Source organism: Lysinibacillus mangiferihumi, assembly GCF_003049665.1.
Lineage (GTDB): Bacteria > Bacillota > Bacilli > Bacillales_A > Planococcaceae > Lysinibacillus > Lysinibacillus mangiferihumi.
This window is the reverse complement of record NZ_PYWM01000032.1, coordinates 1-49,229: the sequence shown is the minus strand read 5'-3', so window position 1 is coordinate 49,229 and position 49,229 is coordinate 1. Positions and strand designations below refer to the sequence as shown.

The window sequence follows — 49,229 nt, the reverse complement described above, 5'->3', positions numbered from 1 at the left end:
ATATTTCGATCTGCTCCGCGGGTATTTCACCTTGCTCCGCGGGTATTTCACTCTGCTCCGCGGGTATTTCGCTCTGCTTCGCGGGTATTTCGCTCTGCTCCGCGGGTATTTTACCTTGTTCCGCGGGTATTTCGCCTTGCTCCGCGGGTATTTCGCTCTGCTTCGCGGGTATTTCCCCTTGTTCCGCGGGTATTTCACTTCGTTTCGCGGGTATTTCGCCTTGCTCCGCGGGTATTTCGCTCTGCTCCGCGGGTATCACTTTGTTTCGCGGGTATTTCACCTTGTTCCGCGGGTATTTCGCTCTGCTTCGCGGGTATTTCACCTTGTTCCGCGGGTATTTCACTTCGTTTCGCGGATATCCACTCCACTCCACTCCACTCCACTCCGCTCAAGTATTTCTACCATGCAGATAAACGCTCCGCCTCGCGATAACTTGCTTTATTATCCTACAAAATATTGGGCCACAATCGTTTCAACAGGTAATGGTTTATTATATAAGTATCCTTGTCCTTTTTGACAATGATGACGCTTTAAAAACGCTACTTGTGATGGCTCTTCTATTCCTTCTGCAATTACTTCAAGCCCTAAATTATGAGACATCGAAATGATGGCTTTAATAATTGCCTCATTTTTATCATCCTTTTCGATATCCGCAATAAACGATTGGTCAATTTTAATGATATCGATTGGATAACGTTTCAAATAGCTAAGTGAAGAATAGCCCGTACCAAAATCATCCACCGACACATAAACGCCTAGCTGCTTTAACTCAGTTAAGATTGAAAATGTTTCATGCACATTCGTCATGGAGCTTTCGGTAATTTCCACTTCAATTAAATGTGGCGCTACATTATATTTTTTCAAGGTTGCTTTAATTTTACGAGCAAAGTTTTCTTTTCTAAATTGTTTGGGCGATATATTGATGGCGATTCTGACTGGACGATAGCCCTTGGCACGCCATTCCTTTTGATAGCGACAAACTTCATTAATAATCCAATCACCAATTTCTACAATTAAGCCTGTTGCTTCAGCAATCGGTATAAACTGCGCCGGGGATACAAAGCCAAATTTACGATTATTCCATCGTAATAACGCCTCAAAGCTATTAATGCTATTATCGTCTAAATTCATCTGTGGTTGTAGATGAATACTTAGTTCATTAAATTCAATGGCCCGTCTTAAATGTGCCTCCATCAATGCCTCGTTTGGAAAAACATTTGTCATATCTTCACGATAATAGCGGTAATGTGAACGTCCGTGCTCTTTAGCAGAGAATAAAGCTTGATCGGCCTTTCGTACGAGAGTCTCCAAATCCTTACCATCTGCTGGGCTTAAAGAAATACCAATGGAAACACTAATAAAATACTCCTGATCATCAATCATAAATGGCTGTTTTAACGAATCTAAAATGGCATTCGCCAATTGCTCTATTTTGTCTATAGTGGCATCTTTTAAAATAAAAATAAATTCATCACTATTATAGCGATAGAGCGAGCATTGCGCGTAACAAAATTCACGAAGCCTATGACAAAACATTCGCAAAAGTTCGTCACCCTTACTTTCACCAAGAGACTCATTAAATTTTTTAAAACGGTCAATATCAACTAAAAGAATGGTTGCTTGTTGATGTTCACTTTGCTTATCATTCAAATGTTGTAGCCAATGCTCTTTTATCGCTTTTCGATTCCAAATACCAGTCAATTCATCCGTTAAGGCTAAATAGTAAAAGGAATCATGATAACTCTTAAATAAGTTCGCGTCTCTAACGAAAAAATGTACCCCAATTATTTCACCATTAAAATATGTTGGATGTGTACGCAAATAAAATGGTTCATTACTTAGTAGGTTACCCTTAAATAAACATTTTGGCATATCCAATGTAGCGCCTTCAATCGTTTTAGCAAATAATAATTGGACTTCGTTTACATAGTTACACTCTAATAATGAAAAAATATCAAGTCCTATAAGGCTGTGATGTTCTCTCGACAATAAAGACGTAGCGGTAACATTTTGATGAACAATACGACCTTGTAAATCAGTCGTTACTATTGGACATACATGTTGTTCAACAAATTGCAAATATGACTTCGTATCACGCTGTTCCTCACGTAAAATAACAGCTATTATAGATGGCTCTATTTGCTGTACACTTACGGCAAACGATTTTTGCATTTGCTCAGTCTCTGAATAAAGCGCAATCTTACGAGCAATGTTAAATTCCTGTTGGATCATCTTCCATAATTGCTGCCAACATTGCTTGTTAAAAAATTGCTTTGCTGTCGTTGCTTTCTCATCCTGCAACGCTATAGCTAATGGTAGTTTGTCGTTATAATAAACGATTTCAAAATCCCCATCATCAGCTTGTTTCAAGCATACTACTGCATCGAACGGATTAAGCAGTGCCAACTGTCGATAGTTTGTGAATTGCGCTACATTCTTTCTATATTTTTTCATTATATCCCTCTCTAGGTAGCGTGTTTACTCTAGTCGTCTAAGACGCTTATTATTTATTCCTCATCTAGCGTAGGCTTTAGAGCATCCTTTAAGAAAATTTCCTGACTATTAATAGGGTCTTCGCTGCGATCAAATTCTTTGTAATGATATTTCCCATTGGAATCTTGGATACGAGCCTTTGCTGTATCCTCAAGTTGTTTGTTCATAATATCCATAATACGAGCTTTTGCTTCAATTGAATAGACAGGGAAAAGAATTTCAACGCGTTTAATCATATTACGGGTCATCATATCTGCAGAGGATAAGTAAACCTTATTCTCACCATTATGATGGAACCAATAGATGCGTGAATGTTCAAGGAATCTGCCAACAATACTTGTAACTGTTATATTTTCGCTAATGCCTGGAATACCTGGGCGTATGCAACAAATTCCCCGAATAATAAGCTCGACTTTTACACCAGCAATAGATGCTTCGTAAAGCTTCATCATTAAATCCTTATCCGTCAATGAATTCATTTTGGCACGAATAAATCCATTTCCGTATTTCTTATGACAGCTTATTTCCTCATCCATTAAACGGATAAATTCATCGCGAATATCAAATGGTGCGACGACTAAATGATTGAATGTAGGTTTTTCCGTGTAGCCGCTTAAGTAATTAAAAAAGTTTGTGGCATCAATCCCAAATTCCTTGTCTGATGTTATGATACCCATATCTGTATAAATTTTTGCAGTTGCATCATTATAATTTCCTGTTCCAAGATGAACAAAACGTTCAATCTTGCCATTACGACGACTTACAACTAATGTTATTTTGGAATGCGTTTTTAAATTATTCATACCATAAATAACAAGACAGCCAGCTTGCTCTAGTTGCTTTGCCCAATGCACATTATTTTCTTCATCAAAACGCGCTTTTAACTCTACTAAAACAGTCACTTGTTTACCGTTTTCAGCTGCGAGTTTTAATGCTTGTATAATTGGAGAATTCCCACTAACTCGATATAATGTTTGCTTGATTGCAAGTACATTCGGATTAACAGCAGCCTCTGAAATAAAGTCCACTATCGGTGCAAATGACTCATATGGATGATGGAAAAAAATGTCCTGTTGCAATGCTTTCTCAAAAATATTTTCATCTGACTGTAAATCTAAAGGTGGCTGTGGAATAAAGCTTTCATACTCTAAATGCTCTCGTCCCACAGCTATTCCTTTTACAAATGAGAACATAAATGTTAAATCGAGCGGACCGTCGATATGAAAAACATCTGTCTCCTCAATTTCAAATTCTTCTAGTAAGTATGCAAGTACCTCATCATTCATTTCCCCTACACGTACTTCTAGACGACTGCCGACACCCCATTTACGTTTTTTAAGCTCTTTTTCAATTTCTACCAGTAAATCACGGGCACCTTCCTCATGAATCGTTAAATCTGCATTACGTGTTAGACGGAAAGCCTGTGCCGATTTCACACTGTAGCCATAGAAAAGCTTTTCGATATGAGCGACAATAACATCTTCAAGTAGAACAATCACTGTCTCGCCCTCAGCAGAAGGCACTTTAATATAGCGATCCAAAACAGATGGTACTTGCACTATTGCAACCTTTTCACGGCTTTCTAAATCTGTCTCATCTTGTTCCAATAGAACAAGTATATTTAATGTTTTACCAAGCAAGGTTGGAAATGGTCGATAAGCATCTACTGCTACAGGTGTTAAAACTGGGAAAATGGTTTCAGCAAACATTTCATTGATAAACGCCTTTTGCGTACTATTTAAATCTTTCATGTCTGCAATATGTACATTGTGCTGTGGTAGTAAATCGTAGATTAAGTGACGATATACTTCTGTTTGTCTGCGCACTAAAGCTTGCGTACGTTCAGCAATTTTCGCTAATTGCTCTTTTGGTGTTAAGCCAGACTTATTCTCAGCCTTATGGAACCCTGCACGCACTTGGTCCTGAAGTCCTGCCACACGCACCATGAAAAATTCATCTAAATTGGAGCTAAAAATCGCTAAAAACTTCAGGCGTTCTAGCAGAGGATTATTGATATCCTCTGCTTCTTCTAATACACGTTCATTAAACGCTAACCAGCTTAGTTCGCGGTTATTATAATATTGAGGTTTTGCTATTTCTTCTAGTATACGGCTATGTGGTTCTGAAAATTCTTCTTCATGTAATCGATTGTTCGTTACTTCTGTTGTCATCTTGGTTCCACCCTTCTTCAATGAAGTTTACTTTAATTGGTATTTTTAGAGCACGTTCTAGATTTTTCTTATGCCGATTTGCTTGATATTTTTCAGCAGCAGCATTTTTTTTAACGTATACGTTAAGCTGGACAAAATTGTCTAGAGGTTGCATTTCAATCGCTTGTACAATATTTCTCTTGGATACATTTAACGCATAAATAAATTTTAACAACGCGCCAAAATCGCGTATTTTACGATACTCTTCACGACTCATCCATTCGATAAAAGGTGCTGCAAATCGTTCAAAATAATCTTTATTTTTATAAGAAGCTAAAAGTGCTAATTTTAGACGCTCTTTATGATTCAAGCCATCAATTGATTGATTGGCAATTAAGTAAAACGTATGTTGACTTGCGGAGCTTAACTCAATATATTCCCCGATATTAAAAATCTTTGCGGCCTTTCTTAACAACTGCAAATCATTTTCATCAAATTGTAAATAATTCAAATGGCAACATTCACGATAAAGTTGATCTGCTAAAAGCATTAAATAATCAACTTCTACCTCTGAACGTCCATATTGTCGAGCTAATCTTCTAGCGTTTCCCTCAAAGACATTATATTTGTCAAAAGCATCTTCATCTTCTTGTAAAATACGATGGATGATAAGCCCTTCCCGTAAACCTTTTTTCGTTAACTGGAAGACCTCACTACCTACAATTTCCATAAGTACGCGAAACACTTCTAATGCGGGTACAATAATATCAGCACGATCCGTTGATAACCCATCCAACTGTTTTAGTTCTTGGAAACTTAAATTTCCTAAAAACGCACTAAGCTGATTTAAATCTCCTTTAGATATTTCATAGCCATGCACACTCGCAATAGGATATTGCTGTCGTTGCTGATGAACTTGCGCGATATTTCTCGCACTGCCCCCAATTGCAATAATCGGTAATCTCACTTGTTGAATCCAAGGTAGTGATTTGAACTGCTCCTTAACAAAAGCAACCAGTTCTTTCTTCTCACCACTATTCATAATGTCACCCTTAACGAAACGTTGCTTTAATGACACCGTTCCAAAAGGAAAACTAAATGATTCAACTAGTTCCTTATTTTTAAATAGCGTTATTTCTGTACTTCCTCCACCCATGTCAATCGTTACAGCAGACAGAGTACCGATCGAATGGGCTACAGCAACATAACCGAAATACGCCTCTTCCTCTTCAGACAAAAGCTCAATCTGTACGCCCGTTTTCTCCTTCATTAAAGCAATAATCTGATCTCTATTCGTCGCTTGACGAATTGCAGCTGTTGCAGCTGCTTTCACATCGAAAATTTCAAAATCATCAAGCATTGCTTTAAATGTTAACAACGTTTCTGTTAGTACTCGAATACCTTCTTCGGACATGGCTCCTGACGGTTGCAAATATGTTCGTAAACGCGCAACTGTTTTTATATTTCCCAGTTCTCGAAGACCTTCTTCATTATCATACTGATAGAGTACCAATCGTATTGTATTCGAGCCGATATCAATAATGGCCGTTTTTAATTCATCCAAATAATTCACTTCCTTCACAGGACAATAGGTGGTGGTCTTTTTATTTTGTGTTAAAAGCATCCTCATTATACAAAAAAAGTCGGAACCAAAAAGGTATCCGACTTTCGTTTGTATTAATATTTCAGGATACCAATTATTAGTATTGTGAAGTTCCTTTTTCGCTAGCTTTATAAAATAAGTTGATCGACACGTAAAATTAGTTCGGCAATTTCAGGTTTACTAATTTGGTCCTCAGCACCTACTTGATCACCTTTATGGCGAAGATCATCAGTAATTAAACTAGAGAAAATAATGACCGGCAGCTTTTGTAAATCAGGATGCTCTTTAATTTTTCGTGTAAGATGGTGACCATCCATTTGTGGCATTTCAATATCTGTTACAACTAATTGAATGTGCTCTGTAACATTATTGCCACTTTTCGCTAATGATTCTAAATATTCATAAGCATCACGACCATTTTCAAAGAACTCTACATTCTCATAACCAGCTTCCTTCATCGTATCAAATAATAATTTACGTAATAATGGTGAATCTTCAGCAATTAAAATGCGTTTTTCAGAACGTTCACGTTTACCAAGCTTTTTCACGGACTCTACATTAATACCCGATTCAGGGTTAATATCAACCATGATTTTCTCAAAATCTAGCAATAAAATCATTTGCTCATTTTGCTTAATAACACCGATTACTTGTGAAGTCCCACCCTGATACATATCAGAAGGCTTTTCGATTTGATCCCATGAAATACGGTGAATTTGTGTCACATTATCGACATGGAAAACAACTCGTTGTTTATTAAACTCAGCAACAATATATTTTTGTTGCGGATTACGTTCTGCGCTTTGTATTCCTAGTACTCGTAGCATATCTACTACCGGTAATACCTCGCCTCTTAATTGAATAATTCCCTCTACATGCGGGTGCGCGTGTGGAATAAACGTTACTGGAATAGGTTGAATAATCTCTTTTACTTTAATAACATTAATACCAAATTTATTGTTAGCTACTTCAAATTCAACGATTTCTAGCTCATTTGTGCCACTTTCTAATAATATGCCCTTATGTTCCAAAGCAACCCCGCTCCTTTCTATTTCAACATCAATTTATAATTCAATTGTATCATAGGCGATACAATTCTCCTACTTGGTATTTCCATTTTTATCATTAACTTTTAGATGCACCAATAGACCAAGCACTGTCATTAATATTAATGTTGATAATGCCACTCGACTTGCTAAAGTACCATAATCCTTCATCCATAATGTGACTGTTCCATAAACTGCGGGGCCTATTATTGATGAAACTTTCCCAGAAAAAGCAAATAACCCAAAGAACTGGCCTCTCTTGTTATCTGGGGATAGCGTAATAATATATGTTCTCGATGTCACCCACATTGAACCTAGTGAAATACCGAACATACTACCTGCAATCCAAAACATCCATTGCTCGGTTGCAAAGACAGCAAATGTTAAAGCGATAATCATGATTACAGCAACAATGGTAATGGCTCTCTTTGCTCCAATTGCTTTTGTAATATAGCCAAATGCGAGTGAGCCAATAATTGTCGATACGGTGGATACTAAATATAGGATGATAAATTGACCTGAAGTAAACCCGACAATGGTTGTGGCATACACAGCCATCATTGCAATTGTCGTGGCAATCGCGTCATTTAAAAAGAAGTACGCAATCATAAAAGTAAAGATTGGCTTATACTGCTTCATATCCTTAAATGTACTAATAATTTCCTTATAGCCTTCAAAAAAATGAGTCGTCTTCCGCTGCTCTTTTGGTATTGGTGTATCTTTATTAATGAAAAATAAAGGCAATGAAAATAATAAATACAAAATCGCTGTTGGTATAAAAGCACGATGGAAATCACTGCTTCCTACATATAAATAAACAAGCAATCCAAAAAGTGTGCCTAAATAACCAATTGCTACACCATAACCGGAAATAAGAGGCATTTCTTCTTTTGTTCCTAAATCACTCATCATCGAATCATAGAATACGAGACTCGAATTAAAGAAAAACTTCGCTATCACAAAACTTGCAACAACTAAAAATAAGCTAAGAGGTACACCTGAGTAATTGATTGTCGTCTGTAAATTTGCAAAAATCCCCATCATAAAGGTAAATAGAATAGATATTGATGCAAACCAAACTATAAATCTCTTTTTATAGCCTGTTTGGTCAATCCAGACACCAAAAAGTGGTGAAAAGACTACTAAGAAAAAACTGGCTATTGCATTGGCATACGAAATAAATGTACTTGCTACCTGTTGCATTACCTCATTCGTACCTAAAGCTTCATCCATATAAAATGGAAAAAATATCGTATTAATATTTGACGAAAATATCGTATTAGCAAAATCGTAAAATGCCCATGATAGTATTGGCAAAGATAAATATATGGCTAACTGATTTCGATGTTGTACGTCTATCGCTGTACCCTTCTTCATAAAACCCTCCCTCCAATCTCTATAATAATCAATTAATTTCTCTCTATAATAAAAAATACCTTTTTTAAAAGAAAATTAATATTATTTACAATATATCAGTAATTCTAGTGAAACATAACTGCCAATAGGCCATAAATTGGTTCTCACCTTACCTCCATTTGGCCCAAAATAACAAAAAAGATATTCAAGCCCCCTCGCTTGAATATCTTTCTTATCATTCCTCAGCAATCGTTACCCATTTACTAGACCATTCTTCAATGGCTTTTAGCACAGGGGTAATTGCATATCCTTTTTCTGTAAGTTCATATTCAATAACGACTGGAGTAGATGGAATTACGGTACGCAACACAATTTCCTCGCTTTCTAACTCCTTTAATCGCTCTGTTAACACACGACTACTTATACTCAACTGATTTTTAATGGTGGAATATCGCTGTGGACCATCAAGTAGCTGATAAATAAGTAACGTATTCCAACGATGGTTCAATATCATAAGCGCTTTTTCAAATCGCGGACACATGTTTTTTTGATTCAATTTACTCCCCTCCTTTTTTACTAGGTTCTACTTAAGAGTATATCACTTTTTAAAAATCCGTTCGAAAAACGCACTTAGTTACTTGACAAAAGTTATTTTTAAAAATAAACTAAGTTACGAAATGTAAGTCACAGAAAAGGAGTTATTACATTATGATGCAAAATATTGGTTCAACTATTTTACGTGTCGTTCTCGGCATTATTTTTGCCGTGCATGGTTTCCAAAAATTCCAAGGGGGCATCAGCTATACGGCTGACTTCTTTGATAGTATCGGTATTCCAGGCTTTATGGCGTATGTCGTTGCGATTATTGAATTAGTCGGTGGAGCTGCTATTATTTTAGGTTTCGCAACAAGAATCTTTGGTGCTTTATTGACCATTACAATGATTGTTGCTATCTTTACAGCAAAACTTAGCATTGGATTTATCGGCGCTAATGGTTTGGCTGGCTATGAGTTGGATTTAGCTTTAGGTGCGATAGCACTATACTTTGCTCTTGCAGGAGCTTCTAGTTTCTCTTTAGATTCTCAACTTTTTAATAAAGAGTAGAGAATTGTCTATGCTATGGAGGATGCTTTTCAAAGGTTTACGAGCGATTCACGGACCTTTTGTGGCGGTTTCTCCTATCTTTCGAGCGATTCACAAAACTTTTGTGGCGATTTTCCCTGGCTTTCGAGCGATTCAAAGACCTTTTGTGGCGATTTCACTCGGAAGGTGGTACCACGGAAAGTAGCGCCAAGCTCTCAAACAACATAACAAAAAGTGTTAGATTGATGATTACTCAATCTAACACTTTTTCCTATTGCTGACTATTTATAATACGTTAGCAGAGCCTGCGTACCATTTTCACCATAACCTGCTTCGATCAGCTTTTCATACATTTCATATGCTAATGCTAGCCCTGGTAAAGAAATACCCATTTTCTTTGATTCATCTAAAGCGATTTTCATATCCTTCACGAAATGCTTAATATAAAAACCTGGCGCATAGTCTTCTTTAATCATACGTGGTGCTAAATTACTTAAAGACCAAGACCCTGCCGCACCAGAAGAGATGGATTGTAATACAGTAGATAAATCGAGTCCAGCTTTTAAGCCATAGGCAAGTGACTCACACACACCAATCATGCCTGATGCAATGACAATTTGATTGCACATTTTTGCATGCTGTCCGGCACCTGATTCTCCCTGATACACGATATTTGCACCAAATTGTTGCAACACTGGAACAGCTCGATTAAAGGTCATTTGGTCACCACCTACCATAATAGACAAGGTACCGTTTTGCGCCCCAACATCTCCACCAGATACGGGAGCATCTAATGCTTCTACCCCTAACGTCTGTGCATGCGCATATATTTTCTTTGCTAAAGTTGGTTCAGATGTTGTCATATCAATGACAATATTGCCTGCCTTGGCAGTTTGGAACAAACCATTTTCACCGAAGTAAACTTCCTCAACATCTGCTGGATAACCAACCATCGTTAGCGCTATATCCTTATCGTTAAAGGCCTCTGCCGGGGAGCTAGCCCAACTTGCTCCTAAAGCGATTAAGGGCTCTGCTTTTTCTTTTGTGCGGGTATAAACCGTCACCTCATGGCCATTTTGCAGTAAGTGTTTAACAATACTAGCACCCATAACACCTGTGCCGATAAATGCAATACGCTCTTTTCCCATATGTAATTACTCCTTTACTTGAATTAATATTACGCTAAAGGCTGACGCTTTTCTCAGACAAGCACTGAATCGCGCCATCCACTCACAATAAATTTGCTCACAAAATAAGACAATACGATTATTCCTTTTACACATTTCAAATTAGCTAAGGTTTTGGGAATAGTAGTAAGTTTTATTTATGTGTACTTAGTGTAGTTGAATCAGTTCAATAATTCAAACTCTTCTTAATACTTGTACTAAAGTTTGTATGTCTTGCATATATACCGAATAAGCAAAAAAAAGAGAGCAGGTGATGGGAATCACTGCTCTAAAGGGGGAAATGAGAATGTTGCTGTGTTCACTATAATTATTCCCCAGTACATTCACTTTTAATCATCTAATCTAAAAAATTTTACTCTGAATACTGAAACAAATCATCCTGATCTTCTTCTTCTAATGTTGTCTGTCTATAATAAGTATTCATTAACTGATCTAGTCTGCGACTCAGTTGAATGGTTTTTGCATTCTGTAACCCGTTTTCCACACCAGAGCGAATCATCATCTCACGAGTTTGTTCCATTTGTTTCAAGAGTAGATTGACCATTCATACAACCCTCCAACATACAAATAATCATACCATTATTATACATTTATATTTCATTTCTTACAGCATTATGTTCCGACAATGTTCGACAAAATTAACTTCTAGGAATTTCCAAATAAGTGTAGATTATAATCCCATTTTGCTTTGCTTCACCTCTAAAATGTTTAAATAATGGGTGTTTTACTAATACTTCTCGAAAATCATAAAATTGTTCTTTATGGATTTCGATACTTTGGATTTCTCCATTTTGCAATTGTTTAAGCATCGTTTCATATTGTTCCATTTTTTCCAATCCTTTCTCTTACTTTATTTTGTGTAATAAATTATGAATTATTCAAAAAAGGCTTTACGTTTCCCTTTTTTTCATGCAAACTGTATATTATTAGTCGATGAAGGAGCTGACTGTCTGTGAAAATAGCTGAAGTTGGAAATATTATCGAGTTTAAAAATGGTTTGCAAGGCATTGTTGAAAAAGTAAATGAAAATTCGGTGATCGTTGATTTAACATATATGGAGAATTTTGATTCCCTTGAAATTGAAGAAAAAACGGTCGTCAACCATAAACGTTACAAAATCTTATACGCAAGTGAAGCTTAATATTCTGAATAGTCCCTTTTTGTCTTTATAGATGATAAGGGACTATTTTTTTGGTAAAATTAAAGTATGGAGGTCGAATTATGCTTACAAATTCGAAACAAACAATAATACTTCTCCTTTCTTTATTATTCGTTTATGGCATGCTTGCTTTTACATTTGCTAATCCTGCTGTATTTTGGTACATGTATGCATTTACCCTGCTCGTATGTATAGCTATTGCTATTCTATCAGGTACAATCGAAGATCAATTACCTACGTGGAAATTTCTGATTTTCGGCATTGGATACGGTACAATCACATATGGCATTATACGTTTTGGTTATTGGCTCGCACCATTTATAAATGATCGGCTAATAGGATCCGTGCAAAAGTTTTTAACAGTTTACGGTCCACAAAATATATGGCACTATATTTTACTTGTTTTCATTGTAGCCATTGGTGAAGAACTATTTTGGCGTGGCTACGTACAGCAACAATTAAAACGTTTTATGCGCCCTGTTTTAGCAGTTATTGTAACAGCCATTTTATGTGCCATTTCGATTGCATTTAGCGGTTTTAAGCTTGGTATAATTGCAGCTCTTGTAACAAGCCTTATTTGGGGCTTTATCTATGAATGGCGCAAGAGTATGCCTTTAGTTATTGTAGCCCATGTTGTTTTTGTTTTATTATTGTTTTTAGTGTTACCTTTAACATCATAACAAAAAAAATTGGAAACATTTTATCTTTTATTAGCGTTTAATATAGAAAGGGAGGGCTTTTCATGCAAAAAAATTTAATTACAATGCTTGCATTATTACTAACAGCTGTTTTAGTAGTGGGGTGCAATACCTCTGATAAGACAGAACAATCAGATGCTGCACAAAATGAACCAGCAAACACAGCGACTGAGGAAAAACCAACTGATAGTGAACCTGCAGGCGACGACGCGCAAGAAACGCCTACATCAGATGATGCACAAACAGATGTACAATCTAAACCACAACAAGAAGTAAAATACGTACAAAAGGGTGTCGACAAAAAGGAAAATGCAACTGAATCTAAAAGTGTAACTCAGGGCTATAAAATCCAACAGCTACCTGGATTTACTCTTTCTCAAGAAGAACCTGGAAAAGACATGCTAGTATCAAATGCTGATGACGAAGTATTTATGCGTATTGAAACAACTACTACTGCTGAAACAAGCTATGATGCGGTGAAAACATCTATGCAAGACCACATGAATGCAGTTGGAGGAACAGTTGCATTATCTGCTGAAGAACTTTCCGTATTTAAAGATGTCCAAAATATTGAAGGCTATGTTGTAGACTTTGATACTGAAAAAGTAATCGGAGTGGTATTTGAAAAAGATGGTCTTATTATAAAGTTAATAATTCATGATAATGATGAACAAGATTTAACAGCAGCTATGCTGGCAATGGCAGCAACTATTTCTAAAAATTAATTGAACACATATCTCCAGAGGTCTTAGAAGTCTTTCTAAGGCCTCTCTTTTATTTACCAATAAAAAACTAAGGTTTGCTTGAAAAGACGTTTAAAAAGCTTCTCAACGGGTAAAAACAGCTAAATATACAAACTATTCCCCTACACAATGTTTCCATTCTTTTAACGCGCAAAAAAAAGTCGCCTCAAAATCTATTTGAGACAACTCTTTTTAATAAGACAAATCTTTTATAGATAGACCTAATTTTTTTAATAAGCCAATCGCTACATCCTTCTCCTCGACGGATAATGCACTCATTAATTCATGTAAATGTTGTTCGTGCTTTGGAAATAACTCGCCCATAAACGCCTCACCTTCAGCTGTAATTTCCGCATAGGTAACGCGACGATCTGATGGACAGGAAACCCGTAAAAGATAGCCTCTTTTCTCTAGTTTATCAATTACATACGTAATAGACCCACTGGCAAGTAATATTTTGTTACCGATTTGCTGCAATGGTTGTCTCCCTTTGTGATACAGGAGCTCTAAAACTGCAAATTCAGTAGGATTCAAGCCATTTTCTTGAAAAAAATGGTTTGTCATCTCATTAATTGCTTTATGGGCACGGGATAATACAATATATAATTTTAAAGTTTGCTTTAAATCTTCTGACGTCATAGCCTAATCCTCACAATTCGCTCTTTATCAATTTCATTATAGCGACTTTTGAAAAGCATTGTCAAAAGCATTCAATAACAGCACACTATGTTAAATTTAAATAGCAAATGTTTAGCTCTAATTTAGGTAACTAAATAAGCAGAATCCTTCGCAGAAACATCTAAAGTATCCAACTGATTGAATGTGTACACTGGAAACTGCATATGGAAGCATGTCCCTTTCTGTACTTCACTTTGAACACCAATTACACCTTCATGTTCTTCGATTACCTTTTTCACGAAAGCAAGGCCCAGTCCTGTCCCTGTTGATTTCGTCGTGTAAAAAGGTTGGAATAGATTTTGAATTGTATTATTATCCATTCCACTGCCTTCGTCTTTTATCATTAATTCCACAATCGTACAGTCTTCCACATTCATTTCTACCGTAATTGTGCCACCTTTATTCATTGCTTCCATTGCATTTTTAATAAGATTTATAAATACTTGCTTTAAACGATTTTCATTGCCCCCAATATATACTTCTGTCACTGACGGTATATATTGAATCATAATTTTTTTCATTAATGCATCCGGCAACATAAATTCAATTACCTGTCTTACAATATGATCTAAGTCAATTAACTCTACCTTCATACTTGTTGGCTTGGACAATACTAATAGTTCCGATAAGATTTGCTCCATACGCTGTAACTCACTATCAATGACAGATAAATACATACGTGATTCTTCATCTGCATTCAGCTTTAAAAGTTCTGTAAACCCTTTTAAAGAAGTGAGCGGATTGCGAATCTCATGTGCGATACTAGCTGCCATTTGCCCTACCACATTTAGTGCTTCCTGATGCTCTACTTTATGTTGCAGTTGCTTTTTCTCTGTTTCATCATTAATGACAGTGACGATAATATTATTATACTCATCGAAAACACTTGAGATTTCGTAGTAGCAAGTTCTACTTACTTGCGTCTCGTCCACGACATGAATATTGGCATGTTTTTCACCCATCAATTTCGAAAGATAGGTTGTAATTTGTCCGTTCTTCATTGTAAATGAATCAAATATATGTTGATGCGCTTTATGGAGTAGTTGTGATTTTTCTATTTTTAAATACATTTCGGCATATTTATTTAAACCAAGAATAATCCCACTTGTATCACTCACAATAACAGCATAAGGTAAATGATCATATGCGCTAAAGGATTGAGATTGTTCCTGCTCCTTGCTAACATACAATTTAAGCGCTCTGTCATTATTGATTGTTGATAGTTGTGCGACAATTTCTTCCGTGTTCGGATCATAGAAACATTTAAAGAGCATCATTTCAAATTCATTGTTGTTTGTTTGAATATTAAACAGTTCTTCAGATCTTAACTCAGATTGTAGTTCTTTGACGAACTTAGCCCATTTTATATTTGAGGACTCGTCCATTGTAATATAGCCAATGTACGTTAAATTAAGATTAAAAAGTTTAATAGCTGCCTCATTGCAATTCAAAATTTTCCCTGCTTTATTGAGAATAAGTGTTGGTGACGAAGTACTTTTCATAAGATTTCCAAAACATTGATTTATATCATTTTGCTTCAACTTTCTCACCGAACCTTTCAAAAGAGTAAAAAACCTCTCATTCGAATTTTGAGCCTTTACTATACTTTATGACTGTACGATTCTATTATTACAAAATTTAGTAAATTTAAGTATTTAAAATTATTTCACGAACCGTTCACAAAATAAATAGGTAAAAAGGATTATATTGTTTGTCAGCTACTTGACTGTTACAATTAGAAAGTGAAAGGAAGATTAATGCATGAATACTATTTTAACTACATTAAACGCAAAGTATATCCACACTAATTTGGCATTGCGTTATTTAAAATGTGCTGCTTTACCTGAATACAATCCAACCATTGCAGAATACACAATTAAAGACCCCGCTTTTAATATTGTATCAGATTTATTTCAAAAAAACCCTGATATTGTAGGATTTAGTTGCTATATTTGGAATATTGAAGAAACTATTCACGTTATTAAAATGTTAAAAACAGTTTGTCCTAATGTTAAAATTTTGCTCGGTGGTCCTGAAGTATCTTACGATGTCCACCATTGGTTAAGAAGAGTTGAAGAGATTGATTTTATTGTTATGGGCGAAGGAGAAACATCCTTTAAACAGTTACTACGCCATTTGCATGGAGAAATTCCATTAGAAGATGTTCCGGGAATTTGTTACTTAGAAGACGGAAAAGTTCGAATTCATGCGCAAGCACCTAAAATTGACTTACGTGAATTACCAAGTCCATTCCGTTTTGAAGAGGACCTTCCACATCTAGGAAAGCGAATTCAATATATTGAGACGAGCAGAGGCTGTCCTTTTAGCTGTCAATTTTGCTTATCTTCTATTGAAGTAGGCGTGCGCTATTTCAATAGAGAAAGTATAAAGGAAGATATTCGATATCTAATGAATAATGGTGCCCGCACGATTAAATTTGTCGATCGTACATTCAATATTAGCCGCAGCTACGCAATGGAAATGTTCCAATTTTTAATCGATGAACATAAGCCAGGTGTTGTTTTCCAGTTTGAAATTACTGCTGATATAATGCGTCCTGAGGTCATTCAATTTTTAAATGACAACGCACCAAAAGGGCTTTTCCGCTTTGAAATAGGTGTCCAATCTACAAATGATTTAACAAACACGCTTGTACAACGCCGTCAAAACTTTGAAAAACTAAAACGAACAGTAACAATGGTCAAAGATGGCGGTAAGATTGATCAGCACTTAGATTTAATTGCCGGTTTGCCAGAAGAAGACTATGCTAGCTTCCGTCAAACTTTCAATGATGTTTTCGCAATGCGCCCAGAGGAATTACAACTTGGCTTCTTAAAGCTATTGCGCGGCACTGGTCTTCGTTTGGAGGCTGAAAAATTCGGTTACACCTATGTAGATTTAGCTCCATATGAAATCTTTTCGAATAATGCTTTAACCTTTGATGATATCGTTCGTATTAAACATGCAGAAGATGTTCTCGAAAAATATTGGAACGATCATCGTATGGATTACACTATTGAATACCTAGTTACAGAAGTATTTGACACACCATTTGATTTCTTCCAAAACTTCGGCACTTATTGGGAAACAAAAGGCTGGTCTCGTATCGGACATCAGTTAGAAGATCTATTCCGTCGTTTACTGGAATTTTTAGAAACAGTGGAAGGTGCTAATTTACAAATTATTCAAAGCTTAATGCAACTAGATTATTTAAAAGCACAACAATTCCAGCCACGTAAATTATGGTGGAATGAGCGACCAACGGAAGTACAACAAAAAGCACTTTACACAGCTCTACGGGAAAATCCGATAATTGCTGGTGAAGAATTTGCTAAGTTTAATTTAACAGAGAAAGAATTATTCAAGCATACACTTATTATCCCGCATTACTTGGACTATCAAAATTTCTCAAATGGCAAAATTGTACAAAAAAATGGTTATCTTTTAACTTATTTCCGTCACGGACAAGCACCTTATTTTGCAACAATTCCTACTGTTTAATAAAAAAACGCTATTCTCTAAATTGAATAGCGTTTTTTCTATTAGTAACTTATAAAATTGCTTTTTTCAGCTCACAACAATCTTTTTTTTACTAAATAAATAATATATTACAGTTTACTAAAACTAATTAACGGTGTTAGTACGGCTTTCTTAATGAAACCTTTAAAAAGTAGGTCTTTAAACCTTAATTAAATCAAACAAAAATTAGAAATAATACCTATTTAGAAAATTAAAAATCAGGAAACACTTTAATAAATTTTCTAAATTTTTGGACATTTTTTCGTCACAATTACCATTTAAGTGTAAATTGCTTAATTTGACTTTGAAAGAAGCGATAAAAGCTATTAGTAATAACCTATATCGCTTTTGCAAACGACCAACGTCTATGCTGTCTTTCAGTTATATATTAAATACTAAATACAATATAATAGAAGAAAGTCAAATTTAAGAAATCTTTTAGCATAAAACTCTAAAAAGTCCAAGCTAGCTTATAGAATACCTTGCTTTTTAAGTATTATAAAGTACGCTTTACTACTGAAATCAGCAATCCTAAAGCTTCACTATCTGTCATTGTGCTAACTCGATCACTATGATCTACTTTCGTTATACCACGTTTATGTGTCTCTTTTAAAAGTTCCTTTAAATCCTGTTTTGCTGTGCTTGTAAGTGTCATATTTATTTCTCCTTTTATACCTTTTTCTTTACTGGGTTCATTGTTGCTTCTATGCATTTCAAAATATTCTAATGCCCCTCAGTTCTAATACGTTGTAGACAATTTCTTTTTGACCACTCCTAAAGTGTTTTACCCGTTACGTGTCCTATCCAAACTGTAGTATTGCAATGATTGTTTCGTTTCTTTCTTATGAATTAATTTTTATCATTTCACGCATACTACCTCTGTTTCAAAAAACAATGAAAAGAGGATATTCAACTATGGGAATACTTAGTGGCAATCCAAAAGATGAGCCGTTACATTATGGCGAGGTTTTTAGCGTTTGGACGAATTTAGCCGTTGATTACGGCTTAATTGCAGGCTATCAAACATTTTACAATCACACAGGCGATGAAGATCTTCGCAAAATTATTGAAGATATTATCCAAGTATTACGAGACGAAGTAAAACAGTTAGAAAAAATATTGAAGACAAATGGTGTTGGGTTACCCCCTGCTCCACCTGAGCGACCTGTTGCAAGATTAGAGGACATCCCTCCTGGTGCGAGAGTAAATGACCCTGAAATTAGTGCAGCGTTATCAGCGGATTTAGCTGCTGGATTAGTTGCTTGCAGTCAAGCAATGGGAATGTCAACTAGAGAAGACATTGCCATGATGTACGGACAATTCCATATGGGTAAAGCCCAACTAGGTGCTAAACTGTTACGTTTAAACAAAACTAAAGGTTGGCTTGTTCCACCGCCACTACATGTTAACTATCCAGAAAAAGATTAAAATTTTTAATCTGCATTAGCTATTAGGGATGGGACAAAAGAGAAAAAGTGTTAGATTGACCCTAATCAATCTAACACTTTTTGCTTTGTTATGCCCCTTGAATGGACACTTATCGTGACACCGTAAGCCTCTTTTTTATTATTTTTGTTTATTGTTTTTTCCTTGATGGTCTTTTGCTTTATTCGCATTGTTAGCTTGTTCATTTGTGCGTTCATTTTCTTCTCGTACATCTAAATCGTCAGGACTTAAATCTGTCGCAAACTCTTCTTGCTTTATATCCTTTTTACCCTTTGTCACTGATATCACCTCCGATTTATAAAGTATCCAAATTGCCAACATTTATACTATTGGCTTGTTTCTAAAAGATTAATGCCAAACAAAAAAAGAGGTGAATCAACCATTCACCCCTTTGCAAATGCTTCTATATGAAAACTGCTAGATGTTACCCAATAATCACTCGTTTCTTAGTGTGGTTTTCGATGTGTTTATTGCCATGTACATTATCCTGTAGTAATAGATACTAAAATTGATACACCGTCTACTTGTACACAAAAAATAGCAACGGAATTTGAATACTATTATGGAGAAGGTAAGCTATATCTTGAGGGATTGAGCTATGATAACGATATAATAATTAATAATAAAGTCGAAAATCTTTTTTGATTCGTTTATATAATAAAATCCCTCGATAATTTTAATTTAATTTTTTTGTTATACATATTTAGCATAAGTATAGCGGCAAGTTTTTGATGTCTAGATACTTGCAATGACAATATCCGACACTTTTTTACATTTCCACTTATGTATAATAGAAGAAAGTTGATTCTCAATTGTAAATGTCAATAGAAAATTTCATCTTTGTCTTGAAATTATATACTTTTTTAACTTGCTGGTTTATGAATCCAGTAATGCAAGGAATTTAAAATGAGCTTCCCTAAAGGTACAGTTATTGGAAGAAATATAAGACTGTAAATGACGCCCCATATCATTGAACCCTCTAGATTAAAAGTATTTAAATTACCTCGCAATATCATTTCACTAATTAAAATACCTAATGTGCCAGTAAATAAACTGACAATTAAAGCTACAAGGAAACTAATCCACCACATTTTCTTATTTGGGATATTCTTTTGAGTAGACAGATAATATCCTATTATAGCCATGGATACAATCATAGGAATAGAAAATGCTATATATAACCAACTTTCTCCCCAGTAGCTTATACGACCTCCTGCGAAAGTATTCCCTACACTATTAAAAAGATATGGAATAAAAATTGAACAAAAAATGGCTATAATAATTCCTTTTAAAACACCTTTAGCTTTCATCCTAAAATCTCCTCGATATTCCAATAATTAGTTTTATTTTACGCATTTAGGTTAAAAATAACAAATTATTAAAATTAAGTTCAACGGGTACAATTCTCGTTCTTTACAATGGGCAAACAAACAGTCTGAAAAGTTAGTTACAGCCTCGGCTCACACCCCTTTTTAGAAGGCTTTATACTCTTGTCTTGCCCAAAGTTTGGATATGTGTATTAATATGCTCTTTGAACACAAAAACATCTATCCATGCTTGAAAATTTAATGCAAATTATTGTCAACTATTAGCTGGTTTTGTTGAAGATCTAAATTCCAATTCCTTGATGAACTAAAGCTTCTGTTAGTTGATTGATAATGTTTATTCATTACTCATTTTAAAGAAAGCCTCTGGATACAAATAGTCATCTTCAACATCTTCATCTGAGTATCGAGTAAAAACAGACTCGAACTCATCATTTTCAATAAGGAAGTCAATAACTTCATAAATTCGTTCTCTACTTGCAATATCTATAAGAAACATATCGCTTGACCAAAGATATCCCCCTTTCATACATTCGCCTGTCTTTACATTCTTCTCTCTCAATGTCTGTATGTTTTTGTAAGTGAAAAAACTCGCAATCCATTTAGAACGGTCAGAGAGAGTTACGATGACATCAAGGTTAGCATCTTCAACATTCCATTCACCTTCAGCCCATTCTTCAGCTTCTATCCATATGTGTTTATTGTTTGTTTCTTTCAAAAGAACACCACCTTAAATTAAATATATTATAGCTTTTTTCTCTATAGTTATTGAACTAAACTGCGCAGTTTGTAATTTTTGTATTTTATTTAAAAAATAGACCTATAATGAAAAAAGCACTTTCCTTTTTCCAGGAAAGCGCCCGTTGTTATCAAAAAATTAAAAAGCTTATTGATCTGTAGATTTGAGTATAAAAATAACTAAATACCGAAGGCCTCCAATTATTAAAGTGCTTGGTTTTTATTTAGTTTGTTATTTTAATAAACGATTGTTCGTCATTCTTCAATAGGAATTGAATCGTATATTTGTCATCTTGTATTACCTCTTTTGTATCCGGTAAAGCTAAGTAATCTTGGACAGCCAATTCAATTTTTTCTATTATTTCTTCCGAAGGTGGTTGTTCAAAATCCGTTTTGATTGAAACATAGGAGTGTCCTTTCCTCACCTTATAGGATAGCCCAGTCACTTGATAAGTCGATTTCCCAGCCATTGCATTATATATATCAGTTGAAATATAACCCCAACGGTTATCTTGTTGACGATGTTTTAAATTAAAAGTACTTACTTCAATATCCTTAATTTTTAAATCCTGTGCTTCAATTTCTTTTTCGATATCCTCAACAATTTCATTGGACTCTTCGATATGGTCAGGCATATCAATTGAAACAATATTGGAAAACCATGTTTCTTGTAACCCAGCTAATTCATAATCTGCTTCCTTGGCATATCCATAGGCTGAGAATACTTCTTTCACTATCTCGCGTACTTTTTCGTATGTGTCATCCTCTTTAGTCTTCGGAGGAATTTGTGCTTCAGTTCCTTCAGAAATCTTTAATTCATATTGGTCATAACCATTTTCATATAGATAATTTGTTATCTTTGGTTCAAGATCTTCTGTTGCCTGTTTTAATGTAGAGTCTTTCAATATAAGCGATATTTCTATCGTATATGGCGATGGCGTGATTCCCACTGAATTAAAAGAGTATCCTTCCCTTTTGACTAATTCTGCAAGTTGAGATATTAAATCAGCATTAGACTGTCCATCTGAATAACTTGGTGTAATAGAAATTGGTAATATTCTCTCCGCTATCCTTGCCATTGTCGGCGAAAAGATTGGCGAGGTAAGCATAAGAATCATACAAACGGCTACAGCAATCCAAACGTACTGATTTGTATGATGTTTTTTTCTTTTATGTACATTCTGCAAAATCTTACGTTTAAGTTGATCTTTGGATTTTTCCGTTAGCTTTAATTCTTCTCTCATTTCACTAAATTGTTCATCTAAAGATTTCACTGGTAAAACCTCCTTTAATCAAATCATTTTTTAGTTCAGCTAAAGCTCTTTTTAACGTCATTTTCACTTTACTTTCGGACCAGTTTAAAATAAGAGCTGTTTCTGCCGTTGAAAATTCTTTTAGCTTCCGCAAGATGATGACATGCCTATAGGTTGGTTTTAGTTGTTGAATCGTTCTGTATAATTGTTCTGTTTGAAAGTTCATTGCTGCGATTTGCTCAGGCATTGGCTTGTAATCTTTCTCTTCCATCGTTAAACCGAAAAAGTGCTGCAACGGATGTTTTTTTCGGAAATAGTCCTTGGTGACATTATGTGCGATTGTAAATAGCCATGTTTTCACAGAGGATTTTTGTTCAAATTGATGTTGGTGCTTATAGGCTTTTATAAAGGTTTCCTGTGTTAAATCCTCTGCTTGTTGATAGTCCCTCACCATTAATAGTATGTAGGTTAATACCGATTCACCGTATTGATCAATCCATTCAGTCAATTCCTCTTGTTCCAAAGCTGCTCCCTCCTTTTCTATTTACTTAGACGCAAATTTAAATGAACTCGTCACATTTTAAATAATAAAAGTTAAATAATTTAAATTAGACATGCTACCGTTTTAAGCAATCGAGTAGGAGGGAGTAATTAACTCCCGACCTCTCACACCACCGGGTTTTTATTCAGATAACACACACTGTATAATCTTGAAACGTACTATCGTAGCCCTGTTTATATATTTGCATAAAAGCTGTATAAACAATATTCAAAGGAAAATCCAAGAAATGTTGCTTTAACAGCATTTCTTGGATTTCGGTCTCTCTCCAAACTTTCATTTGGGAACGTTATTTTGAATTAAATTTTATAATTTTCTATAATTTGTAAAGACCCATTAGAATCTTATGTAAGGATTAAATTCTTAATCGTTACATTTAATCGCGTCGCAGAATTCATGATTACAGACCTAAGTGTGTGTATTTCATTTAGGGTAGATATTGTTGCTAGTATTGTAACTTCCGTTTTTACACGATGAACACTATCTATTTTTATATCTTGTGCTATCAGCTGATTTTGAAAAGCCGTTAATTTATCATCATGTCTTTTTCCGATAAAGAATATGATTTTTATCTTATATTTTCTAACGGCAATCAAATACTGATTCAATGCCCAAATGAACCTATTCGTTTCAGCATCAAATCGGCTAGGGTCCCCAAACATTTTCGCTTGCCCACAGTGCTGGCAAATAGCTACGTAACGAACGTGACGTACACCAATACCTGGCTGTTCAACATTTACATATACTTCATAAGGAATAAATACATCATAGGTACAAAAACTACAAATAATCGGCTCATCAAAAATCGTAATCCGACTTTTTTCTGGGCGTAAAGATTCATCTGTTCCAGTCATTCTTTTATCACTTCTATGTACTCAATAATAGATACATGTTTTTGCGACGTTTGGTCAAATCGATTTTTTTCTTGAAACATTCGAATATCCCCACATGATGTACAAGTAAATGATTGCAATGTCAGCTGCTCTTTTTCATCCTCATCTAAAGTCACTCTTTCCATATAAACCTCACGATGCTGAAATTCATTGTGCTGACAAAATAAACAAATTAGTTGTTTATCACGAATTGCTATTTGATACGTACCTCTTCTTCTAACCATCTATTCACTCCTAATTAAAAGTAATACCATTATTTTAATACATTTTAAATAAATAGAAGTTCCGTCTGTTGAATTTTATTATTTAGTAGTTCAATGACTATTGAAGTTACTTTTAATAAAAATTAGAGCCACAGTTTAGTGACTCTAATTTTTATATCTATTCTTTACAAAAATCTACAAGTTTTTTTGCCTGTATTAAGGACATATTTGTTTGTTCTCTCACAAACTTCACCGCTTTAATTTCACCGACGCACTTTATTTTCTCTTTTACTAAGGCAATCAGCTCTTCATTATAGATTTTAGCATAATCCATTTTTCCGACCTCCTCTAATCGATAATACCCTATACGACTACTTTAACCTTTTAGTTTCAAATATATATTAATATAACAAAAAGACTTTTGTAAAAATAAGAACCTTTTCATTTTCTGAGCTCAAGCAGGATTCTAACGAGCTTAGTATTTTCAACAATTGCGCCCGATCGTGGAATATATTATTCGAATGAAAACCCAAGAAATGTCACAGCATTCCTTGGGCATTTGTAACTTCCCAAACTTCTGGAACATTTATTAGTTTTATATTGTATAAATTCATCCTTGAATTTAAGATCTTGTTACTATGAGTTTTGAAATTTATTTCTTAATTATTGGTGTTACAGTTGGAAATCTCTTTGATTGTAAATATTAAATAAACTATAATTATGCCCCTACTATGTTATAATTTGGTTAAAAAGAAAGCGTGTTAATTATGTCGTTTTTTCTTGATTTTGCAGTTCACATTGTTAATGTTTTTTTGTATTTAATTGTCTTACCCTATAAAATCATTTGGATAGGTCTTGCCATAATTGTCCTTGCTTTATTAATTTTAAAAAGATCTCGATCTAACTAATTCATAAGTTTGGTAGATTTATCTCCCCCAAACTTTTTTCGTTATATATAGCAATATGAAATATTTAGAAGTTATCTCTATCTTTTCCCATGTTCCACATCGTACGTGAACCTTTCAGCTCATACGGCGTTCCATCTTATTCTTGAAGGCTCTTATATCGTTCAATCATTTTTGTTTCTGTAGCATGGATTAATCCGTGAGTATTTTTATGTACTATTACGAGATTCATGAATTCGTCTGTACCTCCCATATGGCGAGGAGTTCTGTGATGACAATGAACATCTTCTGCTACTAAACATTCTCCTGTTATTGCACATTTGCTTGATTGCATGGAGTATCTTGAAATTCGGTTGTCTGCGTACTCACGGTTATCGTTATAGAAGGTTGTTTTTTACAGTTTATTTATTTTAATGGCTACATCGTTTATTAAATACTTATGTAGCTATTTCAAAAGTCTTGAAATTGTTTTTGTTAAACCCTTTTACATGTTTCTGAAGGTTTGATAGGTATTCCGTATTTCCCAATAGATTTGAGCCGATTGTATAAGGTTCCATATTAGCTGTTGGGCTTTTTCGAATTTCATGAATTAACTTTCTACTTTTGCAGAATTATTTTCACTTTATCGTTCTTACTTTTTTCATAAAGGTCATCATCCATCATCTTACTCGATCCTGTGACTTTCTTTCGATTAACCCTCATATTGTGTAGCTAGAAATTGTAAACTTCCATTTTTAAAATAACGCTTTAGCTCTCGTTTGCTAACAATAATTTCTCTCGTGTCACTTTTTAAAATAACGTGTGTACTATTCTTTGTTAGTTTGAAGATAAACACTTCGTTCTCTACTCCTTTAAATCCTATCGAATAGATTTTGCGATACTGTAATTTGTTAGGTAACCAAGCAATTTTATGACGAATGATAAATGGTTTCATAAACTTATCTCCTTCAATTTACATTTTTTATCAACTAATCCTCATAATATTCAGTTGTAGCTCTAAAAGATTATTATATGATAATTTGTATAATCACCTTGTTAGTTTTTAAGAAATAATTCCCTTTTGGATATTTATGTTAAAATAGGTTTAAAGATTATTAAAATTAAACGAAAGGAGCGTGGTTCAAATTTTAACTACATTATCCGCAGTTCTTATAATTTTTTTTATAATAGCTTTCATTCTTACTTTTAAACGTTCATGGTCACTTAATTTTGTAATATGGGGAATGTACTTAGCGATATTTTTTACGCCTATATTTACAGTTGCTGGTTCAATCATTTATATGGACATAACAGATGACGGATTTGCAGGAATAGGATTTATTTCTTTATTTGTGCCACTGGAAATAATTGCAATCCTTATGTTTATTGTTGGCTGTATAGGTTTGATAAGAAGTAAGACAAAGAAACAAAATGAAAACCTATCAATTGATCAAACTTTTTAAAAATTGGAAGATTACCTCAAAAATTGACCATTAAGGGGCAAAAAGGGGGCAAATCAAAAATCCGCCCCCTCGAAACCTCTATATATCAATACTTCCGGATGTTGTTTACCCGATAATCACTCGTTCCTTTGGATAGTGGTATTTCGATTTTTTCCCTCTACCTCCACCACCTACTGAATACAAGAATGATATTAAGCCCACTCGCCCTATAAACATTAAAATAATAATGATTATTTTACCAACTACTGATAAGTCTGACGTAATCCCTAGGGACATACCACATGTTCCGAACGCAGATGTTATTTCAAAAATAATTTGGATAAGTGTCGCGTGCGGTTCCGTAATCAGTAATATAATTGTGGCAATTAACACCATAAAACAAGCTAATAGGATAACGACAAATGAGCGGAAGACATCTATTAAATGGATTTCCCTTCCAAAAATTTGAATATCCTCTTTTCCGCGTGCAAACATTATTAAGAATAATATGGCAATAGCGAAAGTTGTCGTTCTTATCCCACCACCTACAGAGCTTGGGGAGGAACCAATAAACATTAAAAAACTCATAAAAATATCGGTAGCTTCACTAAAAGATGTTACATCATATGTTGTAAGTCCCGCTGAACGCGTAGATATTGAATGGAACATAGCTGAAAAGATTGCCTCATGCCAAACCATCCCTTTAAAGGAGTGGAATGACTCAAGCAGTAAAATAACGAGAGCCCCTACTATAAATAACATTGCGTAGGTAGTCGTCGTTATTTTGGTAAAAAGACTAAAGCGGAAATTGGCATGTCGATTAAGCAAAAATGATTTTACTTCAATCAGCACTGGGAAGCCAATAGCTCCAAGTACAATTAATACCATTGTTATTAGTTGCACAAAATAATCATTATGGAATGGCAATAAACTCATCCCAGTAATATCAAAGCCACCATTCGTAGTGGCAGAAACAGCAGCAAAAACGCCATGTATAAGAGCTTCTTCAAATGTATCAAAATAATTCATAAAATGAGCCGTTAAAATAATAGCCCCTGCTAATTCAATACCGATTAAGATTTTTAATATTTCTCGTATTAATTGGACAACACCCGATAGATTGTATTGATTATGATCAATCATAATCAATTGACGTTCGCGCATACCGATTTTTTTGCCGACAAGCAACCAAACAAAGGTACCTAGAGACATAATACCGATAGCCCCGAGCTGTAAAATCACAAGTACCATAACCAGTCCAAATGTTGTATAGGTCTCGGAAATATTGAAAGTTGTTAAACCAGTTACACTAACAGCACTGACTGCCGTAAATAAACTATCTAAAAAGGACACTTCCACACCCGCTCGATGGACACCAGGGAGACGCAACAATAGGAAGGAAATTGCTATTGCTATGAAATAATAAGACACAAGTGCCTGAAACGGTGTGATTTGTCTATTTGATGATTTTTTCCAAGGCACCCCATCAACTCCTTCCATTTATGATGCCAAACTTGATAGATATTAGTATAGAAAAAAACGCTGAAAAAAGAAAGGGGTTGTAAATCGTATCAAACACGAAGTAATAAACAGTGTTTTTGATATAAAGCAAAAATCCGCATAGACTTTCACAAAAAGCAAGCGCACTGACCCTGCTAATGTAGCGAGCGATGTGGCTCGTGCGTTGCCCGCAGAAAGAATGCGGATTAAATCATTCCATTATAAAATTGTCCAGCGATTATTTTGCTTGTTTTTTATTACGAACACCTACTAAATAACCGACAAATGCAATCGCAATTAATACAACCCAGAAAGTTAATTCCCAGCCTGTTGAATGTGGGAATTCCTCAGGTAAAATACCCACTTTTTCATGAGCTAACGTTAATACAACAAGTTTTACCCCTACCCAGCCAACAATTAAAAACGCTGCTGTTTCAAGTGAAGGATAGTCGTTTAAAATTTTTACAAACCATTGCGCTGCAAAACGCATCATAATAACACCGATAAAGCCACCTAGTAACATAATAATAAATTGTCCGCCATTAATGCCGCCAATATCAAAATTACCTAAGTGTGGAAGCGTTACGGCAATTGCAACCGCAGCAAGCATTGAATCAATTGCAAATGCTATATCTGCAAGTTCCACTTTTAAAACAGTCATCCAGAAGCCCGATCCTTTTTTTACAGTAGCATCATCATTTTCTTCTTCCTCATCTTTGCCTTTTCGCAAATCATAAATATTTTTGGCTGACATAAACAATAGGTAAGCTGCCCCAATAGCCTGAATTTGCCAGTAATTAACTAATACTGTAATAACAAAGAGCGCAGAGAATCGGAATATTAGTGCACCAAATAATCCGTAAAAAAGTGCCTTCTTTTGTAGGTCATGCGGTAAGTGTTTCACCATAACAGCCATTACTACTGCGTTATCTGCTGCTAGTAATCCTTCTAATACAACGAGTACGATCAGTACCCAGCCATATTGTAATAATATTGCTTCCATTCTCTGTTCCTCCTTTAAACTCTGTATACCCAAAATTGCGAGCATTTACTAGTCAAATGAAAAAGAAAAGACCCCTGCCTAAGAAGAAGGCAAAGGTCTTGCTAAGCAAATTTAATTGGTTACTTCTTACAAACCAGCTATTGGTTATTGCACTTTTTGCAAAGTAACACCATTTGCTAACACATCCGATGGCATTATGCCACGTCATGACGAATGTGAAACCAGATGCATCGCTCGCATCTGCTAGCTACTCCCCTTTAACAAAATGTCTAAGGATATTTCTTTTGTTCGTTTATTATATCACTATCATTTAATACTGACAAAGAAATCCATCATTATTTAATCTGAATATGATAGTTTTCATCTTCTTTATGCGCTAGATAGAAATCCACCATATTTGGCATAGTTTGTATAAAATCAGGGCATGCTATATTTCCCTTTTGCAATATAGCAATTGCTTCTGTTGTATCAAAAGTTGCATTCCATGTTAAGTAATCTAAAGTTTCTCGCTCGACCCCTAACTTTTTGCGAATAAACGGCACTTGTAACGATTTTTTGGCTAGTGCTAAAGGAAAACGTCCTTTCGGATAATGATTTGTCAATAATTTCACCATTGTACGGTATACCTCTTGTACAGGATGAGGATTAGGATCTGTTAAATGTAATGTTTTCCCTTCAGCACTTTTCTCATCCACTAAAAAAGTGGAGGCATTGATAATATAATCAACGGGCACAACATTAATAGCTGAGCTAGACATCCCGATATAAGGTATAATCGGCAACCATTTTAATTTATCAACCATATTCAAAAAGAAATAGGGCCCATCAAATTTTATTGTTTCCCCTGTCACGGAATGCCCTCGCACAATGCCTGGCCGGATAATCGTGATAGGTACCTCCGACTTTAAATCTTCCACACGATGCTCAGCTTCATATTTCGTTTCCTCATAGTAATTTTTAAATGCCTTCGGGCGAATCAATTCATCTTCACGTAATACTCCTTCTCGTGTTCCAGCAACATACGCAGTACTAAAATACATATAACGCTTAAGATGGGGCAATGTTCGAACAAAATCATTGACCATCGCAGTTCCATGTACATTGACCTTCCAAGCAATATCTCGTGGAACGGCTAAATCATAAATCGCTGCTAGATGCCAAAACACTTCAATTTGAGGTACGATTTGCTGTATTATTTGATTAGCTAATCCTAAATTGGGTAGCGTGATGTCTCCCTCAACAATCTGTATTTCACATTGAGGATAGTCTACTTCAATCTTGCTTTTTTCAATCATCGCTTTTGGATATTGCCCCGCTAAAACAATGGCGATAACCTTTTGTGTTTTATTTTTTTGAAATAATTCTCGTATTAATTGACTTGAAATAAACCCTGGAAACCCCGTAAAAAAATGAACACCCATCTCCCATTTCCTCCCCGTATCTAAGGCAATTTTCTAGTTTCTTTATCCATTAAGCTATACACAGCTGGCACAATATATAATGTCAGCAAAGTCGATGTAATCAGACCACCTATTACAGCGATACCCATCGGCTGATTGATCTCAGTACCTTCGCCAATACCAAGCGCTAGTGGTAGCAATCCTAATATCGTTGTTAATGCTGTCATTAAAATCGGGCGCAGTCGGTCTTGTGTAGCAAGTAAAATGGCATCATACGCCTGCATGCCCTGCTGCTTTTGCTGATTAATATAATCGACAAGCACAATACCATTATTCACAACAATGCCAACAAGTACTAAAATGCCAATAACAGATGTTACACCAATCAGTGTTTTCGTCGCAAACATTGCCATCGCAACACCTATAATCATAAGTGGTACCGTAAACATAATAACGAAAGGATATTTAAACGACTCAAACTGCGCCGCCATCACAATGTAGACTAGCACTACGGCGAGAGCAACAGCTAAAAGCATGTCATCAATTGCACTATCATATAACTCTCGATCCCCACTAAAGACAACTTGCGTTTCAGCAGGCAGATTCGCTTTTTCAAGTGCGTGATCGACCTTTTTAGAAATGCCCCCTAATGACTCCTTGGCTTTATAATCAACGAAAAATGCAACTGCTGCAGCTTGATCGGAACGTCTAATGGATACTGGTCCTTCTTGTATAGATACGTTAGCGATTTCATCAAGCTTAACAAATAGTCCTGCAGGTGAACGTAGCTTCATTGCCTTTAAAGCGTCCATACTGTCATTAAACGCCTGTCCAAAACCGGTATACACCGATAACACCGTTCCACCATCATCAATCATCTGCGTTGTCAACTGCCCTTTTGTCATTTGATTGACCGTTTGGGCTATTTGAGCCGGTACAAAACCATAATCCTTCGCTTTTTCACGATCCACCTCTATCTGAATCTCTTGTATCGTTTCGTCTAAATCAGTCAAAACATTTGTGACTGCATCTATACGACTTAGTTCGTGCTGTACTTTCTCAACTGATGCATATAAACGTTGTTCATTTGAATCTGTTAGTCGGAATGTCAATGTATTTGGAGCTGAACCAGATGATGTAGAAACATTAAATGTAATTTCTGCTTGCTCCCCTAACTCATTATTTAGTTCCCTTTCCACTTCTTCTACAAACTCAAAAATGGAGCGCTTGCGATCTGCAAGTGGTACTAGCTTGACGTAAATTTCTGCTTGATTTGCACTTGTTTGTCCACGGGATTGAGACTGTTGAGTACCCCCGATTAGGCTAACATACACATCGACATCTTGTTCTTCTTTTAAACGACTTTCAATGGCTGCGACTACCTTTTCTGTTTTTGTTATCGCAGCCCCTTGCTCAAGATTTACACTAATAGAAGCAAAACCTTCATCTGTTGCAGGTAAAAATTCTGTCCCTATTTTCGATAACCCAAAGAGCGATAAGCCAAAGAGCACGATTGCCGATAAAATGACCAACAAGCGATGCTGCAATACCCAAACTATAGACGCATTGTAGCGCTTATAAAACGAAGATGTCTTGCGAATTTCATTGATATTATGATCTTTCATTTTTAACAAACGACTTGCCAGCATAGGTACAACGGTTAATGCCACTGACAATGAGGCAATTAAACTAAAGGAAATGGTAAGTGCAAATTCCGTAAATATTTGCCCAATTAAGCCTTCAATAAACATGACTGGAATAAACACAGCAATCGTTGTTAATGTAGATGCTGTTATAGCTAGTGCTACTTCCTTTGTTCCTTGTTTTGCTGCTTCGATCGGTTCTTTGCCAAGCCCTAAATGCCGTTCAATATTCTCTATTACTACGATGGCATTGTCGACAAGCATCCCAATACCTAATGCTAATGCACCTAAGGTCATGATGTTGAGCGTAAAATCAGCAAAATACATTAGCACAAATGTGACAATGACCGAGTACGGAATGGCAATCCCAATAATAATTGGACTTTTCACACCGCGTAAAAAGACAAATAACACAAGCATTGCGAATAAGCCACCTAGCAGTAATGAAGAACCGATATTACTTATTGCTAAATCTACATAATTCCCTTGATCGACTAGTATGTCTGCTGTTACACCTTTGTATTGCTCCTTCGCTAGTAAATCATTTAAAGCTTGTTGAAAGGCTTTAGATACTTCAGCAGTATTAGCGCCAGATTCTTGCAAAACGGACATTAGCACAGCCGGATGATCATTAGCACGCGTTTCTGTTATTGCTTTTTGCTCTGTGCGCTCGACCGTTGCTACATCTCCTACCGTTAATGTTTGACCATCTATAGGATTGACGGATACGATTAAATCTGCAATATCTTGTGGTGTAGTTAACGTACTAATAATCCTGGTCGTCAACATTTTGTCATCTGCAGTTAATACTGGCTCTCCAGGAAGTGAAACATTATTCGTTTGAATTATTTGAATAATATCTGCTTGGGTTAAGCCCTTTGCTATTAGTTTTGATTCATCCAATGTTACTTGTACTTCTTCTACCAATTTGCCAGAAACATTGACACTTGCAACCCCTTCTGTACGACGAAGCTCTTTTTCCAGTGATTCTGCTAATACTCGTACATCCACTTGGTCATTTTCTGCGCGTAAAGAAAGTTGAATAATTGGAAACTGTGACGGGTCAAATTTCAAAAAATTTGGCTTTTGTGCATCGTTTGGTAAAGGTGTCATATCTATACGTTGCAAAATATCCAATTGAACATCCTCAATATTCGTCGTCCAATTAAACTCTAGCACAATTAAATTTGAACCTTCCTGCGAAGTAGATTGTAGTTTTTTTATGCCTGGCAAGGTGGCCAATGCCGCCTCTAAAGGTTTTGTTACCTTTTCATTTACTTCCGTTGAACTCGCCCCAGGATATGACGTCACCACGACACCAATAGGGGGATTTAATTCAGGAATTAACGTAATCGGGATTTTTAACAACGATACGCCACCTAAAATAATAACGAGTAGCATTGTAACAAGCGTAAAAACAGGTCTTTTAATTGAAAAGTTGCTAATGTTCATGTGTTTATACTCCTTTTCTTTCTCTTCTTTCCTATGATAGCCGAAAAGGGAGTTTTTTTATAAAGTTATACATTATATTGAAACAATTTCATTATTGTCATTGCAATATTGCGCTACAGGTGGCGCTTTCCGCGGGCAAGCACCGAGCCGCTTCCTTCGCTACGCTCAGTCCAGGGTCTCGGTTTGCTTGCTTTTCCCGCAGGAGTCGCCACCTTTCGCTCCATTGAATTAGTTTTCTTGCCAAGCAAAAGGAATGTGAAGTCAGCTCTTATTCACTAAACGATTCCTTATATTGTATATATTCTACACCAATCTCTTATTTTCCTTGTAAAAAAACACGAATCGATCATCTGTCGATTCGTGTTTCTTTTTATAGCAGGCTATATAATTTGATGTTTTCGTTTTTATCTGCGAACCAGCGCATAGCAAACTCATTTTCAAATAGGAAAACAAGATTGTCAAAGCGGTCTTTAACAAGCATTGAACGACTTGAAGACATTGACTCTTTGACATCTTCTTCATTTTCAATCCAACGCGCCATTTTCGAACCAATTGGCTCCATTTTCACTTCAACATTGTATTCATTTTTCATGCGGTGTTCAAATACTTCAAATTGTAATTGACCAACTGCACCTAGAATAACGTCTTCAGTGTGAAGCGTTTTGTAATATTGAATGGCACCTTCTTGCACTAATTGCAATATCCCTTTATGGAATTGCTTAGATTTCATGACGTTTTTCGCTGTCACACGAACAAACAACTCTGGCGTGAACTGCGGCAATTTTTCAAATTGGAATGTTTTCTTGCCACCGACGACTGTATCACCAATTTGATATGTCCCTGTATCATATAAACCAATAATATCTCCAGCTACCGCTTCATCAACTGTTTCACGGTCGTCAGCAAGAAACTGTGTAGACTGTGTCACTTTAAACGATTTACCTGTACGAGATAATGTCATATTCATACCACGCTCAAATTTACCCGATACGATACGTACAAAGGCAATACGGTCACGGTGTGCAGGATTCATATTCGCTTGAATTTTAAAAATAAAGCCTGAAAACTCTGGATGCTCCACTGGATCAATATACTGCTCATCTTCTGTAATACGAGGTTGAGGAGTTGGAGCAAATTGTAAATAAGTTTCAAGGAATGTCTGCACCCCAAAGTTTGTTAAAGCCGAACCAAAGAACACGGGTGTTAATTCGCCACGACGGATTTTTTCCTCTGAATAAGCATTTCCTGCTTCATTAAGAAGCATAATGTCATCCATCGCTTGTGAGTAATAAGACGTTACTTTCATCGGATGGTCAATTGCTAACTCGCCATTTTCATCGATTGGTAAGAAACGCTCCTCCTCTTCTGTACGGAATTGCTCAATACGGTTGTTATAACGGTCATAAATACCAAGGAACTCTTTCCCCATACCAATTGGCCAGTTCATAGGGTACGCATGAATACCAAGTACCTCTTCAAGCTCTTCAATTAGCTCTAATGGCTCTTTCCCTTGACGGTCCAGTTTGTTAATAAATGTAAATATAGGAATACCACGCATTTTACAAACTTTAAATAGTTTTAACGTCTGCGCCTCAATACCTTTAGCGGCATCTACAACCATGACAGCACTATCTACTGCCATTAATGTACGATACGTATCTTCTGAGAAATCTTGGTGCCCTGGAGTGTCCAAAATATTGATGCGTGAACCACTATAGTCAAACTGCATAACAGAAGATGTTACCGAAATCCCACGTTGCTTTTCGATTTCCATCCAGTCTGATGTGGCAAATTTCCCTGTTTTCTTACCTTTTACCGTACCAGCGTCACGAATTGCACCGCCAAAAAGTAAAAGCTTTTCCGTTATCGTCGTTTTCCCAGCATCCGGGTGACTGATAATGGCGAACGTACGTCGTGCTAATATATCTTTTTCTAAATTTGAAGTCATCTCTTCATTCTCCTTTTTTCATACCTACTAATAATAAAAGAAGTCTTGCCTTTCGTACAACCTTTTTACATGAATTCCCCAAAAAGAAAACCCTTTAGTCACAGCTAAAAGGTTTTCCATAAATGAATTGCTATAAAAAATTAGCATAATGTTGTCGCACTGAGCTAAGTTCCATTGTAAATTTACACAAATTTCAATTGTCCAGCCTTAATCGCAATTTCAGCATCACTATGTGGATATTTCGTATTTTCGATAATTTGATAATCTTCATGGCCTTTACCAGCAAAAATAATCATATCCCCAGGTTCAGCTACTTCTATTGCATGTCGCACTGCTTCTGCTCTGTCTCCAATACATGCATAATTTTTATGCAACATTCCTTTTGCAAGATCACCTGTTATACTATCGTAATCCTCATAACGTGGATCATCTGTCGTTAAAATCACATAATCTGCTGCTGATGCCTTTTCAGCCATTGCAGGGCGTTTTGATTTATCGCGATTACCACCTGTACCAACTAAGAAAATAAGCTTACCTTTTTTATAAGGCGTAGCTGCTGCAATAGCCTTTTCAATCGCATCCGGTGTGTGTGCATAATCGACAAAAATTTGTACAGGTAAATCAGAGCATACTTTTTCCATACGTCCTTTAACTGGCGGTAGTTGCTCTATTTGTTCAATAATCGTATCCATTGAATAGCCTCTACCATAAAAAGCAACCATCGCAGCAAGAACATTATAAATATTGAACTCACCTAATAAATGCATTTTAACAGGGAAGATCCCTTCAGGCATAATGACATCAAATGAAGTCATGTAATCATGATATTCACAGTTCACGGCACGAAAATCTGCTGTCTCATTGTTTAATCCGTATGTCCATACTGGGAATGGCGTCATTGCAGCATAGCGTTCTGACCAAGCATCATCAGCATTGAGCACCACGAATTTATTTTTTTCTAAATCTTGTCCAAGTTGAGAGAATAATAAGCCTTTTGCATTCCCATATTCCTCCATCGTACCATGGAAATCAAGATGATCATGTGTAAGATTTGTAAAAATAGCAACATCATAATCGACACCTGCCAAACGGCCAAGTGCTAATCCATGCGATGATACCTCCATTGTCATTAAACGACAGCCTTCCATTTTCGCACGAAAAATCATTTGCTGTGTCGATAATGCATCGCTCGTAGTATTTGCAGATTCATATAAAATACCATTTAAATTAAAGCCTATAGTACCTGATAGTGCAGATTTCTCGCCCATGCCGTGCATAATATTTTGAATAATACCTGTTACAGATGTTTTACCATTTGTCCCTGTTACACCAATCATTGTCATATCCTTTGAAGGATAGTCAAAAAACTTAGCAGCCAACAAACCGACTGCACGATCTGTATCCTTGACAATAACTTGTGCAATTGCGTCTGCTAATGGTAGTTCACGTTCCGTAACAACAATTGTTGCACCACCCTCAACAGCTTTTTGTGCATAATTATGGCCATCTACTGTGTAACCTTTAATACAAACAAACATGCTGTTCGGCTGCACACTTCGAGAATCAATCACAATATCCGTCACTTGGTCTGGTAACACGCCAATTATTTTTTTCAAAGGTAATGCACTTAACAATTCCTCTGCATACATTTCATAGTCCTCCAATCAATCTCAACACTCATTCATTATTTCTTGTTTTTTCGACAAAAAATAACAATATGAATACCCCCACTAATCTAATGAATTTATTTTACTACTTATTCGCCTAGAAATGAAATGCCTCCTGTAACGTTTTTAAAATGAAAACGCTATCATTCAAAAAATCAAGCTGAATTTTCCCTATCTTATCAAAAATCGGCATTTATCGACAACAATGAATCATGTATTATGAGAATATCCTAAAAATTGAGGTGCTAAATTTGCAACAAATGGAATTATTACGTATGCGTAATGAAATTGTTTTGCTATTTTATGTGACAGCGATTTTTGCCTATAGCGTGCTCATTATGCTCAATATTTATAGTAGCCTCGAGGTACTAATTGGTATAATGTTCATTTTGTTTCTACCGTTATTAGCAGGAAAAGTTTTTAACATTAAACCAGTAGCAATGCAGTGGGTAATCATTATATCAGGGAATATGGCTATCCTATATCTTAATATTGTTAGCTTTTCCTTACCTAATTTTATATGCTTTATTTTCTTTATATTATTAATAACGATTTATCAATCGATAAAACTAAATACCCTTATTAGTATTATTTCTTTACTGGAAATTATAGCGCTATCTTGTTATCACCGTATTTCTACTGATTCCATTGGGCATTTTCAGTATATTGAAACCTTTGTTTTCGTTATAGTGCTACTTACAATTATCGGCTGGATTCAATCTCGACATTTACAACACTTTTGGTATCGACTCAATGAAATAAACTCTCAACAAAAACAAGAGTTGCTGTCACAAGAAGCCTATTTGCATTTATTTTTTCAGCATGCAAATGATTGCATCGCGGTTTTTAGTTTAGATAATCGTATTATCGATGTAAACCCTGCCTTTGAAGAAGTATACGGTTGGACAAGAGCAGAATGTGTTGGCAAAGCCATCCCACTCGTTCCTCCAGAAAATGTTTTAGAGGCGGAACAACGCTATGCAAGTTTATTAGAAGGAAAAAGCTTTAAGCTGATAGAAACACAGGATATGCGAAAAGATGGTACGGTTTTTGATGTAGAAATTTCACTTTCACCTATTTATGATCGTACAAACAAAATGATTGCGGTCTCTGCTATTTCACGTGATATATCTTACAAAAAGGTCAATGAACAACTTTTATTACAATCAGAAAAGCTAAAATTGGCAGGTGAAATCGCTGCGGGGGTGGCGCATGAAATCCGCAATCCTATGGCCGTTATCTCTGGTTTTGTACAAATGATGAGTACGGAAAAAGACTCCACATGTTACGCGTATACGGAAATCATTCAATCTGAAATCGAGCGGATTAACTTAATTATTGGCGAATTTTTAGTGCTGTCAAAACCTCATGTCGAACAATTAAAAGTTGTATCAATTGATGAAGTCATCAATAACATTAGCCAATTGTTTCACCTTGAATTTCAAAAACATAACATCACTTTTTCAATGCATATCGTCAGTGATAATAATCGAATCCTTGCTAATGAAAATCAGCTTAAACAAGTATTCATTAATATTATTAAAAATGCCATTGAAGCGATTGAGGCACATACAGCAAATGGAGAAATTATAATTTACATTGCCAAAGATGCTGAAGGTTTGAATATGGTGACGATTACAGATAATGGAGTTGGGATGTCAGAGGCATTGATTAAACGTATATATGAGCCCTTTTATACTACCAAATCCACAGGAACTGGGCTTGGTATGCTCATTACAAACAAGATTATTCAGGAACATGGTGGAACCATTGCAATTGAAAGCAAAATTAACTGTGGAACAACGATTAAAATAAAACTGCCACAAGCAGAAAACTAAAAAGTAGGAGGTGTCTAAAGTCGATAGACACCCCCTACTTTTTTACTTCATAATCGTACGAATAAGCTTAACCTTTTGTCTATATGGCGGAAAAAGAACATTCGTTTCGAGCTTTGAAGATTTTTTTAATATTGATTTTGGATGTGTAAAATTTTCAAAACTAGCCTTGCCATGATACGCATTCACCCCCGAAGGACCAACCCCTCCAAATGGCAAATGCTGATTTCCTACATGGGTTACCGTATCATTTATACAGCCTCCACCAAATGGCAGTTCTTCTAAAAAGTATTGAATAGCTTTTTCATGTTCCGAGAAAAAATATGCCGCTAAAGGCTTAGGAAGTTGACGAATTTGATGAATAGCAAGACGCAAATCATCATATACCATAACAGGCAAAATCGGTCCAAAAAGCTCATCTTGCATTGACGGACTTGACCACTTTACATATTCAATAATGGTTGGCTCAATATATAAGTCATCACGGTCTGTTCGACCACCATATGTAATTGTGTCTCGTTCCTCTACTAAAATTTGTTGAAGTCGATCAAATTGTCTTAAATTCACAATGCGACCGTAATCAGGGCTTTTGAGTGCATTTTTTCCGTAGAAAGAACGAATCGTATCCTTTAACAACTTCATAAATCGATCATAAACGTCTTTATGGACAAGTAAATAGTCTGGCGCTACACAGGTTTGACCAGTATTTGTGAATTTCCCCCATGCTATACGTTTAGCAGCCACTTCCAAATTAGCCGTTTGGTCAACAATTGCTGGGCTTTTGCCACCAAGTTCAAGCGCAATCGGCGTTAATCGTTCAGCTGCGGCTTTTGCCACTACTTTACCGACAGCTACACTGCCAGTAAAGAATATATAGTCAAATGAAGCGTGAATCAGTGCATTCACTTCGTCCTTTTCTCCTTCTACAACACGAATATAGGAAGGCTCGAATGTTTCTTCAATTATTTTCTTCACAATATTGGCGGTATGCACAGACGTTTCCGATGGTTTTACAATAGCCGTATTGCCGCCAATAATTGCGCCAATGAGAGGCTCTATAACTAGCTGAAATGGATAATTAAAAGGCCCGATAATTAATGTGACGCCATAGGGCTCTCGAACAATAAAACTTTTTCCCATTTGAAGTTGAATCGGTGTTTTAACTGTTTCAGGCTTCATCCATTCTTCCAGATTTTTCACCATATAAGAAATACTTTCAAGGACAATACCTATTTCTGTTGCATATGCCTCAAACTCGCTTTTTCTTAAGTCTAAATACAACGCATTCAAAATTTCTTTTTCATACTTTAAAATAGATTTTTTTAGTTTCAATAATTGTTGTTTGCGAAACTTTACATCTTTTGTAGCGCGAGAAAAATAAAACTGGCGCTGCTCTGTAATCATATTTTCAACATCTTGTGGCGTAAAATTCATAAAAAAACACCCCTTTTTTTAAAATGCGATACATAGTTCTGTCTTTTTTGAAACAAACTATCTTTGACTATACGATACAACATTTAAGGTCAAAAATCCTCTTTCTGAAATAGGTGGTGCTGTAAAAAAACAGAAATAGTAACTAAGGATGCCATGTTTTATTTTGAGAATCTCGGGAAATATACAATTACATATTAAACATCGAAACGGGGGCGTAGATAAATGACAACGACAACAGGAACTTGGTGGGAATCCATTTTTTCAGGAGCATTATCGCACGGTATATGTGAAGAGAAATTATTGTTATTACAAGATGAGGCTTTCTTATTTCTTTCTACAACACCGGCGGATAAAGACTCGTTACTGGAAGAACCAGAAATAAATTAATAACAGCTAAATGAAAAAGGACGCCGAACGTAAACCTACTCAGAAGAAGCGGTGATTCCTGTGGGAACCGCACACAATGTAAGATGCAGGCAACAACGGCATAGCAAAACGTGTTAGATTGACTGCAGTCAATCTAACACTTTTTTATCGTTAATTAATCGCTACAATGTTTTGTAATTTATTAAGTTCAGCTTCTAGTCGATTATTTGCATCATCCTCAATGGCAAAGTTCCCATTCTCTAGACGAATAATTTGTTTGTCGATAATATATACGGAATGGGCAATATTTATGGCACCTAATACTGCCAATATAGGCTTAAGAGCATATTCTAACGCTAGTAAATGGCCAATTGAGCCACCCACTGCTATTGGTAAAACTGTTTTCCCAACCAATGCTTTTTGTGGCAATAAATCTAAATAGGTTTTTAAAATGCCTGTGTAAGATGCTTTATAAATCGGTGTTAAAATGACTACAATATCCGCCTCCTCGACCTTTTTATTTTCTGCTATAATAACATCGTTTGCGTAGTTTGCTGTTATTAACGCATCCGCAGGCAGCTCATGTACATAATTTGTGTGTAGTGCTACACTGTGCGCGGTAAAAAAACGTTCAACCTTTTCTTGAATAGCCGTTACACGTGAATTCCTTGTATTGCTACCATTTATAATCACTACATTTGTCATATAGGACACTCCCTTTACCGTGTTTGTAATCAATTAAATCAAAGCTCCGCAATGGACGTTGCACTAAAACAAAGAGGCTTCTATTTACAGTCAACAGGAAAATTGTTGTGTAAATAGAAGCCTCTAGATATCTAGTCAGCATAATTCAATACCAAGTAATCTTATAAATTTAATTTAACACAATATTTTATAAAGTCAATAAACTTTATCGGAATTTAAAAAATAATAAAGAGTTGCACAATAACATGTGGCAACTCTTTATTATGTTATTGATGTATCGCTTTGCCAAATACAGCTTTTGCGGCATCACCAATATGCTCCGATACTGTTGGATGAGGAAATATCATGTCTGCCAATACTTTTACTGTACCTCCAGCATTTTTCGTTGCTAAAATGGCGTTGAGCATTTCAGTCGCACCATCAGCTACCACACACGCTCCTAAAATATGTCCATCCTCTTTCGTTGCAATAAGCTTAACAAAACCTTCTTCATTGCCCTCCATCAACGCTTTTGAGTTAGTGTTAATCGGCAGTTTTGTCACTGTATACGCTTGTTCAACTTGATCTTCTAGCAAGCCGAATGTCGCAATTTCAGGATGTGTATAGACGCAACGAGGAATTAGTGCTTGGTCAATCAACGTGCGTTTTACCCCTAAAATATGGTCTACAACATAGATACCCTCTGCACTAGCAGCATGAGCTAGCTGGTAACCTCCAACTAAGTCACCTATGGCATAAATATGTGGTTGACTCGTTTCATAATGTTTATTTACAGCAATTAATCGACCATCAAAATCAAGTCCAAGCTGCTGGGCAATTTCCGTATTTGGGCGACGCCCTGTGGCAAATAATAAGTGCTCGTATGTATAAATGCCTTTAGATGTATGAATTTCTTTTCCATTAAAATGCTCAAATTGGAAATCGGTAATAAGTTCAATACCGAGTTTTTTCATCTTTTCTCGAATTATTGGTCGAGCATCAGGTTCTTCTGTCTGTAAAATATCTTCACTATGATTCAACATTCTTACTTTCGTCCCGAGTGGTGCCAAGCTAAATGCCATTTCCACTGCAATAACACCACCACCGATAATCGTTAGCTGTTGTGGAAGTTCTTCTATATCGAAAAAAGTATCCGTTGTATAATAAGTTGCGCTTTCTAACCCTTTAAATGGTGGCACAAATGGCTTACTACCAGTTGCTAAAATAATGTCCTTTGCTAAAAAGGTCTCTTGATTAACCGTTACCGTTAAATCGGCAGCAACCGTCGCCTCACCACGATAAAATGTAATGTGATTGCTTACAATAAAGTGTTCAATATTTTCTAAAAGCTCTTGGATAACAGCATTTTTACGCTGCATTAATCGTGGGAAATTCACATTCAAAGCTGGCGTTTCGATGCCCCAATCATTGCCTCGTTGTATCTCCTGCACGAGCTTACTATGTTCTAACATAATTTTCGAAGGAATACAGCCAACATTATAGCAAGCTCCTCCCACTTTATCACGCTCTATTAAAGCTACTTTCATGCCACTTTTAGCTGCATGGATGGCTGCAACGTATCCCCCTGGACCTGCACCAATAATTGCAATATCAAATTGTTTCACTTTTTTCACCTCATTTACCACCTTAACATTTACAAAATTTTAATTCAATTACATATAAATACAAAAATATCGGAACGAGATGAATATCTGGAGTGCAAGACGGTTTACCCGCGAAATACTGTGCAATACCCGCGATTCAAGACGATTTACCCGCGAAATACTGTACTTTACCCGCGATACAAGACGGTTTACCCGCGAAATACTGTAATTTACCCGCGATTCTATTTATTAAAATTAATCCAGAAAACTTCTTTACTTCCGTCTTGCTTTATAAGAATTGTTTTAACAGAATAACCACCAGCTTCGTAATTTGAAATATTTTCTTCTGTTGACATTGCTCGTGCATTCGTGCTTGCTGCCACTCTGTAACTGCCAAAGTTACGCTGAAGTTGACGTTCTCCATTTACCATTTTATAAAGCTCAAAACGCGCTTCTTTAGCATGGAGCTTGCCTTTATTCATATCACTTTTCAACCAAGCTTTTAGCATAACTTTATTTGATGCAACTTTTGCCTCTACTTGAATATCTCGTTGATAATATTGTTGTTCTGCCTGTGATAAATATTTTTGTAAAATCTTTTTTAACTCATTTGCCGATACACGATTGCTAGAGTCGATTCGCTTAATATGGACAGTTCCTTGACCAAATAGATTATAACCACCTTGTGTAGAATAATCGATTGTATAACCCGCTTCTTTCACAGCTTGCTCTGCAATTTGATCATACACACCATATGGATAAGCAAAGGATTTTGGTGCTTTCCCTGTATATTTTTCGATTAATTGATGCGCCTTTGTAACGTCCTCTTGAATGTATCGTCGACGCTCCTCATTTGTAAGGGGCTCTCCATTTTTCTTTTGATTAAGTATCATGGCCTCATGTTTTGCTGTGTCATTTTTACCACGCCAATGTAAGTCATATGTATGGTTGCCGATATGAATTATGCCAGAGTCGGACATTTCCTTAATTTGCTGCCAATTCGCCATTGGTACATTTTTTCTGAAGCCTATTTCTACGTCATTGGCAATAACAAATAATGTTGCTTGCATACCCATTTCTTTTAAAATAGGATACGCTATCTTATAAACGCTTTCATAGCCATCATCTATTGTTAAAAATACAGATTTCTCTGGGATACGACCGTGGCCTTGTAAATAAGCGATAAGCTGATCCTCCGTAATTGTTGTATAGCCGTTATCCTTTAGCATCTTCAGTTGCTCACGAAAGAGCTTTTCTGTAATATTAATATTTGCTATTTCCTTATAATCCCCAAACGAATGATAGTTAATGACCGTAACACCTTTAGCATTACTAGATTCGTAAAATTTTGTCGCCTTTGCTGCAAAAGCCTCATCTGATGTAGCTATGAAGAAGCAGACAAGTACAACAAATAATATTATTATTTCCCTTATGTACTTCATAATATTGGTCCCTCTCTCAAAATATAGTCCATACAAGTATATACGATATAATGAAAGACTGAAAGAGACTAGGACAAAAGAGAAAAAGTGTTAGATTGACCTCAATCAATCTAACACTTTTTTGCTATGCAGTTGTGGCTCGTTACGAGCAGTGGGTTCCCTAAAATGACTTCAAATCAATAAATATTACGTTGCCAAAAACGTTGCTGGGCAATAGCATCGACAAATTTTTTAGCAAACCCTGCATTTCCAGTTGCTAAAACAATACCTGGTCCAACGTTTGCATTCGACATATTAAAAAATGTCGTGCCTGTTGCAGCAATCCCAATTGGTTTGTAATGTCGGTATGCCTCATTAATATAATTGACGATATAGGTGTTAAACTTTGCCTGATTATCTGCTCGAACACCCACAACATACAGGGAGTCAAAAAGTACTGCATCTGTCGTAATAAACGTTTCACTTGCCATTAACTGCACACCATTATTTGCAGTTACGACACCGAGTCTATCCGATATTATGCTATAACGAACCCCTTGCCTTGTTAAATATTTCAGCACTTCCCCAACCTCATTGGCATCAAAGCCATCACCAATCAATACACCGACTTTAAGCGTTTGAGGCAGTTTTACTGTATTTGCCTGACTCAAGGCAGGCGATGATGCCGTAACCTTGGATTGCTCACCTGTTGGTCGATTGACGCCAACATTATCCGCAATCGTTATAGCCATCGCTTTATCAACATGGACAAACATATCCACAACTTGCTGCCGCACCGATTTACTTTTGACCTTGCCTACCTCGAAGCTAAATGCATCGATGATATGCTGTTTTTCAGGAGGCGACATGCTATTCCAAAATAGTCGAGCTTGTGAGAAATGATCGTCGAAGGATTTACTACGCGCTCTTGTAATTCGTCCTTCAACCTTTTGTTCATAATGCACAAATCCTCCTTCTTTTGCTGTAGAGGTTGAAGGCGTATTGCCTGCGAGCGAATTTTTATGATAACTAACCTTGCCCATATTAATCGTCTGGCGACTGAAGCCATTGCGTTGATTATTGTGAATCGGGCAAACGGGTCTATTAATCGGAATCTCAGCAAAGTTCGGTCCACCTAAACGAAGAAGCTGTGTATCAATATATGAAAACAAACGCCCTTGTAGCAGTGGGTCATTCGTAAAATCAATTCCTGGTACTACATTTCCTGGGTGAAAAGCTACTTGCTCTGTTTCCGCAAAAACATTGTCCACATTGCGGTTTAAAGTCATTTTGCCAATTCTTTTTACAGGTACTAGCTCTTCTGGCCATAATTTCGTTGCATCCAAAATATCGAAATCGAATCTAAACTCTTCCTCCGGTTCAATCATCTGGACGCCAAGCTCGTACTCTGGATAATCTCCAATTTCAATTGATTCCCATAAATCTCGTCGTTGAAAATCGGAATCTTTGCCACCAATAATTTGTGCTTCGTCCCAAACAAGTGAATGTACACCTAATACAGGTTTCCAATGAAATTTTACAAATCTTGACCGACCTTTATCATTTACAAAACGGAACGTATGCACACCAAAGCCTTCCATCATCCGAAAACTTCTAGGAATTGCTCGATCAGACATAACCCACATAATCATATGGGCAATTTCTCGATTATTAGCGACAAAATCCCAAAACGTATCATGAGCAGATGCTGCTTGAGGCATATCATTATGAGGTTCAGGTTTTACGGCATGAATTAAATCAGGAAACTTAATCGCATCCTGAATAAAAAACACAGGAATATTATTGCCGACTAAATCATAATTGCCTTCCTCAGTATAAAATTTCGTTGCAAATCCTCGCACATCACGCGCAGTATCCATTGAGCCTAAACTCCCTACTACTGTTGAAAAGCGCACAAATACGGGTATCTTTTTTCCAGGCTCTTGTAAAAATTTTGCTCTCGTATACTCTTTCATCGACTCATATAGCTCAAACTCTCCATGTGCTGCAAAGCCTCTCGCATGCACGACTCTTTCAGGAATCCGCTCGTGGTCAAAATGCGTCATTTTTTCCCGAAAATGAAAATCCTCCATAATGGTCGGCCCACGCACACCGGCTTTTAACGAGTCTTCATCATTGGATACTTTTAATCCCTGATTAGTCGTCATCTTCGTTCCATCATTATTGACACGAAATGCATCTAGTTGTTGATCCTTCACATTTTCGTTTAAATCCTTATTTTGATTTGAATTGGACTTATCCACGCAATCCCCTTTCCTACTATTACTAATTACGCTCTATATTCACTGTATGTTTTTCTGACATAAACATGCTTCGAAAATGATGATAGATGCAATGCACTAAGCGCAAAGAAAAACCTTGGCTAGCTATAATGCTAGTCAAGGTTGATAAATGTCTATTTCGCTACCTTTGCTATCTGCGTCATCTTTTCAAGCTGTCTAACGGTTGGCGTTAAATTCGCTAAGAAATATGCCTCGCGCAGCTTGCGTGATGGTGTACTTCCAGCAATATAGCCCGCAGAACCATTATGTAGCATGTTAGCTTGAACTGCTGCTAATGTTTGATATACGCCTTGCAAGCGAATCTGACAAATTGCTTGTAAAGTAATGTCGCCCGATTGTATTAATGCTTGCAATAATGCTTGTAAATGTTGTAGTTTCTCTTTTAGCTCATCGGCTTGCACCTGCAAATATTCATTGCAGCCATTTTGCTTGGCCTTGACCTTTTCTATGCCTTCAATCGCAGCCGCTACTACTCCAAAGCCAAGCGGAATTTGATACAGTACAAATGTTGGGCGAATACTATCCACGAATGTGCTTGCTTCCTGTGCCACTACGTAGTCATCCCCAACAAAGACGTTATCAAACTTACACGTATACGTAGCACTACCATTTACGCCTAAGAAGTGATTTTTTTCCTTTAGTGTAATACGCTCATGATCCGTATTTACAAAAATCATCACTTCTTGCTCACCGTTATAAGCAATTGCACCAAACCAATGATTGGCTCCTAAGTTTGAAACAGCGGGTAAAACACCATTTATAACATAGCCTCCATCGATGCGTTGTGCTGTTAAATGTAGTTTTTCTAGACCAGCATAATACTTCATCGGATTCGATAGACCCGTTGCACCAAGCACTTCTCCACGTTCAAGTAATGGTAAAATCTTTGCTCGTAATAGTTCATTGTCCGTTTTACGTAAATAAGTTAAAGCTGCAAGGTGGCACCATAGGCAAAATGCAGTTGTCATACAAACTTTCGCCGTCTCTTGTACAATCGTTAGCTCATCTAGTAGTACTGTTTGCTCGTCCTTTTGTGTTGAAGCAAAAAATCCTGCCTTGCCGAGTGCCAATAAAAAATCCTCCGCATAATAAGCTTCCTCATCAATTTTTTTTACAAACGGTTTTAATTTTTCTTCAATCAACGCTTGTAAGACTACTTCATCTACTGCCATGGTTTCCACTCCTATCCTCTACTTATCAGCTAATTCAGTTAACGATGTGATTGGTGTTTGCACTGCCTCACGGGCACGTTTTACAGCGGCTTCATCCGGTGCATCATAGAAGCACAAGCATTTCGTCATATCTTCGCATACATATGTGCGAGAAAAATGTACTTCTGGTACTTCTTCATAATGCACTGAATTTTTCTTTTTACGTGCTAAATATTGATCCATTGTGATTTCTGCAGGTATTTCCCATTCAACTAAATAGTTCACGACTTCTTGATTTGTTTTAACCTCATCAAGCTCTTTTCCAACTAGACGAACTTCTTTTACTAAATCTGTTTGAATGTTTTGCGCAGTTAGTGCGCTTGTGGCTTGCACTTCTTCATTCGCTTCCAAGATAAAGTATGCACGGCTAAAATCCTTCGCCACTTGTACTTCAATTACAGTTACAGCTTGTGCTTGCCCTACACGCTCTACTAGTGCTGCAAATTGCTCTTTGTTTGATACTTCACTTACTGTTGATTCTACTAAAAATAAACCCATAGTAAATACCTCCGAATAGTTTGTTTTTTTCTTTATGTTAGTTATTTTATTATACTCACTTAATAAAAACAACTGAATTTACTAAAAATTATAATTTGTGCTACACTACTGCTTGGAGGGATGACTCAGTTGAAATAAATTTATTCAAATGTATAAAACTATCGTTATTTTTTATAGTTATTACAGTGTAATCTTATTGAGGTGATTACTTTTGAAGTACTACGTAATAGAGAAATTTGCATATAACATAGGCAAAACAGTTCAAAAGGGAGCTACTTGAGGATGATACTGGCAAAGAAAGTTAGATTGTACCCAAGTGAATCACAAGAACAAAAGTTGTGGCAATCAGTAGGAACAGCGAGATTTATTTACAATTGGACATTGGCAAAACAGGAAGAAAATCATAAAAATGGCGGTAAATTTATAGCTGATGCAGTTCTTAGGAAAGAATTGACTCAACTAAAGAAAACAGAGCTGAATTGGCTGAATGAAGTATCGAACAATGTAGCCAAACAGGCGGTTAAAGATGCCTGTGATGCTTACACAAAATTTTTCAAAGGACTAGCAAATAAACCCGTCTTTAAAAGCAGAAAAAAGAGCAAGAAGTCTTTCTATAATGACAATGTAAAGTTAAAAGTCAAAGATGGAAAGATGGTGCTTATTGAAAAAATTGGCTGGATAAAAACGAATGAGCAACTGCCTAGTGGTGTTAAATATAGAAATCCTAGAATTAGTTATGACAATAAGTATTGGTACTTATCAGTAGGATTAGAGCAAGAAAAAATACAAGAAGAACTAACAG

At 36.1% G+C, this 49,229-nt stretch carries 45 protein-coding genes and 1 pseudogene; 10 read left to right on the top strand and 36 right to left on the bottom strand.

The window, feature by feature from the left end; all coding sequences use genetic code 11:
- The 7 genes from C9J37_RS29125 to C9J37_RS22435 all read right to left on the bottom strand — a co-directional run.
- Nucleotides 1-373 (bottom strand): ribosomal eL19 family protein (locus tag C9J37_RS29125; RefSeq protein ID WP_407656265.1); only part of this gene is annotated, 373 nt, incomplete at its 3' end.
- Between the two features lie 68 nt (nt 374-441).
- Nucleotides 442-2,454: an EAL domain-containing protein gene (locus C9J37_RS22460; RefSeq protein ID WP_107897161.1), complete on the bottom strand. Its 2,013-nt coding sequence runs from the start codon at nt 2,452-2,454 to the stop codon at nt 442-444.
- A gap of 53 nt (nt 2,455-2,507) precedes the next feature.
- Nucleotides 2,508-4,664, bottom strand: coding sequence for an RNA degradosome polyphosphate kinase (locus C9J37_RS22455; RefSeq protein ID WP_107897160.1), 2,157 nt, complete (start codon nt 4,662-4,664; stop codon nt 2,508-2,510).
- The gene (locus C9J37_RS22450; protein ID WP_107897159.1) at nt 4,630-6,207 is read right to left on the bottom strand and encodes a Ppx/GppA family phosphatase; all 1,578 of its coding nucleotides are present in this window, start codon (nt 6,205-6,207) and stop codon (nt 4,630-4,632) included. The genes C9J37_RS22455 and C9J37_RS22450 overlap by 35 nt, the downstream gene beginning before the upstream one ends.
- A gap of 167 nt (nt 6,208-6,374) precedes the next feature.
- Nucleotides 6,375-7,277 carry a chemotaxis protein gene (locus tag C9J37_RS22445; protein WP_069510437.1) on the bottom strand — a complete coding sequence of 301 codons (903 nt, stop codon included), beginning with the start codon at nt 7,275-7,277 and terminating at the stop codon, nt 6,375-6,377.
- Between the two features lie 69 nt (nt 7,278-7,346).
- Nucleotides 7,347-8,669 carry an MFS transporter gene (locus tag C9J37_RS22440; protein WP_107897158.1) on the bottom strand — a complete coding sequence of 441 codons (1,323 nt, stop codon included), beginning with the start codon at nt 8,667-8,669 and terminating at the stop codon, nt 7,347-7,349.
- 214 nt (nt 8,670-8,883) lie between these two features.
- On the bottom strand, nt 8,884-9,204 hold the full coding sequence (locus C9J37_RS22435) for a winged helix-turn-helix transcriptional regulator (protein ID WP_107897157.1): 321 nt from the start codon (nt 9,202-9,204) through the stop codon (nt 8,884-8,886).
- Nucleotides 9,205-9,359: 155 nt separating this feature from the next.
- Between C9J37_RS22435 and C9J37_RS22430 the strand changes: the two genes are divergently transcribed.
- Nucleotides 9,360-9,752, top strand: coding sequence for a DoxX family protein (locus C9J37_RS22430; protein ID WP_107897163.1), 393 nt, complete (start codon nt 9,360-9,362; stop codon nt 9,750-9,752).
- A gap of 260 nt (nt 9,753-10,012) precedes the next feature.
- Here C9J37_RS22430 and C9J37_RS22425 read toward each other — a convergent pair whose 3' ends face one another.
- The 3 genes from C9J37_RS22425 to C9J37_RS22415 all read right to left on the bottom strand — a co-directional run bounded on the left by C9J37_RS22425 (nt 10,013) and on the right by C9J37_RS22415 (nt 11,745).
- Nucleotides 10,013-10,879 carry an NAD(P)-dependent oxidoreductase gene (locus C9J37_RS22425; protein ID WP_107897156.1) on the bottom strand — a complete coding sequence of 289 codons (867 nt, stop codon included), beginning with the start codon at nt 10,877-10,879 and terminating at the stop codon, nt 10,013-10,015.
- Between the two features lie 391 nt (nt 10,880-11,270).
- A complete protein-coding gene (locus C9J37_RS22420; RefSeq protein WP_024362260.1) occupies nt 11,271-11,462 on the bottom strand; it encodes an aspartyl-phosphate phosphatase Spo0E family protein in 192 nt (63 codons plus the stop codon).
- Between the two features lie 94 nt (nt 11,463-11,556).
- A complete protein-coding gene (locus C9J37_RS22415; RefSeq protein ID WP_103977640.1) occupies nt 11,557-11,745 on the bottom strand; it encodes a protein YkzS in 189 nt (62 codons plus the stop codon).
- Nucleotides 11,746-11,870: 125 nt separating this feature from the next.
- On the opposite strand from C9J37_RS22415, the gene C9J37_RS22410 reads away from it, so the two are divergent.
- The 3 genes from C9J37_RS22410 (at nt 11,871) to C9J37_RS22400 (ending at nt 13,500) form a co-directional block, all read left to right on the top strand.
- Nucleotides 11,871-12,059, top strand: coding sequence for a YkvS family protein (locus C9J37_RS22410; protein WP_024362262.1), 189 nt, complete (start codon nt 11,871-11,873; stop codon nt 12,057-12,059).
- Nucleotides 12,060-12,139: 80 nt separating this feature from the next.
- Nucleotides 12,140-12,757, top strand: coding sequence for a CPBP family intramembrane glutamic endopeptidase (locus tag C9J37_RS22405; protein WP_107897155.1), 618 nt, complete (start codon nt 12,140-12,142; stop codon nt 12,755-12,757).
- Between the two features lie 62 nt (nt 12,758-12,819).
- Complete coding sequence (locus C9J37_RS22400; RefSeq protein ID WP_107897154.1) at nt 12,820-13,500, top strand: DUF8580 domain-containing lipoprotein; 681 nt, start codon at nt 12,820-12,822, stop codon at nt 13,498-13,500.
- A gap of 210 nt (nt 13,501-13,710) precedes the next feature.
- Here the strand turns inward: C9J37_RS22400 and C9J37_RS22395 are convergent, their stop codons facing one another.
- Nucleotides 13,711-14,157: a MarR family winged helix-turn-helix transcriptional regulator gene (locus C9J37_RS22395; protein WP_024362265.1), complete on the bottom strand. Its 447-nt coding sequence runs from the start codon at nt 14,155-14,157 to the stop codon at nt 13,711-13,713.
- 122 nt (nt 14,158-14,279) lie between these two features.
- On the bottom strand, nt 14,280-15,647 hold the full coding sequence (locus C9J37_RS22390) for a PAS domain-containing sensor histidine kinase (protein ID WP_235617204.1): 1,368 nt from the start codon (nt 15,645-15,647) through the stop codon (nt 14,280-14,282).
- A gap of 310 nt (nt 15,648-15,957) precedes the next feature.
- On the opposite strand from C9J37_RS22390, the gene C9J37_RS22385 reads away from it, so the two are divergent.
- Entirely contained in the window at nt 15,958-17,697 is a 1,740-nt protein-coding gene (locus C9J37_RS22385) for a B12-binding domain-containing radical SAM protein (RefSeq protein ID WP_107897152.1), read from the top strand.
- A gap of 514 nt (nt 17,698-18,211) precedes the next feature.
- Here C9J37_RS22385 and C9J37_RS28505 read toward each other — a convergent pair.
- Nucleotides 18,212-18,370 carry a hypothetical protein gene (locus C9J37_RS28505; RefSeq protein WP_167397400.1) on the bottom strand — a complete coding sequence of 53 codons (159 nt, stop codon included), beginning with the start codon at nt 18,368-18,370 and terminating at the stop codon, nt 18,212-18,214.
- 260 nt (nt 18,371-18,630) lie between these two features.
- Between C9J37_RS28505 and C9J37_RS22380 the strand changes: the two genes are divergently transcribed.
- A complete protein-coding gene (locus C9J37_RS22380) occupies nt 18,631-19,143 on the top strand; it encodes a DUF3231 family protein (RefSeq protein WP_107897151.1) in 513 nt (170 codons plus the stop codon).
- A gap of 138 nt (nt 19,144-19,281) precedes the next feature.
- Here C9J37_RS22380 and C9J37_RS28500 read toward each other — a convergent pair whose 3' ends face one another.
- From C9J37_RS28500 to C9J37_RS22345, 10 genes and pseudogenes are all read right to left on the bottom strand, one after another.
- Complete coding sequence (locus C9J37_RS28500) at nt 19,282-19,440, bottom strand: hypothetical protein (RefSeq protein WP_167397399.1); 159 nt, start codon at nt 19,438-19,440, stop codon at nt 19,282-19,284.
- Between the two features lie 584 nt (nt 19,441-20,024).
- The gene (locus C9J37_RS22375) at nt 20,025-20,471 is read right to left on the bottom strand and encodes a hypothetical protein (RefSeq protein WP_107897150.1); all 447 of its coding nucleotides are present in this window, start codon (nt 20,469-20,471) and stop codon (nt 20,025-20,027) included.
- Between the two features lie 352 nt (nt 20,472-20,823).
- Nucleotides 20,824-21,204 (bottom strand): hypothetical protein, encoded by a 381-nt coding sequence (locus C9J37_RS22370; protein WP_107897149.1) that lies wholly within the window; start codon nt 21,202-21,204, stop codon nt 20,824-20,826.
- 244 nt (nt 21,205-21,448) lie between these two features.
- Nucleotides 21,449-22,498, bottom strand: a complete 1,050-nt coding sequence (locus C9J37_RS22365; protein ID WP_107897148.1) for a DUF4030 domain-containing protein — start codon at nt 22,496-22,498, stop codon at nt 21,449-21,451.
- Nucleotides 22,482-23,000, bottom strand: coding sequence for an RNA polymerase sigma factor (locus C9J37_RS22360; RefSeq protein WP_107897147.1), 519 nt, complete (start codon nt 22,998-23,000; stop codon nt 22,482-22,484). The genes C9J37_RS22365 and C9J37_RS22360 overlap by 17 nt, the downstream gene beginning before the upstream one ends.
- A 380-nt stretch (nt 23,001-23,380) precedes the next feature.
- The gene (locus tag C9J37_RS22355; RefSeq protein WP_107897146.1) at nt 23,381-23,890 is read right to left on the bottom strand and encodes a hypothetical protein; all 510 of its coding nucleotides are present in this window, start codon (nt 23,888-23,890) and stop codon (nt 23,381-23,383) included.
- Nucleotides 23,887-24,153 (bottom strand): hypothetical protein, encoded by a 267-nt coding sequence (locus tag C9J37_RS22350; RefSeq protein WP_107897145.1) that lies wholly within the window; start codon nt 24,151-24,153, stop codon nt 23,887-23,889. The genes C9J37_RS22355 and C9J37_RS22350 overlap by 4 nt, the downstream gene beginning before the upstream one ends.
- Nucleotides 24,154-24,310: 157 nt before the next feature.
- Entirely contained in the window at nt 24,311-24,466 is a 156-nt protein-coding gene (locus tag C9J37_RS28495) for a hypothetical protein (protein WP_167397398.1), read from the bottom strand.
- Between the two features lie 728 nt (nt 24,467-25,194).
- Nucleotides 25,195-25,413, bottom strand: a pseudogene (locus tag C9J37_RS29860) (HNH endonuclease signature motif containing protein); the annotation flags it as partial.
- Between the two features lie 315 nt (nt 25,414-25,728).
- Nucleotides 25,729-25,971 (bottom strand): hypothetical protein, encoded by a 243-nt coding sequence (locus C9J37_RS22345; RefSeq protein ID WP_107897144.1) that lies wholly within the window; start codon nt 25,969-25,971, stop codon nt 25,729-25,731.
- 181 nt (nt 25,972-26,152) lie between these two features.
- On the opposite strand from C9J37_RS22345, the gene C9J37_RS22340 reads away from it, so the two are divergent.
- Entirely contained in the window at nt 26,153-26,479 is a 327-nt protein-coding gene (locus tag C9J37_RS22340; RefSeq protein ID WP_107897143.1) for a hypothetical protein, read from the top strand.
- Nucleotides 26,480-26,584: 105 nt separating this feature from the next.
- Here the strand turns inward: C9J37_RS22340 and C9J37_RS22335 are convergent, their stop codons facing one another.
- The 6 genes from C9J37_RS22335 to C9J37_RS22310 form a co-directional block, all read right to left on the bottom strand.
- A complete protein-coding gene (locus C9J37_RS22335) occupies nt 26,585-27,940 on the bottom strand; it encodes a TrkH family potassium uptake protein (protein WP_107897142.1) in 1,356 nt (451 codons plus the stop codon).
- Between the two features lie 256 nt (nt 27,941-28,196).
- On the bottom strand, nt 28,197-28,961 hold the full coding sequence (locus C9J37_RS22330; protein ID WP_024362270.1) for a MeeY/MeeF family manganese export membrane protein: 765 nt from the start codon (nt 28,959-28,961) through the stop codon (nt 28,197-28,199).
- Between the two features lie 335 nt (nt 28,962-29,296).
- Nucleotides 29,297-30,382, bottom strand: a complete 1,086-nt coding sequence (locus C9J37_RS22325) for an SDR family oxidoreductase (RefSeq protein ID WP_107897141.1) — start codon at nt 30,380-30,382, stop codon at nt 29,297-29,299.
- A gap of 20 nt (nt 30,383-30,402) precedes the next feature.
- Nucleotides 30,403-33,456 carry an efflux RND transporter permease subunit gene (locus C9J37_RS22320; protein ID WP_107897140.1) on the bottom strand — a complete coding sequence of 1,018 codons (3,054 nt, stop codon included), beginning with the start codon at nt 33,454-33,456 and terminating at the stop codon, nt 30,403-30,405.
- Nucleotides 33,457-33,826: 370 nt separating this feature from the next.
- Nucleotides 33,827-35,404, bottom strand: coding sequence for a peptide chain release factor 3 (locus C9J37_RS22315; RefSeq protein WP_107897139.1), 1,578 nt, complete (start codon nt 35,402-35,404; stop codon nt 33,827-33,829).
- Between the two features lie 182 nt (nt 35,405-35,586).
- Nucleotides 35,587-37,053, bottom strand: a complete 1,467-nt coding sequence (locus C9J37_RS22310) for a UDP-N-acetylmuramoyl-L-alanyl-D-glutamate--2,6-diaminopimelate ligase (protein WP_024362274.1) — start codon at nt 37,051-37,053, stop codon at nt 35,587-35,589.
- Between the two features lie 278 nt (nt 37,054-37,331).
- On the opposite strand from C9J37_RS22310, the gene C9J37_RS22305 reads away from it, so the two are divergent.
- A complete protein-coding gene (locus C9J37_RS22305; RefSeq protein WP_235617205.1) occupies nt 37,332-38,909 on the top strand; it encodes a two-component system sensor histidine kinase NtrB in 1,578 nt (525 codons plus the stop codon).
- A 42-nt stretch (nt 38,910-38,951) separates the two neighbouring features.
- Here the strand turns inward: C9J37_RS22305 and C9J37_RS22300 are convergent, their stop codons facing one another.
- On the bottom strand, nt 38,952-40,340 hold the full coding sequence (locus C9J37_RS22300; RefSeq protein ID WP_107897137.1) for an aldehyde dehydrogenase: 1,389 nt from the start codon (nt 40,338-40,340) through the stop codon (nt 38,952-38,954).
- Nucleotides 40,341-40,562: 222 nt separating this feature from the next.
- Between C9J37_RS22300 and C9J37_RS28490 the strand changes: the two genes are divergently transcribed.
- Entirely contained in the window at nt 40,563-40,727 is a 165-nt protein-coding gene (locus C9J37_RS28490; protein WP_167397396.1) for a hypothetical protein, read from the top strand.
- A 150-nt stretch (nt 40,728-40,877) separates the two neighbouring features.
- Here the strand turns inward: C9J37_RS28490 and ssuE are convergent, their stop codons facing one another.
- The 6 genes from ssuE to C9J37_RS22270 form a co-directional block, all read right to left on the bottom strand.
- Nucleotides 40,878-41,411 carry an NADPH-dependent FMN reductase gene (gene ssuE / locus C9J37_RS22295; RefSeq protein WP_107897136.1) on the bottom strand — a complete coding sequence of 178 codons (534 nt, stop codon included), beginning with the start codon at nt 41,409-41,411 and terminating at the stop codon, nt 40,878-40,880.
- Nucleotides 41,412-41,677: 266 nt separating this feature from the next.
- On the bottom strand, nt 41,678-43,024 hold the full coding sequence (lpdA, locus tag C9J37_RS22290) for a dihydrolipoyl dehydrogenase (protein WP_235617203.1): 1,347 nt from the start codon (nt 43,022-43,024) through the stop codon (nt 41,678-41,680).
- Between the two features lie 212 nt (nt 43,025-43,236).
- Complete coding sequence (locus C9J37_RS22285; RefSeq protein WP_107897135.1) at nt 43,237-44,436, bottom strand: polysaccharide deacetylase family protein; 1,200 nt, start codon at nt 44,434-44,436, stop codon at nt 43,237-43,239.
- Between the two features lie 176 nt (nt 44,437-44,612).
- Nucleotides 44,613-46,679, bottom strand: a complete 2,067-nt coding sequence (locus C9J37_RS22280) for a catalase (RefSeq protein ID WP_107897134.1) — start codon at nt 46,677-46,679, stop codon at nt 44,613-44,615.
- Nucleotides 46,680-46,831: 152 nt separating this feature from the next.
- Nucleotides 46,832-47,890 carry an acyl-CoA dehydrogenase family protein gene (locus C9J37_RS22275; RefSeq protein ID WP_107897133.1) on the bottom strand — a complete coding sequence of 353 codons (1,059 nt, stop codon included), beginning with the start codon at nt 47,888-47,890 and terminating at the stop codon, nt 46,832-46,834.
- A gap of 18 nt (nt 47,891-47,908) precedes the next feature.
- Nucleotides 47,909-48,427 (bottom strand): DUF4242 domain-containing protein, encoded by a 519-nt coding sequence (locus tag C9J37_RS22270; protein WP_107897132.1) that lies wholly within the window; start codon nt 48,425-48,427, stop codon nt 47,909-47,911.
- Between the two features lie 282 nt (nt 48,428-48,709).
- Between C9J37_RS22270 and C9J37_RS22265 the strand changes: the two genes are divergently transcribed.
- A partial coding sequence (locus C9J37_RS22265; RefSeq protein ID WP_153063512.1) for an RNA-guided endonuclease InsQ/TnpB family protein occupies nt 48,710-49,229 on the top strand: 520 nt, incomplete at its 3' end.

What these genes read in the sequence shown, in the direction of transcription:
- C9J37_RS22325 (WP_107897141.1), bottom strand. Translation starts at nt 30,382, where the DNA reads ATGGGTGTTCATTTTTTTACGGGGTTTCCAGGGTTTATTTCAAGTCAA.
- C9J37_RS22400 (WP_107897154.1), top strand. Translation starts at nt 12,820, where the DNA reads ATGCAAAAAAATTTAATTACAATGCTTGCATTATTACTAACAGCTGTT.
- C9J37_RS22275 (WP_107897133.1), bottom strand. Translation starts at nt 47,890, where the DNA reads ATGGCAGTAGATGAAGTAGTCTTACAAGCGTTGATTGAAGAAAAATTA.
- C9J37_RS22270 (WP_107897132.1), bottom strand. Translation starts at nt 48,427, where the DNA reads ATGGGTTTATTTTTAGTAGAATCAACAGTAAGTGAAGTATCAAACAAA.
- C9J37_RS22430 (WP_107897163.1), top strand. Translation starts at nt 9,360, where the DNA reads ATGCAAAATATTGGTTCAACTATTTTACGTGTCGTTCTCGGCATTATT.
- C9J37_RS22420 (WP_024362260.1), bottom strand. Translation starts at nt 11,462, where the DNA reads ATGGTCAATCTACTCTTGAAACAAATGGAACAAACTCGTGAGATGATG.
- C9J37_RS22345 (WP_107897144.1), bottom strand. Translation starts at nt 25,971, where the DNA reads ATGAAACCATTTATCATTCGTCATAAAATTGCTTGGTTACCTAACAAA.
- C9J37_RS22395 (WP_024362265.1), bottom strand. Translation starts at nt 14,157, where the DNA reads ATGACGTCAGAAGATTTAAAGCAAACTTTAAAATTATATATTGTATTA.
- C9J37_RS22440 (WP_107897158.1), bottom strand. Translation starts at nt 8,669, where the DNA reads ATGAAGAAGGGTACAGCGATAGACGTACAACATCGAAATCAGTTAGCC.
- C9J37_RS22415 (WP_103977640.1), bottom strand. Translation starts at nt 11,745, where the DNA reads ATGGAACAATATGAAACGATGCTTAAACAATTGCAAAATGGAGAAATC.
- ssuE (WP_107897136.1), bottom strand. Translation starts at nt 41,411, where the DNA reads ATGACAAATGTAGTGATTATAAATGGTAGCAATACAAGGAATTCACGT.
- C9J37_RS22375 (WP_107897150.1), bottom strand. Translation starts at nt 20,471, where the DNA reads ATGAAAGCTAAAGGTGTTTTAAAAGGAATTATTATAGCCATTTTTTGT.
- C9J37_RS28490 (WP_167397396.1), top strand. Translation starts at nt 40,563, where the DNA reads ATGACAACGACAACAGGAACTTGGTGGGAATCCATTTTTTCAGGAGCA.
- C9J37_RS22455 (WP_107897160.1), bottom strand. Translation starts at nt 4,664, where the DNA reads ATGACAACAGAAGTAACGAACAATCGATTACATGAAGAAGAATTTTCA.
- C9J37_RS22315 (WP_107897139.1), bottom strand. Translation starts at nt 35,404, where the DNA reads ATGACTTCAAATTTAGAAAAAGATATATTAGCACGACGTACGTTCGCC.
- C9J37_RS22285 (WP_107897135.1), bottom strand. Translation starts at nt 44,436, where the DNA reads ATGAAGTACATAAGGGAAATAATAATATTATTTGTTGTACTTGTCTGC.
- C9J37_RS22305 (WP_235617205.1), top strand. Translation starts at nt 37,332, where the DNA reads ATGGAATTATTACGTATGCGTAATGAAATTGTTTTGCTATTTTATGTG.
- C9J37_RS22405 (WP_107897155.1), top strand. Translation starts at nt 12,140, where the DNA reads ATGCTTACAAATTCGAAACAAACAATAATACTTCTCCTTTCTTTATTA.
- C9J37_RS22320 (WP_107897140.1), bottom strand. Translation starts at nt 33,456, where the DNA reads ATGAACATTAGCAACTTTTCAATTAAAAGACCTGTTTTTACGCTTGTT.
- C9J37_RS22355 (WP_107897146.1), bottom strand. Translation starts at nt 23,890, where the DNA reads ATGACTGGAACAGATGAATCTTTACGCCCAGAAAAAAGTCGGATTACG.
- C9J37_RS22330 (WP_024362270.1), bottom strand. Translation starts at nt 28,961, where the DNA reads ATGGAAGCAATATTATTACAATATGGCTGGGTACTGATCGTACTCGTT.
- C9J37_RS22385 (WP_107897152.1), top strand. Translation starts at nt 15,958, where the DNA reads ATGAATACTATTTTAACTACATTAAACGCAAAGTATATCCACACTAAT.
- C9J37_RS22350 (WP_107897145.1), bottom strand. Translation starts at nt 24,153, where the DNA reads ATGGTTAGAAGAAGAGGTACGTATCAAATAGCAATTCGTGATAAACAA.
- C9J37_RS22460 (WP_107897161.1), bottom strand. Translation starts at nt 2,454, where the DNA reads ATGAAAAAATATAGAAAGAATGTAGCGCAATTCACAAACTATCGACAG.
- C9J37_RS28495 (WP_167397398.1), bottom strand. Translation starts at nt 24,466, where the DNA reads ATGGATTATGCTAAAATCTATAATGAAGAGCTGATTGCCTTAGTAAAA.
- C9J37_RS22300 (WP_107897137.1), bottom strand. Translation starts at nt 40,340, where the DNA reads ATGAATTTTACGCCACAAGATGTTGAAAATATGATTACAGAGCAGCGC.
- C9J37_RS22310 (WP_024362274.1), bottom strand. Translation starts at nt 37,053, where the DNA reads ATGTATGCAGAGGAATTGTTAAGTGCATTACCTTTGAAAAAAATAATT.
- C9J37_RS28505 (WP_167397400.1), bottom strand. Translation starts at nt 18,370, where the DNA reads ATGACACTTACAAGCACAGCAAAACAGGATTTAAAGGAACTTTTAAAA.
- C9J37_RS22425 (WP_107897156.1), bottom strand. Translation starts at nt 10,879, where the DNA reads ATGGGAAAAGAGCGTATTGCATTTATCGGCACAGGTGTTATGGGTGCT.
- C9J37_RS22380 (WP_107897151.1), top strand. Translation starts at nt 18,631, where the DNA reads ATGGGAATACTTAGTGGCAATCCAAAAGATGAGCCGTTACATTATGGC.